At 66.6% G+C, this 54,861-nt stretch carries 58 protein-coding genes and 1 pseudogene (2 of these 59 only partly in view); 23 read left to right on the top strand and 36 right to left on the bottom strand.

Going from position 1 to position 54,861, the window contains the following annotated elements; translation table 11 throughout:
• Positions 1–18, top strand: partial view of an Lrp/AsnC family transcriptional regulator gene (locus FQU96_RS33915; protein WP_146545832.1) — the end only. Its footprint begins 462 nt before the window's first position; 18 of the gene's 480 nt are visible here — the last part of the coding sequence; its start codon lies off the left edge, out of view; it ends in the stop codon at positions 16–18.
• A gap of 19 nt (positions 19–37) precedes the next feature.
• Entirely contained in the window at positions 38–760 is a 723-nt protein-coding gene (locus FQU96_RS33910; protein WP_146545831.1) for a sulfite exporter TauE/SafE family protein, read from the top strand.
• A 25-nt stretch (positions 761–785) separates the two neighbouring features.
• Here FQU96_RS33910 and FQU96_RS33905 read toward each other — a convergent pair whose 3' ends face one another.
• The gene (locus FQU96_RS33905; RefSeq protein ID WP_146545830.1) at positions 786–1,148 is read right to left on the bottom strand and encodes a DMT family protein; all 363 of its coding nucleotides are present in this window, start codon (positions 1,146–1,148) and stop codon (positions 786–788) included.
• A 272-nt stretch (positions 1,149–1,420) separates the two neighbouring features.
• Between FQU96_RS33905 and FQU96_RS33900 the strand changes: the two genes are divergently transcribed.
• The 5 genes from FQU96_RS33900 (at position 1,421) to FQU96_RS33880 (ending at position 7,915) form a co-directional block, all read left to right on the top strand.
• A complete protein-coding gene (locus FQU96_RS33900; RefSeq protein ID WP_178130890.1) occupies positions 1,421–2,896 on the top strand; it encodes a caspase family protein in 1,476 nt (491 codons plus the stop codon).
• 168 nt (positions 2,897–3,064) lie between these two features.
• Complete coding sequence (locus FQU96_RS33895; protein ID WP_146545828.1) at positions 3,065–4,018, top strand: glycosyltransferase family 2 protein; 954 nt, start codon at positions 3,065–3,067, stop codon at positions 4,016–4,018.
• A 108-nt stretch (positions 4,019–4,126) separates the two neighbouring features.
• A complete protein-coding gene (locus FQU96_RS33890) occupies positions 4,127–5,647 on the top strand; it encodes a lipopolysaccharide biosynthesis protein (protein WP_178130888.1) in 1,521 nt (506 codons plus the stop codon).
• On the top strand, positions 5,644–6,531 hold the full coding sequence (locus FQU96_RS42345) for an FkbM family methyltransferase (RefSeq protein WP_178130886.1): 888 nt from the start codon (positions 5,644–5,646) through the stop codon (positions 6,529–6,531). The genes FQU96_RS33890 and FQU96_RS42345 overlap by 4 nt, the downstream gene beginning before the upstream one ends.
• A gap of 166 nt (positions 6,532–6,697) precedes the next feature.
• Positions 6,698–7,915, top strand: a complete 1,218-nt coding sequence (locus FQU96_RS33880; protein WP_146545825.1) for an MFS transporter — start codon at positions 6,698–6,700, stop codon at positions 7,913–7,915.
• An 18-nt stretch (positions 7,916–7,933) separates the two neighbouring features.
• Here FQU96_RS33880 and FQU96_RS33875 read toward each other — a convergent pair whose 3' ends face one another.
• From FQU96_RS33875 to FQU96_RS33840, 8 genes and pseudogenes are all read right to left on the bottom strand, one after another.
• A complete protein-coding gene (locus FQU96_RS33875; RefSeq protein ID WP_146545824.1) occupies positions 7,934–8,518 on the bottom strand; it encodes a HupE/UreJ family protein in 585 nt (194 codons plus the stop codon).
• Between the two features lie 58 nt (positions 8,519–8,576).
• A complete protein-coding gene (ureG, locus tag FQU96_RS33870) occupies positions 8,577–9,248 on the bottom strand; it encodes an urease accessory protein UreG (protein WP_146545823.1) in 672 nt (223 codons plus the stop codon).
• 130 nt (positions 9,249–9,378) lie between these two features.
• Positions 9,379–10,086: an urease accessory protein UreF gene (locus FQU96_RS33865; protein WP_255468706.1), complete on the bottom strand. Its 708-nt coding sequence runs from the start codon at positions 10,084–10,086 to the stop codon at positions 9,379–9,381.
• Positions 10,087–10,194: 108 nt separating this feature from the next.
• Complete coding sequence (locus FQU96_RS33860; protein ID WP_255468705.1) at positions 10,195–10,671, bottom strand: urease accessory protein UreE; 477 nt, start codon at positions 10,669–10,671, stop codon at positions 10,195–10,197.
• 14 nt (positions 10,672–10,685) lie between these two features.
• Positions 10,686–11,747: a serine hydrolase gene (locus FQU96_RS33855; protein ID WP_146545821.1), complete on the bottom strand. Its 1,062-nt coding sequence runs from the start codon at positions 11,745–11,747 to the stop codon at positions 10,686–10,688.
• Positions 11,748–11,792: 45 nt separating this feature from the next.
• Positions 11,793–13,838, bottom strand: a complete 2,046-nt coding sequence (gene ureC, locus FQU96_RS33850) for an urease subunit alpha (RefSeq protein WP_146545820.1) — start codon at positions 13,836–13,838, stop codon at positions 11,793–11,795.
• Positions 13,839–14,204: 366 nt separating this feature from the next.
• Positions 14,205–14,504, bottom strand: a pseudogene (locus tag FQU96_RS33845) (urease subunit gamma); the annotation flags it as partial.
• 54 nt (positions 14,505–14,558) lie between these two features.
• Positions 14,559–15,392, bottom strand: coding sequence for an urease accessory protein UreD (locus tag FQU96_RS33840; RefSeq protein ID WP_178130884.1), 834 nt, complete (start codon positions 15,390–15,392; stop codon positions 14,559–14,561).
• A 377-nt stretch (positions 15,393–15,769) separates the two neighbouring features.
• Between FQU96_RS33840 and FQU96_RS33835 the strand changes: the two genes are divergently transcribed.
• Positions 15,770–16,750, top strand: a complete 981-nt coding sequence (locus FQU96_RS33835; protein WP_146545818.1) for a hypothetical protein — start codon at positions 15,770–15,772, stop codon at positions 16,748–16,750.
• Positions 16,751–16,829: 79 nt separating this feature from the next.
• On the opposite strand, the gene FQU96_RS33830 is transcribed toward FQU96_RS33835, so the two are convergent.
• From FQU96_RS33830 to FQU96_RS33820, 3 genes are all read right to left on the bottom strand, one after another.
• A complete protein-coding gene (locus FQU96_RS33830; RefSeq protein ID WP_146545817.1) occupies positions 16,830–17,147 on the bottom strand; it encodes a hypothetical protein in 318 nt (105 codons plus the stop codon).
• Between the two features lie 113 nt (positions 17,148–17,260).
• Complete coding sequence (locus tag FQU96_RS33825; protein ID WP_146545816.1) at positions 17,261–17,590, bottom strand: hypothetical protein; 330 nt, start codon at positions 17,588–17,590, stop codon at positions 17,261–17,263.
• Between the two features lie 285 nt (positions 17,591–17,875).
• Complete coding sequence (locus FQU96_RS33820; RefSeq protein ID WP_146545815.1) at positions 17,876–18,190, bottom strand: hypothetical protein; 315 nt, start codon at positions 18,188–18,190, stop codon at positions 17,876–17,878.
• Positions 18,191–18,573: 383 nt separating this feature from the next.
• Between FQU96_RS33820 and FQU96_RS33815 the strand changes: the two genes are divergently transcribed.
• A complete protein-coding gene (locus tag FQU96_RS33815) occupies positions 18,574–19,467 on the top strand; it encodes a peptidoglycan-binding protein (RefSeq protein WP_146545814.1) in 894 nt (297 codons plus the stop codon).
• 41 nt (positions 19,468–19,508) lie between these two features.
• Here the strand turns inward: FQU96_RS33815 and FQU96_RS33810 are convergent, their stop codons facing one another.
• A complete protein-coding gene (locus FQU96_RS33810) occupies positions 19,509–20,258 on the bottom strand; it encodes a phosphatase PAP2 family protein (RefSeq protein ID WP_178130882.1) in 750 nt (249 codons plus the stop codon).
• A gap of 292 nt (positions 20,259–20,550) precedes the next feature.
• A complete protein-coding gene (locus FQU96_RS33805; protein WP_146545813.1) occupies positions 20,551–20,886 on the bottom strand; it encodes a hypothetical protein in 336 nt (111 codons plus the stop codon).
• A gap of 500 nt (positions 20,887–21,386) precedes the next feature.
• Here FQU96_RS33805 and FQU96_RS33800 point away from each other — a divergent pair, with 500 nt between their 5' ends.
• Positions 21,387–21,911, top strand: coding sequence for a DUF924 family protein (locus FQU96_RS33800; protein WP_255468709.1), 525 nt, complete (start codon positions 21,387–21,389; stop codon positions 21,909–21,911).
• Between the two features lie 260 nt (positions 21,912–22,171).
• A complete protein-coding gene (locus FQU96_RS33795; protein ID WP_178130880.1) occupies positions 22,172–23,416 on the top strand; it encodes an adenylate/guanylate cyclase domain-containing protein in 1,245 nt (414 codons plus the stop codon).
• Positions 23,417–23,629: 213 nt separating this feature from the next.
• On the opposite strand, the gene FQU96_RS33790 is transcribed toward FQU96_RS33795, so the two are convergent.
• Together FQU96_RS33790 and FQU96_RS33785 are read right to left on the bottom strand one after the other, a co-directional pair.
• Positions 23,630–23,950: a hypothetical protein gene (locus FQU96_RS33790; protein ID WP_146545810.1), complete on the bottom strand. Its 321-nt coding sequence runs from the start codon at positions 23,948–23,950 to the stop codon at positions 23,630–23,632.
• Complete coding sequence (locus tag FQU96_RS33785) at positions 23,950–24,177, bottom strand: hypothetical protein (protein ID WP_146545809.1); 228 nt, start codon at positions 24,175–24,177, stop codon at positions 23,950–23,952. The genes FQU96_RS33790 and FQU96_RS33785 overlap by 1 nt, the downstream gene beginning before the upstream one ends.
• Positions 24,178–24,570: 393 nt before the next feature.
• On the opposite strand from FQU96_RS33785, the gene FQU96_RS33780 reads away from it, so the two are divergent.
• Together FQU96_RS33780 and FQU96_RS33775 are read left to right on the top strand one after the other, a co-directional pair.
• Positions 24,571–25,320 carry a DUF4336 domain-containing protein gene (locus FQU96_RS33780; RefSeq protein ID WP_146545808.1) on the top strand — a complete coding sequence of 250 codons (750 nt, stop codon included), beginning with the start codon at positions 24,571–24,573 and terminating at the stop codon, positions 25,318–25,320.
• Positions 25,321–25,469: 149 nt separating this feature from the next.
• Positions 25,470–26,471 (top strand): hypothetical protein, encoded by a 1,002-nt coding sequence (locus tag FQU96_RS33775; protein WP_146545807.1) that lies wholly within the window; start codon positions 25,470–25,472, stop codon positions 26,469–26,471.
• Between the two features lie 47 nt (positions 26,472–26,518).
• On the opposite strand, the gene FQU96_RS33770 is transcribed toward FQU96_RS33775, so the two are convergent.
• Complete coding sequence (locus tag FQU96_RS33770; RefSeq protein ID WP_146545806.1) at positions 26,519–27,850, bottom strand: hypothetical protein; 1,332 nt, start codon at positions 27,848–27,850, stop codon at positions 26,519–26,521.
• A gap of 241 nt (positions 27,851–28,091) precedes the next feature.
• Positions 28,092–29,804 (bottom strand): amidohydrolase family protein, encoded by a 1,713-nt coding sequence (locus FQU96_RS33765; protein ID WP_146545805.1) that lies wholly within the window; start codon positions 29,802–29,804, stop codon positions 28,092–28,094.
• Between the two features lie 231 nt (positions 29,805–30,035).
• On the opposite strand from FQU96_RS33765, the gene FQU96_RS33760 reads away from it, so the two are divergent.
• Together FQU96_RS33760 and FQU96_RS33755 are read left to right on the top strand one after the other, a co-directional pair.
• Positions 30,036–31,049, top strand: coding sequence for a hypothetical protein (locus FQU96_RS33760; RefSeq protein ID WP_146545804.1), 1,014 nt, complete (start codon positions 30,036–30,038; stop codon positions 31,047–31,049).
• A 56-nt stretch (positions 31,050–31,105) separates the two neighbouring features.
• Entirely contained in the window at positions 31,106–31,570 is a 465-nt protein-coding gene (locus FQU96_RS33755; protein WP_146545803.1) for an SRPBCC family protein, read from the top strand.
• Positions 31,571–31,624: 54 nt separating this feature from the next.
• On the opposite strand, the gene FQU96_RS33750 is transcribed toward FQU96_RS33755, so the two are convergent.
• Positions 31,625–32,500 carry a hypothetical protein gene (locus FQU96_RS33750; protein WP_146545802.1) on the bottom strand — a complete coding sequence of 292 codons (876 nt, stop codon included), beginning with the start codon at positions 32,498–32,500 and terminating at the stop codon, positions 31,625–31,627.
• Between the two features lie 185 nt (positions 32,501–32,685).
• On the opposite strand from FQU96_RS33750, the gene FQU96_RS33745 reads away from it, so the two are divergent.
• A complete protein-coding gene (locus tag FQU96_RS33745) occupies positions 32,686–33,645 on the top strand; it encodes a hypothetical protein (protein ID WP_146545801.1) in 960 nt (319 codons plus the stop codon).
• 34 nt (positions 33,646–33,679) lie between these two features.
• Here the strand turns inward: FQU96_RS33745 and FQU96_RS42895 are convergent, their stop codons facing one another.
• A complete protein-coding gene (locus tag FQU96_RS42895; RefSeq protein WP_255468702.1) occupies positions 33,680–33,805 on the bottom strand; it encodes a hypothetical protein in 126 nt (41 codons plus the stop codon).
• Positions 33,806–34,002: 197 nt separating this feature from the next.
• A complete protein-coding gene (locus tag FQU96_RS33740) occupies positions 34,003–34,260 on the bottom strand; it encodes a hypothetical protein (RefSeq protein ID WP_146545800.1) in 258 nt (85 codons plus the stop codon).
• Between the two features lie 219 nt (positions 34,261–34,479).
• Here FQU96_RS33740 and FQU96_RS33735 point away from each other — a divergent pair, with 219 nt between their 5' ends.
• On the top strand, positions 34,480–35,493 hold the full coding sequence (locus tag FQU96_RS33735; RefSeq protein ID WP_146545799.1) for a hypothetical protein: 1,014 nt from the start codon (positions 34,480–34,482) through the stop codon (positions 35,491–35,493).
• Here FQU96_RS33735 and FQU96_RS33730 read toward each other — a convergent pair.
• A complete protein-coding gene (locus FQU96_RS33730; RefSeq protein ID WP_146545798.1) occupies positions 35,445–36,353 on the bottom strand; it encodes a polysaccharide deacetylase family protein in 909 nt (302 codons plus the stop codon). The two genes, FQU96_RS33735 and FQU96_RS33730, sit on opposite strands and share 49 nt — an antisense overlap.
• 357 nt (positions 36,354–36,710) lie before the next feature.
• On the opposite strand from FQU96_RS33730, the gene pepN reads away from it, so the two are divergent.
• The gene (gene pepN / locus FQU96_RS33725; RefSeq protein ID WP_146545797.1) at positions 36,711–39,362 is read left to right on the top strand and encodes an aminopeptidase N; all 2,652 of its coding nucleotides are present in this window, start codon (positions 36,711–36,713) and stop codon (positions 39,360–39,362) included.
• Between the two features lie 42 nt (positions 39,363–39,404).
• Here the strand turns inward: pepN and FQU96_RS33720 are convergent, their stop codons facing one another.
• Positions 39,405–39,815: a hypothetical protein gene (locus tag FQU96_RS33720; RefSeq protein WP_146545796.1), complete on the bottom strand. Its 411-nt coding sequence runs from the start codon at positions 39,813–39,815 to the stop codon at positions 39,405–39,407.
• 106 nt (positions 39,816–39,921) lie between these two features.
• Between FQU96_RS33720 and FQU96_RS33715 the strand changes: the two genes are divergently transcribed.
• The 3 genes from FQU96_RS33715 to FQU96_RS33705 all read left to right on the top strand — a co-directional run bounded on the left by FQU96_RS33715 (position 39,922) and on the right by FQU96_RS33705 (position 41,469).
• Positions 39,922–40,572 carry a TetR/AcrR family transcriptional regulator gene (locus FQU96_RS33715; RefSeq protein WP_146545795.1) on the top strand — a complete coding sequence of 217 codons (651 nt, stop codon included), beginning with the start codon at positions 39,922–39,924 and terminating at the stop codon, positions 40,570–40,572.
• 85 nt (positions 40,573–40,657) lie between these two features.
• Entirely contained in the window at positions 40,658–41,077 is a 420-nt protein-coding gene (locus tag FQU96_RS33710; protein WP_146545794.1) for a DUF2852 domain-containing protein, read from the top strand.
• Between the two features lie 56 nt (positions 41,078–41,133).
• Positions 41,134–41,469: a VOC family protein gene (locus tag FQU96_RS33705; protein ID WP_146545793.1), complete on the top strand. Its 336-nt coding sequence runs from the start codon at positions 41,134–41,136 to the stop codon at positions 41,467–41,469.
• A gap of 118 nt (positions 41,470–41,587) precedes the next feature.
• Here FQU96_RS33705 and FQU96_RS33700 read toward each other — a convergent pair whose 3' ends face one another.
• From FQU96_RS33700 to FQU96_RS33665, 9 genes are all read right to left on the bottom strand, one after another.
• Positions 41,588–42,448 carry a phytanoyl-CoA dioxygenase family protein gene (locus FQU96_RS33700; protein WP_178130878.1) on the bottom strand — a complete coding sequence of 287 codons (861 nt, stop codon included), beginning with the start codon at positions 42,446–42,448 and terminating at the stop codon, positions 41,588–41,590.
• A 112-nt stretch (positions 42,449–42,560) separates the two neighbouring features.
• Positions 42,561–43,061: a DUF2147 domain-containing protein gene (locus FQU96_RS33695; RefSeq protein WP_178130876.1), complete on the bottom strand. Its 501-nt coding sequence runs from the start codon at positions 43,059–43,061 to the stop codon at positions 42,561–42,563.
• A 76-nt stretch (positions 43,062–43,137) separates the two neighbouring features.
• A complete protein-coding gene (locus FQU96_RS33690) occupies positions 43,138–43,968 on the bottom strand; it encodes a hypothetical protein (protein WP_146545790.1) in 831 nt (276 codons plus the stop codon).
• A 103-nt stretch (positions 43,969–44,071) separates the two neighbouring features.
• Entirely contained in the window at positions 44,072–44,368 is a 297-nt protein-coding gene (locus FQU96_RS33685) for a hypothetical protein (RefSeq protein WP_146545789.1), read from the bottom strand.
• A gap of 133 nt (positions 44,369–44,501) precedes the next feature.
• Positions 44,502–45,311 carry a MipA/OmpV family protein gene (locus tag FQU96_RS33680; RefSeq protein ID WP_178130874.1) on the bottom strand — a complete coding sequence of 270 codons (810 nt, stop codon included), beginning with the start codon at positions 45,309–45,311 and terminating at the stop codon, positions 44,502–44,504.
• A gap of 335 nt (positions 45,312–45,646) precedes the next feature.
• Positions 45,647–47,848, bottom strand: coding sequence for a molybdopterin cofactor-binding domain-containing protein (locus FQU96_RS33675; protein ID WP_178130872.1), 2,202 nt, complete (start codon positions 47,846–47,848; stop codon positions 45,647–45,649).
• Positions 47,845–48,048, bottom strand: coding sequence for a hypothetical protein (locus tag FQU96_RS42340; RefSeq protein ID WP_178130870.1), 204 nt, complete (start codon positions 48,046–48,048; stop codon positions 47,845–47,847). The genes FQU96_RS33675 and FQU96_RS42340 overlap by 4 nt, the downstream gene beginning before the upstream one ends.
• A gap of 10 nt (positions 48,049–48,058) precedes the next feature.
• A complete protein-coding gene (locus FQU96_RS33670; protein ID WP_146545786.1) occupies positions 48,059–48,526 on the bottom strand; it encodes a (2Fe-2S)-binding protein in 468 nt (155 codons plus the stop codon).
• 123 nt (positions 48,527–48,649) lie between these two features.
• Entirely contained in the window at positions 48,650–49,609 is a 960-nt protein-coding gene (locus tag FQU96_RS33665; protein ID WP_218574984.1) for a zinc-binding dehydrogenase, read from the bottom strand.
• Positions 49,610–49,732: 123 nt separating this feature from the next.
• Between FQU96_RS33665 and FQU96_RS33660 the strand changes: the two genes are divergently transcribed.
• Complete coding sequence (locus FQU96_RS33660) at positions 49,733–51,025, top strand: FAD-binding oxidoreductase (protein WP_146545785.1); 1,293 nt, start codon at positions 49,733–49,735, stop codon at positions 51,023–51,025.
• A gap of 22 nt (positions 51,026–51,047) precedes the next feature.
• Here FQU96_RS33660 and FQU96_RS33655 read toward each other — a convergent pair whose 3' ends face one another.
• The 4 genes from FQU96_RS33655 to FQU96_RS33640 all read right to left on the bottom strand — a co-directional run bounded on the left by FQU96_RS33655 (position 51,048) and on the right by FQU96_RS33640 (position 54,628).
• Positions 51,048–51,737, bottom strand: coding sequence for a TetR/AcrR family transcriptional regulator (locus FQU96_RS33655; RefSeq protein WP_146545784.1), 690 nt, complete (start codon positions 51,735–51,737; stop codon positions 51,048–51,050).
• Positions 51,738–51,888: 151 nt separating this feature from the next.
• Complete coding sequence (locus tag FQU96_RS33650; RefSeq protein ID WP_146545783.1) at positions 51,889–52,455, bottom strand: 3-phenylpropionate/cinnamic acid dioxygenase subunit beta; 567 nt, start codon at positions 52,453–52,455, stop codon at positions 51,889–51,891.
• Positions 52,456–52,469: 14 nt separating this feature from the next.
• On the bottom strand, positions 52,470–53,279 hold the full coding sequence (locus FQU96_RS33645) for an SDR family NAD(P)-dependent oxidoreductase (RefSeq protein ID WP_146545782.1): 810 nt from the start codon (positions 53,277–53,279) through the stop codon (positions 52,470–52,472).
• Entirely contained in the window at positions 53,276–54,628 is a 1,353-nt protein-coding gene (locus FQU96_RS33640) for an aromatic ring-hydroxylating dioxygenase subunit alpha (RefSeq protein ID WP_146545781.1), read from the bottom strand. The genes FQU96_RS33645 and FQU96_RS33640 overlap by 4 nt, the downstream gene beginning before the upstream one ends.
• Positions 54,629–54,796: 168 nt before the next feature.
• Between FQU96_RS33640 and FQU96_RS33635 the strand changes: the two genes are divergently transcribed.
• Positions 54,797–54,861: the beginning of a hypothetical protein gene (locus FQU96_RS33635; RefSeq protein WP_146545780.1), read on the top strand. The gene runs 769 nt beyond the window's last position; 65 of the gene's 834 nt are visible here — the first part of the coding sequence; its start codon is at positions 54,797–54,799; the stop codon falls past the right edge of the window.

The raw sequence follows: 54,861 nt of genomic DNA, 5'->3' as shown, positions 1-54,861 counted from the left end.
CTGGACCATCTCGCCTGAGCAGCATGGGAGAGCCTGCGTGGACCTGATGCTGGTTCTTGTCCTGGGGCTCGTGGCGGGCACGATTGCCGGCGTCGTCGGCACCGGCTCCTCCATCATCCTGATCCCGGCACTGGTCCTGCAGTTCGGCCCGCAGCAGGCGATCCCCATCATGGCCGTCGCCGCCCTGATGGCGAACATCTCCCGCGTGCTGGTGTGGTGGCGCGAGATCGACTGGCGGGCGTGCGCTGCCTACGCCGTGACGGGCGTGCCCGCCGCCGTGCTGGGTGCGCGCACCTTGCTGGTGCTGCCGCCGCGCATCGTCGACGGCGTGCTCGGCGCGTTCTTCCTGGCCATGATACCGGCGCGGCGATGGGCGGACCGCAAGGCGCTGCGGCTCAACCGCGGGCACCTCGCGGTGGCCGGTGCCCTGATCGGATATCTCACTGGCATCGTCGCTTCGACCGGCCCGCTGAGCGTGCCCGTCTTCCTCGGCTACGGCCTGGTGAAGGGCGCGTTCCTGGCCACCGAGGCCGCCGGCTCGCTCGCCATCTTCGCCAGCAAGACGGTGGCATTCCAACAGTTCGGCGCGCTGCCGCTCGAGGCCGTGCTGAAGGGCCTCATCGTCGGCGCGAGCCTGATGCTGGGCTCGCTCGTCGCCAAGCGAATCGTCACGCGGCTGAACCCGCAACACTTCCGCATCCTGATGGACGGCGTGATGCTGTTCTCCGGCATGTCCCTGATCTGGATGGCGCTGAGCTGACATCCGCCGCCGTTGCGTGGGCCGGTCAATCCAGGGGACCGCGGAAGATGAAAAACGCCCCGGCCCCGATCAGGCAGAAACCGATGGCGTAATTCAGGGTGAACGGCTGTTTCAGGTAGAGCACCGAGAAGACGGCGAACACGATCAGCGTGATCACCTCCTGGATCGTTTTCAGCTCGGCAGCCGAGTAGACCGCTGAGCCGATGCGGTTGGCCGGTACCGCGAACCAGTATTCGACCAGGGCGATGCCCCAGCTCACCATGACCGCGGTCCACAGAGGCGCCGTCTTGAACTTGAGATGCCCGTACCAGGCGAAGGTCATGAAGACATTGGATAGCAGCAGCAGCACGATCGGCGCCGCCTGCGGGGTCAGGAGAAATTGGGGCATGGGTCCTGAAAAAAGTTTGAGCGTCTGGCGGATGACAACCTAGCGCGTGGGTGTTCTTCCAGTGAGCGCTGTGATGCCCCTCTGGATTTTGTTCATTTCATGTGCAATCAACTGTTGAACTGCAAATTCCAGCTGTTTGCTGTATGATGCAGACATTAGTTGATGGTTTGTTGTCCGTACCCAGCGAACAAAATGAAAATCGCGTCACAATTCAGTTGACGAGCGATCACTCACTTCTTAAAACGTGCAGTGCCCGTTACAGGAGGCCTCACATGTTCCGCATCGTCGCGCTGGTCGCGGCCCTGCTCGGCTTCTTCTTCACATCGTCCGCCCATGCCGACCGCCGCGTTGCGCTGGTGATCGGCAACGGCAAGTATGCCCAGGCAACACCGCTGGCCAACCCGGCCAACGATGCACGCGCCGTCGCTGCGGCGCTGGAGCGCCTCGGGTTCGAGGTCGTCTCGGGCTACGACCTCGGCAATGCCGACCTGCGCAAGACCGTGCGCGCCTTCGCCGACAAGCTGGTCGGCGCCGACGTGGCCATGTTCTTCTATGCCGGCCACGGCCTGCAGGTGGGTGGCGAAAACTACCTGATCCCGGTCGATGCCGCGATCCGCTCCGAGGCCGACCTCGATTTCAACGCGGTGAAGATGGACCTGATCTCGCGCCAGATGGACCGCGAAACCAAGGTCAAGATCATCATGCTCGATGCCTGCCGCGACAATCCGTTCGAAAAAGAGCTGTCGCGCAGCATGGGCAAGACACGCTCGGCAACCGTGAAGCAGGGCCTGGCCGAGATCAGCACCGCCGGCGGCACCTTGATCGCCTTCGCCACCGACCCCGGCTCCGTGGCGCTCGACGGCGACACCAGCCACAGCCCGTTCACGACGGCGCTGCTGAAGCACATCGAAACGCCCGGCGTCGAGATCGGCCTGATGATGCGCCGCGTGACCAAGGACGTGTACGAGTCCACCGGCGAGCGCCAGCGGCCGTGGACCAACGCCTCGCTGACCGGTGAACTGTACCTGAAGGCCGGTGAGACAGGCGGCGTGCAGCCGACGCCGCCCCCGGCCTCGGCCGCCAACCCACCGCAGCCCGGTGGTTTCGACGACCGCCAGCTCGAACTCGCGATGTGGCAGGCGGCCGACAAGAGCGGCCAGGCGGGTGACTATCAGGAGTACCTGAAGAAGTACCCCAACGGCCAGTTCTCCGGCCTGGCGCGCAACCGGCTCGAGGCGCTGAAGAACAAGCCGGCCGGCGCCACCAACACCGCCGCCGCCGACCCCGGCCGCTCGGTCGACCAGGGCCAAAACCGGCCCGCCGAGGAGGCCGCCGAACTGCAGATCGGTCTCACGCCGAGCGATCGCAGCGGCATTCAGCGCCGGCTGACCCTGACCGGCTTCGATACCCGCGGTGTCGACGGCGCTTTCGGCCCCGGGACGCGCAATGCGATCTCGCGGTGGCAGACGGCGAACAACTTCACGCCGGCGTCGGGCTACCTCAACGCCACGCAGTACCGCACGCTGATCGAGAAGACCGAGACCGTCTATGCCAACTGGGTGGCACAGCAGCAGCGGATCCGCCAGCAGCAGCAAGAGCAGCAACAGGCCGCACCGCGACCGCAACAGCCGCCGACAGCGTCCAACACGCCGCCGCCACAGCCGCAGCAACAGCAGGGCACGACGGCGCGCGACGTGATCCAGGGCCTCGGGACCATTAACGACACGATCCGCATCTTCAGGCGCTGATCAGCGAGGGGGAGAACGGGGACGGCGCGGCCTGCGGGCCGCGCCGTTTTTCGTTGTGATCAAATCGTGGTCCTTGTTGAGTCATCCTCACACCGGTCACATGTTCCAGCCAGGGTGTGCGTCGCCATGGGCGCCACGCCCGACCCACTGGGAAAATGAGGCTGATTGATGCTGGGGCGCGTGTCCGTTCTGCTCTGCACCCGCAATAGACCGGACAAGGCGAAGCGTTGCATCGAGTCCATCCTCGCCAACAGCTACACCGACTTCGAACTGATCGTCGTCGACCAGAGCACTGATGATCGCACGCAGGCAGCCATCGACAGCCTGCACGACGGCCGTCTCGTCTATATCCGCACCAGCACTGTCGGTCTGTCGCGCTCGCGCAACATCGCCATCCGCGCGAGCCGCACCGAAACGATCCTGTTCACCGACGACGACTGCGTGTGCGACCGCGACTGGATCGCCACGGTCGTACGCGCCTATGGCGACGATCCGTCGCTGATGGGCGTGTTCGGCAAGGTGCTGGCATACGGCGAAGGCCGCGAGGGGATGTTCTGCCCCTGCCTGATCGACCGGCCGGAGCAGCGGGTTGTCGACCAGCCCGTCACGCCGCAGCACGTGCTGGGCGCCGGCAACAACATGTCGTTTCGCAAGGAAGTCTTCCGCAGCGTCGGCCTGTTCATCGAAACGCTGGGCGCTGGCACGTGGATGCGTTCGGGCGAAGATACTGAATTCGTCTACCGAGCGCTGCGCCATCGACTACGCTTCGCCTACACGCCCGAACCGCTGGTCTACCATGACAACTGGCTCTCCGAGGCGGACTACCCGGCGCTGGCGCGCGCCTACATCCTGGGCGGCAGCGCCGTGCTGACAGCATTCACGCTGAAACTGGACAAGACGGCGTCCAACGACCTGGCGCGCAGCACATACCTGACGCTGGCCAACCGCCTCGGTGCCGGCGGCGTCCTGCCGGCGCTGGGGCCGCTGGCGCTGGGTTGCATCATGGGCGTGCGTTACGTGCTCGCGTCGCCGCCGCGCCTGCTCGAGTCGGTCACGGTGTGGCCCCAACGCCGCGGGCCCCTCTCGTCGACGCCACTGAGCACGTTTGCCGGTGACGATTGAACGTCGCTGCACCGTCGCTGCGATGCGCCACATGTTGATCACTGGTGAGCACGGCGGCATCGGGCCGATCATGCCGACAGCACCGCAGCAGGCATGAGGATCGGCGCCGTGGCGCGACGCGACAATGATCGGCCCCTGCGCGTGGATCACCTGCAGTCGGACCTGGTAGGACGCTCCGTGCGCGGCGGCGCCGTGACGTTCGGCGCCCAGGCGCTGAAGGTCGTCATCCAGTTCGGCACCATCCTGATCCTGAGCCGCCTGCTGCCGCCGACCGCGTTCGGCCTGCTGGCGATGGTCGCGGCCATCACCGAGATCCTGGAACAGATCAAGGATTTCGGCCTGTCGGCCGCCACCATCCAGAAGCCCGATGTCACGCATGAGCAAGTGACGGCGCTGTTCTGGATCAACACCGGCATCGGCGCCGCGGCCGCCGTCGCGCTGTGGGCGGCGGCACCGCTCGTCGCGCAGTTTTATGGCCATCCCGAACTTGCCGACATCACGCGCTGGCTGGCGCTGGGTTTCGTCATGAGCGGGCTGGCGACACAGCATTGGGCCCTACTGCGCCGCCAGATGCGGTTCAACACCGTCGCCGCCATCGACCTGAGTTGCGAGCTGCTGGCGATGGCCACGGCCGTGATCGCCGCCATGCACGGTGCCGGGCTGTGGGCACTGGTGGCCCAGCGCCTGGTCTACGGCGCCATGGTGATGCTGGCGTCGTGGGGGATGGCCGGCTGGTGGCCCGGCCTGCCGAGGCGCTGCGCCGGTGTCGGCGCGCTGCTGCTGTTCGGCGGCTCGGTGACCGGCAACGGCGTCATCAACGTGATCTCCCGCACCCTGGACCAGGTGCTGATCGGCTGGTTCTGGGGCCCGCAGTCGTTGGGCCTCTACGAGCGCGCCTACAAGCTGCTGATGGGTCCCATCAACCAGGTCACCATCCCGCTCTACAGCGTCGGCATGCCGGCGCTCAGCCGCATGATCGTCGATCCGCAACGGTACCGCCGCGCCTATCTCGCGCTGTCGGAGCGGCTGGCGATGGTGACGGTGCCGGCGGCCGCCCTGCTGATCGTCACGGCGGACTGGGTCGTTGCCGTGATGCTGGGATCGCAATGGACCGACGCGGCACCGATCCTGGCCTGGCTGGGACTCGCGGCGTCGCTGTTGCCGGTGGCCACCATCACCGGCCTGCTGTTCCTGCCCCAGGACCGCGCCGCCGAGCTGTTCAAGGTCGGCGTGCTGGGCGCTGCCATCAGCATCGCCGCGATCCTGGCCGGCCTGCCGTTCGGTCCCGTGGGCGTCGCTGCCGGCTTTGCCATCGGCATGACCTGCCTGCGCATCCCGCTTTGCTTCTGGATGGCCGGCCGGCGCGGGCCGGTGACGACAGCGGATCTTTATCTTTCCCTGCTGCCGTCCGCCGTTGCGGCCATCGCCGTGCTGCTGGTGGTGTCGGGCCTGCGCATGCTGGCACCGCTGCAGACCATCGGCCCGCTGCCCGGCCTGCTGATCACGGGCGGCGCCGCCGTCGCCGTCACGCTGGTGTGCTTCAGCCTCATTCCGCGCAGCCGCCAGGCGCTGCTCGGCCTCCTCCACCTGCCGCGCCTCGCGCTCGGCACCCGCAAAGCGCGCGCATGACCACATCCACCATCATTCCCCCTCAGTCCCTGGCACTCGAGGGCTTTGCGCTCGGCGGCACCCTTCCCGCCAAGCTCGAAAAGCTCACGCGCCGTCTGCTGGGCCAGCGCAACACCGACTGCAACACGGTCAAGCGGTTGCGCCGCTACTTCCATACGGCACCCGACGGCCTGGGCCAGATGACCGTGCGTACGCCGACGCGATCGCAGACCGTGCATTATCGCTTCGGCACCTCCGATGAGGATGTGATCTGGCAGATCTTCGGCGGCGGCGATTATGACCTCACGCGACTGCGTCGCTTCGACGACATCCGCCGCTATGTCGACGCGCGTCACGCCGCGGGCCAGCGGCCGGTGATCATCGATGCCGGTGCCAACATCGGCATCAGCGCCGTGTTCTTCGCGCTCACCTTCCCCACCGCACGCGTCGTGGCGATCGAACCCGAGGCCGAGAACTTCGCGTTGCTGGTACGCAACACCCGAGAGCTTGGTGTCCATTGCCTGCGCGCGGCGCTGTCGTCGGAACCAGGGCACGTCACGGTGCACGACGGCGGCGAAGGATCCTGGTCGTTCCGCACGGAAAGGGCCGCGGCACCTGGCGGCATCCCGTGCCTCACCATCAACGATCTGTTCGCCGAACACCTCGACACCGACGCCTTTCCCTTCCTGGTGAAGGTCGACATCGAAGGCGCCGAGGCGGATGTTTTCAGCCGCAACACCCAATGGGTGGAACGCACGCCGGTGATCATCACCGAACTGCACGACTGGCTGCTGCCTGGCCAGGGCACGGCGCTGCCCTTCCTGCGCTGCGTCAGCGCGCTGGACCGCGACTTCGTCTATCTCGGCGAGGACGTGTTCTCCATCGACAACCGTCTGGGTGCGTAAAGCCCTGTCCGCAGTGGCTTCATGGTGAGCACAGGTGAATGCGGCGCATTCACTGGGTCGAACTATGAAGACTTGCATACCTGCGTTTCGGCGCCATCGGCGTTGATGCATCGCGACAGGGTATCGGGCAAGGTGCGGGCCCGTTACCTCTCGCCGCACCTGCCCCATGTCCGCGCCGTCGCTCGAAAGTCCCTATGCGTGGCGGCTCGCCGTCGCGTCGAGCCTATGCATCGCCATCGGCGTCGGCGGCCTGTATCTGACGGTGGTAGCGATGACCGACATCGCCGCCGAGTTCGGCAACCGCCGCCAGGTCCCGTCGCTGGCCTACATGCTGGCCTATATCGGTACCGGCGTCGGCGGCATCGCCATGGGCTGGCTGGCCGACCGACTGGGTCCGCGCTGGCCGGTGATGATCGCCGGCATCATGATCGCGCTGGGCAGCTGGACCGTGGCACGCGGTGGCGAAATCACCCTGCTGGCGGGCTATGGTGTGCTGGTTGGGCTGCTGGGCCAATCCGGCACCTTCACGCCGCTGGTCAACAACATCACCGGCTGGTTCGACCGCCGCCGCGGAACCGCCATCGCGCTGGTCGCCATCGGCAACGCCATCGGCGGCTTCGCCTGGCCGCAGGTGTTCCGCTTGACCGTGCCGGCCTGGGGCTGGCGCGACAGCCTGACCGCCTATGGCGTCTTCGCCGTCGCCACCCTGGTGCCGCTCAGCCTCTACGTGCGCGCCGCGCCGGTGCGCCGCGATGCCGGCGGCGGCATCAGCAGCAGTGGCGGCCGCCTGCCGTTCCGTTCACCCGTCGTCATGGCGCTGCTGGGCATTGCGGGCCTGTGCTGCTGCACGCCGATGGCGATGCCGCTGGTGCACATGGTGGCGTTCTGCGGCGATCTCGGCTTCTCCGCCGCGCGCGGCAGCGAGGCGGTGTCGCTGATTCTCGCCATGGCGATCGTCTTTGCCTTCCTGATGGGCCGGCTGGCCGACCGCATCGGTCCCCTGCCCTCGATCCTGGTCGGCTCCGGCATCCAGGCGCTGGCGCTCGCCGGATTCATGGTCGTCGACAACCTGCCGACCCTGTTCGCGCTGTCGGGCCTGCTGGGCGTACCCTTCATCGCCATCGTGCAGGCCTACGCCATGGCACTGCGCGACTTCTACGGCAGCCGCCCGGCCGGCTGGCGGCTGGGGTTCATCATGCTGTTCACGCTGTGCGGCATGGCGCTGGGCGGCTGGCTCGCCGGCGTGATCTTCGACCTGACCCTGCGATACCAGATCGCCTTCGGCGTCGGCCTGCTGTTCAACATCGTGAACCTGCTGGCCATCGCCGCGCTCTACATCGGCTGGCGCCGGGTGCGGGCGGCGCCAGCCATGGCTTCATCATGAACAATGAGATGACGATGATCAGCTCGCCAGCAGCGCGACGCCGCCCAGGGTAACGAGGCCGCCCAACGCGCGGGTGCCGACCAGGCCGCCGAAGCGACGGGCGGCGATGCCGATGCCGACGCCCAGCGCATGCAGCGCCACGGTGGCGACAACGAAGCCCGCGGCGTAGGCGACCGGCGATGCGGCCGACGGCATCTCGCTGCCATGCGCATGGCCGTGGAACAGCGCGAACAGACCGACAGCAATCATCGGCGCCCACACCGGCAAGGTCGGCGCCGCCAGCAGGATCACGCCCAGCAGCAGCACCGAACCCAGGATGCCGGCCTCGACCATGGGCAGGCGCAGGCCGCTCACCGCCAGCGCGCCGCCCACGACCATCAGCACGACGAAGGCAGCCGGCACCAGCCAGACCGCACGGCGGTCGCGGGTGGCGATGTGCGCCGCCCAGATGCCGACGCCGACCATCGCCAGCAGGTGGTCCAGCCCGCCGATCGGGTGCAGGAAGCCGACCAGCGCACCCCCCAGCTCGTGGCCGGTATGCGCCTGCGCCGCACCTGATGTGGCGGCCAGCAGCGTGGCGGCGAGGAAGATGAGACGGGTCATGGGTACTCCTGGGGTTCGATCGGTTCGTTTGTGCCGAGCCTAACGAGGGATCTGCCAATTATGGAGTCTCAATTTGCGGTGGCTGTGTCGCCGCGCCCGGGAAGGCGGCAGCCATCGCCCGCTCGGGCAGCCCCCCCTGGCGGATGATAAAGGCCGCGATGTCGGCCACGCCTTGGTTGGCCTTGAGGTTGGTGAACACGAAAGGCCGGCTACCGCGCATCTTTTTCGCGTCGCGGTCCATCACACCGAGATCGGCGCCGACCAGCGGCGCAAGGTCGATCTTGTTGATCACCAGCAGATCCGAGCGGGTGATGCCCGGCCCGCCCTTGCGTGGGATCTTGTCGCCGGCCGATACGTCGATGACGTAGATCGTGAGGTCGGCCAGTTCGGGCGAGAAGGTGGCGGCCAGATTGTCGCCGCCGGACTCGATGAACATGATCTCCAGGGCCGGAAACGTGCGGTTGAGGTCGGCCACGGCGGCGAGGTTGATCGAGGCGTCCTCGCGGATGGCGGTATGCGGACAGCCGCCGGTCTCGACGCCCACGATGCGCTCGGGCGACAGCGCGCCGGCGCGGGTCAGGAACTGCGCATCCTCGCGGGTGTAGATGTCGTTGGTGACGACGGCGATGTCGTAGGTGCTGCGCATGTGCTTGCACAGGCGCTCGACCAGCGCCGTCTTGCCGGAGCCGACCGGGCCGCCGACGCCGACGCGCAAGGGACCGTGGGTCATGGCTTCCTCCCTATTTCGGACCGCGGGCGTCCATGCCCGCATTCGCCCGTAGCGATAGCGGAGGGCGAAGACTTGTCGGCGCTGGCGCGCCGATGCGGGCGTGGACGCCCGCGGTCCGAAAAAAGCGGCGTCATGAGCGGAACAGCCTCGTGTACTGGGTTTCGTGTTGCATGGAGCACCAGTCGAGCAGCGGCGCTGCGGTACCGACGTCGTTGAGCGACTCCACCGCCAGCGCCGCGGCGACGGCGCGCTCGACCGGTGCGGCGAGCGCCGCCAGAGCGCGCTGGCCGTCGGACTGACCCAGCGGAATGGCACGCACGGCGGCCGAGCAGAGGTTGGCGGCGAAGGCATGCAGATAGCCGGTCAATGCGTCTTCGAGCGTGATGTCCTGCCAGGCCGCCGCGATCGCTACGGCCACCGGCAGCGCGCACTGCCCGTCGCGACGTGCGGCAAACGCATCGAGGCGACCGTCGGGCCAGGCCGTGCGGGTGATCGACAGGAACGATGCACCCTGCTGGCGCTGCTCGAGCGCCATCTCGGCAGTGCCGCGCCAGGCGGCGGCGAGGTCGGCAACGGCATCGAGTGCCACGTCATTGCCGGCTTGCGCCGCGCGCCAGGCGGCGGCGAACAGGGCGCCGTCGACACGACCCGTGCCATGGTCCAGCACACCGGCGATCCAGGCGATGAGCTGCTCACGATCGCGCACCAGGCCAGCCTCGATTGCTGTCTCCAGGCCATGCGAATAGCTGAAGGCGCCGATCGGGTACGACGGTGACAGCCACGCCAGCAGCCGGTAGAGCGCACCGGGGGTCATGATTGTTGGACCGCGCGCGTCCACGCGCGCCTCTTCGAGCGAAGCCTCGTTTTCGCCTGTGGCGCGTTGGTGCCGACTGTCGTCCGCTCTTCGCGTCGCTGCGAGCGAATGCGGGCGCGGCCGCCCGCGGTCCTAAGTATGCCCATGGCGGTGCGGGTGGGTGAGGTCGTGGTTGTGCTGGCCGTAAGCGCCACCTTCGGGGTTGAACGGCGCCGATACCCGGCGCACGTCGGCGCCCAAGCCGGCCAGCATGTCGACGATGACATGATCGTCGCGGATCAGCATGCGATCGCCGTCGATCTGCGTGGGCAGATGGCGGTTGCCCAGGTGCCAGGCCAGCCGTGTGAAAAGGGCCGAATCGCGGGCGCGGATTTCCACCAGCGGCTCGTCGGCGGCCTTCACCTTGACGTAGCCGCCTTCCGCCAGTGCCAGGCCGTCCCCGTCGCGCAGCACGCGCGGTTCGGGCAAGTCGAGCAGGAAGTCGGTGCCGTTGTCGCCCAGCAACCGCAGACGGCGACGATAGCGATCGTCGTAGATCAGGGTGATGGTGTCGACCTGCTCGGCCACCGCCCATGCGCCGGCACGCGCCACCGCGGTGGCGTGCTTCATGGTTGGGTCCTTTGTCATGTGCCGCTGCCTGCCGCCAGGCTGACACGATCGACGATCTGCCAGATCGTCTCGGCCAACGCACCGTCATAGCGGCCGCGCTCGTTGCGGCTGCCATTGGCCAGTGCCACGGCACAGGTGCCATCGCCCGTGCGCACCATCATGGCCGCGGTGCCCGGCATGCCCCCGCCGTGCCACCAGTTCTGCCGCCGATAGCCATGCCAGCCCCGCGTGTAGGCGACATTGGTGCGCGACGTGGCGGTCATGACGCGCAGCAACTCGGGTTGCTGAACCGGATCGGCGACACCGTCGACCCAGGTCAGGAACCGCGCGACGTCGGATGCCGAAGCAATCCAGCCGCCGTGCGAATCCATGCGTGCCACGTTCATGCCGTAGGGATCGCCATCACCGCCGGTGTGGTAGGTAACCTCGCCCGGCGCGCGCTCGGCCAGCGTATTGCCGGCGATGCGCATCGCACCGGCGCCACAGGGCGCCAGGATCTCGCGCTGCACGACATCGGCATAGGTCTCGCCGGTTACCGCCTCGATGATGCGGCCCAGCAGGCAGTAGCCGAAGTTGGAATAGACGTAGCGTCGTCCCGGCGGTTCGAGCAGCGGCTGGTGCGCCAAGGTCCAGGCGATCAGCTGGCGGTGGTTCATGCCGGGCTGCCGGAACATCGGATCGCTGCCGTCGTTGCGCCAACCGCCCACGGCATGGGTCAGCAAATGCTCGACCGTGATATCGGCCACGAAGCGCGGCAGCGGCCGGCCGTCGTGGAGCCGGCGCAGGACGCCGAGCGGACCGAAGACCTTGTTATCGGCACGCAGGCGGCGGCGCTCGATCAGCTGCGCGACCGCCACCGCGGTGATCGGCTTGGCCAGGCTGGCGATGCGAAAGAGATGCATCGGCTGCACGGCCTCGCCGGTGTCGGGGTCGGCGATGCCGAAACCTTGCGCGTAGAGTACCTGTCCATGCCGCGCCAGCGCAATGGACAGGCCGGGGAACGCACCCAGCGCCGCCATCGCCCGGCGGTCAATCGCCGCGATCGTCGATGGATCGAGGATGGGTTCAGGGGGCATGGGTCAATCTTACCGTCTCCCCGCCTGCGCGGGGAGACGGGTTCATCAAAACAGGAAGTAGCGCTGCGCCATGGGAAGCACGGTGGCGGGCTCGCAGGTGAGCAGTTCGCCGTCGGCGCGCACCTCGTAGGTCTCGGGATTGACCTCGATGCGCGGCAGTGCGTTGTTGTGGATCATGTGCTGCTTGCCCACGGCGCGCGTGCCCTGAACCGGCAACAGGGTGCGCTGCAGGCCCCAGGTCTGTGCCAGCTTGCCGGCGATCGCCGCCGCCGACGTGAACAGCACCGCGCTCTGGATGCGATTGCGGCCGTGCGCGGCAAACATCGGGCGATAATGCACCGGCTGCGGCGTCGGGATCGAGGCGTTGGGATCCCCCATCGGCGCCGCCGCGATCGAACCGCACTTCAGGATCAGATCGGGTTTCACGCCGAAAAAGGCGGGCGACCAGATCACCAGATCGGCGAGCTTGCCGACCTCGATCGAGCCGACGTAACGGCCGATGCCCTGCGCCAGCGCGACGTTGATGGTGTATTTCGCGATGTAGCGCTTGGCCCGGAAGTTGTCGTTGTCGCCCTGCTCCTCGCGCAGGCGGCCGCGCTGCTTCTTCATCTTGTCGGCGGTCTGCCAGGTCCGGATCACCACCTCGCCGACGCGGCCCATGGCCTGGCTGTCGGACGACATCATGCTGAAGGCACCCATGTCGTGCAGGATGTCCTCGGCGGCGATGGTCTCGCGCCGGATGCGGCTCTCGGCGAACGCCACGTCCTCGGGGATCTTGGGATCGAGGTGGTGGCACACCATCAGCATGTCGAGATGCTCGTCGGCGGTGTTGACCGTGTAGGGCATCGTCGGGTTGGTCGACGACGGCAGCACGTTGGGCAAGCCGCAGACCTTGATAATATCGGGCGCGTGGCCACCGCCGGCACCTTCGGTGTGGAAGGTGTGGATGGTACGGTTGCGGAAGGCCGCGATCGAGGATTCGACGAAGCCCGACTCGTTGAGCGTATCGGTGTGGATCGCCACCTGCACGTCGAACCGGTCGGCCACCGTGAGGCAGTTGTCGATGGCGGCCGGCGTCGTGCCCCAATCCTCGTGCAGCTTCAGCCCGCAGGCGCCGCCGTTGATCTGCTCCTCCAGCGGCGCCGGCAGGCTCGCATTGCCCTTGCCGAAGAAGCCGAGATTCATCGGGAAGTCCTCGGCCGCCTGCAGCATGCGCGCGAGGTGCCACGGACCCGGCGTGCAGGTCGTCGCCAAGGTGCCGTGCGCCGGGCCGGTGCCGCCACCCATCATGGTGGTGACTCCACTCATCAGCGCTTCCTCGATCTGCTGCGGCGCGATGAAATGGATATGGGCGTCGATGCCGCCTGCCGTCACGATCTTGCCCTCGCCCGCGATCACCTCGGTGCCGGGGCCGATGATGATGGTGACGTTGGGCTGGATGTCGGGGTTGCCGGCCTTGCCGATGCCGACGATGCGGCCGTCGGTGATGCCGATGTCGGCCTTAACGATGCCCCAGTAATCGATGATCAGCGCGTTGGTGATCACGGTGTCGACGGCGCCCTGCGCGCGCGTGCGCTGGCTCTGGCCCATGCCGTCGCGGATCACCTTGCCGCCGCCGAACTTCACCTCCTCGCCGTAGGTGGTGAAGTCGCGCTCGACCTCGATGATCAGGTCGGTGTCGGCCAGCCGCACCTTGTCGCCCACCGTGGGGCCGAACATGCCAGCGTAGGCGGCGCGCGAGATGCGGGCCGGGCTGTTGCTGGCGCCGGGCGTGAAGCTGGGCGGCGGCAGGCGGCCGCTGGTCCAGGCATTGAAGCCGAACACCACGCGCTCGCCCGACAGCGCCACGAGGTTCACCTCGCGCGTCTGTCCCGGCTCGAAGCGCACCGCGGTACCGGCGGCGATGTTCAGCCGGTAGCCCTTGGCGCGCTCGCGATCGAACTGCAGCGCCGGGTTGGTCTCGTAGAAATGGTAGTGGCTGCCGACCTGGATCGGCCGGTCGCCGGTGTTGGCGACGGAGAGCGTCAGCGTATCGCGCTGCTCGTTGAGCACGATCTCGCCGTCGCGCGGCATGACCTCGCCGGGTTTCATATTGAGGAACTCCGTTCAGTTGGGCGCGGCCACCCCGTTGCGCGGGGGAGGGAATCACGTCGGCGGGGGATCATCCTTGGGGCGCTCGGTCGGTGGGGCATCGGGCGTGGGTTCGGCCGGCGGCTGCGGTGCCGCGGCAGCGACCGGCGGCGGCACCGGTGACGGCGAGAGCGGCAACGGCGCCTCGGGTGGCACCGGCTGCGGCGCGGCGGCGGCCACTGGTGGTGGCGGCACCGGTGACGATGGCGGCGGCGGTGGCGCGGGTATGGCGACGGGCGGCACCGCGGGAGTACCCGGCGAAGCGAAGGCATCATCAACCGGTGTCGCCGGTGCCGATACCGTTGCTGCATCGGTGCCCGCCGCAGGACGGATCGGGTTGTGCACCGTCACCAGCTTGGTGCCGTCGGGGAATGTCGCCTCGACCTGAATGTCGTGGATCATCTCGGCGATGCCGTCCATGACCTGGTCGCGCGTCAGCACCGTGGCGCCGTCACGCATCAGCGCGGCGACGCTCTTGCCGTCGCGCGCGCCCTCGACCACGAAATCGGTGATCAACGCGATCGCCTCGGGATGGTTCAGCTTCACGCCGCGCTCCAGGCGGCGGCGCGCCACGACCGCCGCCATGGCGACCAGCAGCTTGTCTTTCTCGCGCGGCGTCAGGTTCAAGATCAGGTCCTCAGGTCGTTCCCTCCCCCACGGCGTGGGGAGCAAAAAGAAGCATCAAACATGCCACACGCGGGGCAGGCGTGCGGGCAAATCCAAGCATACCGTCCGCATGTGCGCCAGCCATGACACCAGCGCGCGGCGCACGTCGAACGGTGCACCCAGGAAACGCGCCAGCAGCAGGCCGTTGACCACGGTGGCGCCCGCTTTCAGGTCCGGCGCCAGCGCGCAGGCGGCGTCGATCGCCGTGCGCGCCGCCTCGAGATGGGTCGCCGCGTCGTCGCCGACATAGACCGCCATCGCTACCGCCGGTGCGTCGCCGAAGCCCGCCGCCCCGGGCGCCGCGCCATCCAGCCGCAGGGCGTCGGCCCATGTCAGCCTGCCGTCACGGCGCACGCACCAGGCATCCAGGAGCAGGCCCGACGTGAAGCGCTCGCCGGCGGCGACGCGGCCCAGTACCACCATTTCGCATGCCAGCAGCCGGCCACCCGGGGCGACATCGACCGCGGTACGCCGGCGCAGACGGGCACCGTCGAACACGATGGTCTCCTGCGGCAACCACTCCAGGCTCGCGCCGGCCGCCACCGACAGATCGATATCGACCGTGCAGTCCAGCGCCTGCGCCGAGGCGCGGTAGATTTTCTCCGCCGCCTGGGTGGTGGCCGTCACGGTGGCGCCGGCAGCGACGCGGGCCTGCAGCCGCAGGCGGTCGCCATCGGTCAAGCCACCCGACATGGTGATGAACACGGCCTGCGGCGGATCGCCGGGTTCGCCGTCCGGAAACAGGATGCGGCAGGGCTCGCGCTGATAGAGATGGGTCAGCACGGCGCCGTCCGGCCCGGCGGTATACGCCACCTCCGCCGCGCCGTCGCCACGCTGCAGCCGGGTCAAACACCGCTCCGGAGATATTCGGCCAAAGGCCATTCGAGAGTTCCGGGAATCGACCAACTCCTTGCGTACACAGGGACCCGATCTTCGGGGAACCGCCTAACGGACAAAACTGCGTTTACCGGAAATCGACGACAGCGACCATTTCGGACAGCGGCGTCTCCCCTCGCGGTGCGCCAACGGGTACGCGTCGCGTTGATGCGCGGCTGCCGGTTTTGTGCATTACAAATTTACACCAAAAATGAGTGGGCGATCAAACAGAGCCACATTCCTGTCACTTCGATCTCTTAGGAACATCGCGTCATAGTTGATTGCGAGGCACAATGTCCCAGCGACTGGAACGTTTCATTGCCGATATTCCGCAGAAGAGCCGGCACTGGATGACCTATGTCGGGCGTCCGTATATCCGCGCCTATGATGACGCCTATGCGAAATTTCAGGCGAAGATCGCCGAGCAGCGTGCTGCCGACCTCGCGCGCGCGCAGCTTCTGATCACAGCAGTGTCGATCGCAACCGGCAGCCTGTTGATGGCAGCCTTCGCATCCAGCTCGGTGCGCACCGTGGCGGGACAGCAGGCGTTGAACTTCATCTGCAACCGCAACATGGAGCGTACGTTCAACGCCGTGCACTGGGTCGTGAGCCGGAAATGGGCGAACTTCGCCGTCGGCGAGATCCTGACCCGAGTGCAAGGAGCGCTTCAGTCGAAATTCGACGACGCGATCAAGAAAAGCATTGAGGGTAACTCCGCTCTCAGAACCGAGTCCGTCATCAACTACCTCACCCACATCGAAGATTTCATCGATATCAATGCGTCGCTGGCACACACCACTGCCGCATTGGCGCGCGATTCCGGAGCACCGACCTCGGTCAAGGACACGGTCGCGATGACGCTGGAGGCGGCGCCCTTCGCCAATCCACCGACAGCGTCGGTTGTGACCGAAGCCCGCCTGGCGCAGAAGATGGAACTATCCTTCTACATGGCCGCCATTCTGAACTCCGACTACATTCAGCAATCGACGTTCCATGGCATGGTGCGGGGCGGCGGCGTGATGACCACCGGCGCGCGCAGGGCCATCGACCAATTGCCGGATGCAAGGGACTATCCCAGACCAACCAGCCGCGCGGTGCCCAACAGGCCGGCGACGACGGAGTACCAGACGCCGAAGATCGACACGATGGGGGGCGCGATTCGCGACCGAGTCGATGAACTGCACACATCGGTATTCGGGACATCGTTCTACGGCGACGACGGCTGGTTCTATCAATCAACCCACCAGGATCTCGTGCGGGCGCAGCAGACCCTGAACCGGATCGGCAACATCATGCAGCCGCCGATGAATCCCAGGGCCTTCACGTCGTGATACTGCGACGGCAAGGGATCCGCGCCGTCGACGAAACGACCGCGATCGCCGTGTCATCTCGCTGAGAGGCGCCAGGCGTTCATGCCGGGCGCGGTTCATCCAGGATGCGGCGAGACCACAGGGAGATGCCGCCGGCAACCAGCCAGATGATGCCGGCGATCAGCTTCACGATGAAGCCGGGCTCGCTGGCGGCGACCGCCGCCAACACGAGATTCAGCGTGCCCAGGACCATGCCGACCCACCCGATCACGGTGAGCTGGCGACGGTACTTGGCGACGAACTCGGCGTGCGTTCCCTGGAAGTTCTTGCGCATCCAGCCATCGCGCACTTTGCGGGTCTCGATCGGCGTCCAGACGCAGAGCACCAGGGCAGCCACCAGCGCGATCAGTTCCAGCATATCCCCCTCCCCTAACGCATTTTTCTTCCAGCAGGATACGCTACCGGACGCCAAACGTCGAACGGCGGCCCCGCGCTCGGCAGGACCGCCGTTCTGTCGTATGCGGTGCGGGCTTACTTCGCCGCCGGCAGTTCGATGGCAATCACGGTCGCAGGCCGGGCGTCGGCAGCGGTGCCGTTCCATACGTAGCCATTCCACGCATAGCCATTCCATGCCGAGCCGTTCCAGGCATAGCCGTTGAACGCAAGACTGTTCCAGGCCACCCCATTGGGCTCGATGCCATTCAGGGCGATGCCGTTCAGCGGGATGCCGTTCAGGGCCAAGCCGTTCAAAGCCAAACCATTCGGTTCAATGCCATTGGGCTGCATGCCGGCGCTGGCGGGCTGGGCAACCGCGAGAGCGGCGGTGGCGAAGAGGGCTGCGATCAGGGTCTTGCGGAACATGGTTATCTCCCTTGTGTGATGGCCGGCGGAAAATTGCCGTCCTTTGATGGGAACACCCTATCGGGACGGCGTATCGCGCCGATGTCGTGAATGGTGCCTGTGTGTGTCGTCTGTATTGCGCGGGCACGATGGAACAGGAGGCTTCGCCACGGACCGTCTCGACCATGAAGCGGCCACAACGCACAGCAGTGTGAGCCTCGTCGATCCCGGAAGCCGCCTTGCATGCTCCACAACGAAAACGGCGGCCCCGCTTTCGGCGGGGCCGCCGTTTGTTGGGGCGCGTTGCTACTTGGCTGCCGGCAGCTCGATGGCGATCACAGTCGCGGGCCGCGCGTCGGCAGCTGTGCCGTTCCCGGCGCTGCCGTTCCAGGCCATCCCGTTGAACGGAATGCCGTTCAACGCCAAGCCATTCCAGGCATAGCCGTTCACCTTGGAACCGTTGATAACCTTGCCATTCAGTTCCAGGCCGTTCGGCTCGATGCCGTTCAGCGCCGTGCCATTAAAGGGGATGCCGTTGGGCTGCATGCCGGCACTAGCGGGCTGGGCAACTGCGAGAGCGGCAGTGGCGAAGAGAGCGGCGACCAGGGTCTTGCGGAACATCGGTATCTCCCTTGTGTGATGGCCGGCGGAAAATTGCCGTCCTTTGATGGGAGCACCCTACCGGGGTGCCGTATCGCGCCGATGTCGTGAGTGGCGCCTGTGTGTGTCGTCTGTATCGCATCATGTACCGGGCCTCATCCGAACGACCGATGTTGGCCCCCTGGACCGTCCCTATCATCGACATCGTTGCGTCTGGCGAGCCAGGGATCGGAGTCGGGATCACGTGGCATCGCAAGGCCTGACAACTTCGCTCGGCGTTTGGTTCGGCGTTGACGCGGCAGCCGGGAGCGCTTCGGCCACCTCGGCAAACGCGCGGTTCGCGCGCTGTTGCGCGCGTCTCATCGGCACTGGCCGATCCGATCGCTTTCAGCAGGAGACAGGCAATGCTGCGCAATCTCTCCATGGGCTGCCACGGTGACGACGTGGCGCGTTTGCAGCGGATGCTGAACGCACGCATGCCACCAACGTCTGCCTATCTCACGGTCGACCGGATCTTCGGCCCCAAGACCGACTGCGCCGTGAAGGACTACCAGAAGGTGCACCATCTCAAGCCGGACGGCATTGTGGGCCCGAGAACGCGCGATGCCTTGAATACCCGGCTGTTCCTGATCGAAGGGACGCTCTATCGCGAGATGCCGGCCGTGGCGCGCGGCGCACGCGTTGCCACCCGGACGTCGCGATTGTTGCTGGCGCAGGCCGTCTCTCCTTCCATCGGCCAATCTCAACCTGCTCTCAAACCGCCAACCCTCGCGCCGCCCGCCCCACCCACCGGGACGACGGTGTTGCAACTTCAACCTGGCATCACCGCACAGCTGCCACCGTGGATCTTTCCGCCGGGTCAGCAGCCGAACACCATCCTGCAGAGGAGCCTGCAGTTCGCCGTCGTCTACAAGGGCGGCGACCATGTGGGGCACATCGAAGCCGGCGCGTTCGTGCAGGTGTCCTCCAACAGCCAATCGAGTCCGTCCGACCCGAAGGTCAGTTTCACCGGCGGCTGGCAGTTCGTCGCCGCCGACCTGATCGCACCCTGGAAGCTGCCCTTGCTGGGATGGAAGTTCCATCCGCTGTCGCTGGTCTTTCAGCAGACCCTGGTCTTCAACGCCAGACCCGGCAGCGTCCAATTGGGCCTGAGCGTCGGGGAGCAGGCGCAGGTCGACATTCTCGGCGACCGGTTCGGTGTGGTCATCGGCGGCGCCATCGGACCAACCGCGGACTTGACGAATGCCACGATAACGCTGGGACCGAATCTCGCGATTGGCGCCGTCGGCACATTCTGATTCGCGTCATGCGATCGGGACGGACGAACGGGGTCACGCCTTCACGTCCGGATCGAAGAAGAGGCATCGCCGCCTTGCTGCGGCTCGATGCGGCCGCGGCGCTGCAGCCACAGCGCCAGCACCCAGCACAGCATCGCCCACGCGGCGCCCAGGCTCCATCCGGCCAGCACGTCGGTGGGCCAGTGCACGCCGACGAACACCCGGCTGCAGCCCACCAGCAGGGTGAGGATCACGGCCACGGCGACGAAGAACGAGCGCACCCGGCGATCGGCCTCGATGCGAGTCAACAGCGCTCCCAGGGTCAGGTAGGTGACGGCCGACAGCATGGTGTGGCCGCTGGGGAAGCTCGCCGACAACTCGATCGGCGCGCCGGGCACCAGGTCAGGCCTGATGCGGCCGAACAGAACCTTCAGGCTGTTGCTGATCGCCAAGCCGCCCAGCACGGCGACCAGCACGAAGAGCGCGGCCTGACGTTTGCGCACCAGCAGCAGGTAGGCGAGCGTGAACAGCACGATCAGGGTCAGCACGGCGACGCCGCCCAAGGCCGTGAGATCGCGCATGACGGTGGGGAGCCAAGCCGGGCCCAGCGCCACGGCCGGATCGTCGGCATGGCGCAGCGCCAGCATCACGGCGCGATCGAAGGCAGCGGTTTCGCCCTCCATCACCTCACCGGCCAGGGCCAGGAAGGCCAGCAGGCCGCCGGCAACGACCAGCAGCGCGATCAACAAGCCCAATTCGGCCTTGAGCAGGCGCCAAGCCGTCGCCGGGCCCGGCGTACGCAGGATGTTCATCCCCGGTTGATGCCGGGGCACGTAGCAGCGGTCAAGCGCAGGGAGGCTGAAAGCCGCGCGGCTGGATTGTCGCACGGTCGTGTATCAGTTTCTTCAGGATCGGGTTGCGCGTTTCCCCAAAAAAGCGACCGCGCGGCGTGGTGACGCCGCGCGGTCCGGTACCCGATGGCGGAGTGGGGTCGAGATAGACAACACCACCGGGCGCCGTTCGCGCCGACTGTTCGTGTTTGTGGTGACCGAAGCCTAGGGGATCAGGCGGCACGGTCCTTATTAAAAGTTCTAAAAAGAACGGTCAGGCGTTCATGGGGCTGCGCCGTGGCGGAATCTCGACGGTGGCGGTGGCCGATCCTTCGCCGTGGACCAGGCACGCCGTCATGTCTTCCATCATCAGCAGCACGCGCTCCATGGCATCCTGCATTTCGCCCGAAACATGGTCGGACCACACCGGGTCGGTGCCGGGAACGGTCTGGCGGCGCAGATTGTCGCGCAAGGTGTCGTTGGCCACTTTCGCCTCGCGCACCGGGTCTGTCGTCTGACCGAACATCGCAGCGTAGAGGTTAGCGACCAGGTATTCGGTGGCCGCCATGCGGATCTCCAGCTTGAACAGGCGTTCTTCCGTCGGGCTCATTGCACGTCCTCTCAAGGGGGCGCAGTGACAATGGTCTTGACGCCGCGAGGCTGCCCGCCGCGTGCTCACATCGGCGCGACCGCGGATTGGTCACAGGGGGAACTCCCGGTCGGCTGGGACGTCATAGATACAGCGACGCAAGCGCTATCGTTGGCGCAGGTGCGGCCTCGCGCGCTAAGAAGCGGCAAGCTTGTGTCGGTGGTCGCCGATTCTGCCGGGCACATCAAGGCAGTATCGCCGCCGAAATGACGTCCCTCCTTCTCCGCAAGGAACGGCAGGGAACATGATTCGGGAATAGGAATCGTCCTTGCGTGTCCGTTCGCCTGAGCGCGCGACCCAACGCGTCGCTCGGGAGTGATGCATGACCGGCTCCGTGACTGTCATTCGTGCGTCGCGAACGATTTTGACCCGCCTGCCCTGGAAAGCTCATGACTGAGCCGCGCAACGCCATCTCCGGCACGCAGACTGCTACCCCGCCACGGCTATCGCCACCCGAAGCGATGATGGTGATCGACTTCTGGTGCGAGGCCGGCCGCGAGCTCTGGTTCGCCAAGGACGCCGACTTCGATCGCAAGTTCCGCGACTACTTCCTGGGCCTGCACGAGGCCGCCGCGCGCGACGAGTGCCGCTTCTGGCTGGCAACGCCCCAGGGCGCGCTGGCACTGGTGCTGCTGCTGGATCAGTTCCCGCGCAACGCCTTCCGCGGCACGCCGCGCATGTACGCCACCGACGCGTTGGCGCGCGCCATGGCCGACACCGCCATCACCGCCGGCCATGACCACGCGGTCGAGGCCATCCTGCAGGCATTCTTCTATCTGCCGTTCGGCCACTCCGAACATCTTGCCGACCAGCAACGTGCCGTCGCCCTCTGCCGCCGTCTCGGCGAGCCCCATGCGACGCACGCGCAGCGCCACCACGACATCGTCCTGCGTTTCGGGCGATTCCCGCACCGCAATCCGATCCTGGGCCGGGCGATGCGGGATGAAGAGCAGCAATATCTGGATGAGGGCGGATATCAGGGATAGGGCCTGATCACACCACGTCGCCGAGCAGGCCTACCACTCGCCGGATATAGCCAGCGTATCACGTCTTTATCTGCCGGTCCGTGGTCTCACGGCCCCACTGACTATCCGTCGCGCGGCTCAGGTCTTTTCAAAGAAAAGCTTATCGCAACGACAACAAGATTCCGGCTTGTGCTGCAAGACGCCAGAGATCATATACGCACCTCTAAAATATGAGTGCTCACACACTTACTGCTGCGTTATCCGGGATGCTTATGTGCACGATGGCAAACTCTCCTTCTCCCGCACTGGTCGATCGCGTGGCGGACTGGCTGCGCGCCCAGGCGCTGAACGATATCGGCCTCGAGGCGGTGGTGCAGGGCAGCTGCGACCGGCTCGCTGCAGCTGGACTGCCGATCGCGCGGGTGAACCTGGTGTTCTCGGTTCTGCATCCGCTCTATCGCGCCATCGGCTTCACGTGGCGGCAAGGACAGACGCTGCAGGCACACGCCTATCCGCACGTGGCGGACGGCGCGCAGCCTGACTATTTCTATGGCACGCCCTATCACCATTTGCTGAAGCACGACGTCGATCATCTGCGCTGGCGGCTCGACAGCGACATGCCCTGCGCGTTCCCGATCCTGAACGACCTGCGCCGCGATGGCTTCAGCGACTATCTCGCCTTCGCACACAGCTTCGCCAAGGCGAAGAGCGAGGGCATGCTGGGGTCGTGGTCGACGGCGCAGACCGGTGGATTCGGCAGCGGCGAAATCGCGGCACTGCTGGCGATCCAGTATCCACTGGCGGTGGCCTGCCGCATGGCGATGCTGGGCGGCGTCGCCAAGAGCGCGCTCAGCACCTATCTCGGCAACAACGCCGGTGCCCGTGTGCTGGCCGGCCAGATCCGCCGCGGCGACGGTGAGACGACCCGCGCCGCCATTGTGTGGGGCGACCTGCGCAACTCCACACGCATGGCCGACCGGCTGGGACGGCAGGCCTACATCGACAACCTCAACGACTTCTTCGATGCCACGGCAGGCGCGGTGGCGGCAGCCGGCGGCGACATCCTGGCCTTCATCGGCGACGGGTTCCTTGGCATCTTTCCCTGCGCGCGCGGCAAGAAGGAATCGCGCATCGCCTGCCAGCGCGCGCTGGGCGCGGCGATGGCCGCGATGGCAGCGATGGGCGAGACCAACCGGCGACGCCAAGCGCAGAACAAGGCGGCGCTGGGCTATGGGCTGGCACTGCATGTCGGCAGCGTGCTGTTCGGCAATGTCGGACTGCCCGAGCGGCTGTCGTTCTCGGTGTTCGGCTCGGCCGTCAACGAGGCGGCGCGGCTGGAGACGCTGACCAAGAAATTCGCCACGCCGATCATCGCCAGCCGGTCGTTCACCGCCGACTGCGGCGGCGCCTGGGAGGCGCTGGGCCGCGAGAGCCTGCGCGGCGTCGAGGCCCCGATCACGGTGTTCAGGCCGGCGCGCATCCCGCCGGCGCAGATCGCGGCGGCGCGGCAACCGCAGGCTGCCTAGTACCGACTGTCGCTAGAGTGTGACTCGGGATCGTCATCCCGAGCGCAGCGAGGGATCTTCTGAAAGTGACGCACGGGTGCGCCTGCATCGAAAGATCCCTCGCTGCGCTCGGGATGACAGCTGTATCAGGGACACGTGATTCCGGGTACTAGCGGCGGCGAACGCACAGCGGCGCGACGCCCCGGCCTGCTCGCATGGCAGGGTCGGTGGCGGCTAGAAAGGCCTCGAGGTCACGCGGGCTTGCCCTGCATCCAGGACGCGTTCGGACTTCGCCGGATAGCGAGTCTCCAGCAGGAGCCACTCCCCGCCCTGGGTTCGCGCGCGTGAGCGCGAGACCACGGTCTGCGCCGGCCGCGGGTTCCCCGTCTGGTACCATTCCAGGACGGCGGCGGTGCCCTTGAGAGGATTGACGCCGGCGATCTTGATCCGCGGCGCCAGGTGTCGCACATGCGCCCTGAAACCAAGTTTGCCGCCAACCGCCCCTCCGGCAAACTCCATGATCGCCTGCGGGGTCAGGACAAAGTGGTTGGCCATCAGGTCACCTGCAGCCCATCGCGGTTGATGCTGACCGTGCGGTCGACCACATTGATCGAGGCGAAAGCGTGCTTGATTTCGATGCCGCCCGGTCCGATCCGGACCGTGGCCTGACCGCATTGGATCGACAGCGTATCGCCATCGCCGAAGCTGATCAGCTCGGCGAGCCGTCGCAGCTTGATATCCGTCGCCGACAGCGGCGTCGTGACGGGACTTGTCTGAGCCATGCGCGTTGCCTCCTGACAGACAAGGCGCTGGCACGATCTGTCGCCGCTTCGTCTTGCTGCAGGTACAGTTTCTGCCGGCAGCGCGCTCAAAACGGAAGCAGGCGCGGGCGGAAGTTGGCGTATTTCAGCGTCTTTTCCTGGAAATCGACGCTGGAAATCGGCCATGCGTCCGGCATGGCACAGTGCGTTAAGGCCTGTGAACGGCGCAGCCGCGCGGCAGTTGCGGCCGCCTAGCATGGCCGATCGATCGGGAGCGCGCCACAACGGTACGAGTTTCGCGACAGAGACGCGTAGGACAAAGAAGATGGCGAAGCTGCGCCCACGCGCGCACCGTCATCGCCGTGCCTTTGAATTCACGGAGACAGGCTTCCATGAGGGAGAGAAAGGCTGCCGATGATCTCTCCGCCTGACGGCACGTACCCGCCGCTCAACACGCTCAAACCGATAGCGGATGATGTGTGGGTCGTTGACGGACCGGTGATCCGCTTCGGGCTGCCGGGGCTGCGCATGGGGTTTCCCACCCGCATGACGGTGATCCGCCTCGCCGACCGCGGCCTGTTCGTCCATTCGCCGACGCCACTGGTCGACCCGCTGCGTACCGAGATCAACCGTATCGGCATGGTGCGCTGGATCGTGGGGCCCAACACCATCCACTACTGGTGGATCCCGCAGTGGCGAACGGCGTTCGCCGATGCCGCGGTCTACCTGGCGCCGGGCATCTGCCGCCGTGCCGGCCGCCACATCGACTTCGACACGCTGCAGCTCGAGGCGGCCGACGGCTATCCATGGGACGACGCCATCGCGACCGTGCCCATGACCGGCAGCATTACGAGCGAGGCCGCGTTCTTCCACCACGCCAGCGCCACGCTGCTGCTGACCGACCTGATCGAAAACTTCGAGCCGCAGCGTCTGCACAGCATCTGGGCGCGCTGGCTGACCCGGCTGGGCGGCGCGCAGGATCCACACGGCAGCATGCCGCGCGACATGCGGTGGACATACCGGCATCATCTGCCGGCGCTCAAGGCGGCGGTGGAACGCATGATCGGCTGGGATCCGGTGCGCATCATCCTGGCGCACGGACGCTGGTACGATCGCGACGGCGCTGCCGAATTGCGCCGCGCGTTCGCGTGGCTGCTTCACTGAAAGTAATGGTGCAAGGCCCGCCTCCCGCGCTGCGGGAGGAATTGGGGCCGGTCCTTTCCGCGCGCACGACGCGAGTTGGAATCGCGAGATTTTTCCTGGATGATGAGGTGAGGTGGCTGGTGTCGCCATCGGCCCTACCGGGAGGTTTCTTGGCGCGTGAAATCGGCCGTAAGCTCCGTCTGACGGCAGCGTTCCTCGGTGTCGCATCACGCAAGGAGCTCGCGCGCGCGTTCCACCGCGTCAATGCCGCCACGGCCTTCGACGTCGACCGCGCACACAAATGGCTGCAAGGCCGCGCCAACCCGCGCGAGCCACAGGTCTACGACGACTGGGCCAAGCTGCTCGACCTGGGACGATCAGCGCAATGGATCGCCGACTGCGACAGCGAGGCCTTCCTCGATGCGATCTGCACCCGTCACGCACGCGATCCCGACGCGCTACGCCGGCAGGTCGATGACGCGGCCGTGCTGCCAAGCCCGCAGGCAGACCGCGGTCCGCCGCTGATCGGCACCTATGCCTGCTACCGCCATGCCCTGTCGCCCTACTTCCGCGGACGGCTGGTGCGCGGTGAAATGACGATTGCCGCCGCACCGGGGCAGTCGCGACTGCCGGCGACGTGGCAGGAAACCCTGGCGACGGGGCGCCGCCTTCGTTTCGAAGGCCATGCGACGCTGAAGCGTGAATTGCATATCGACGTCGACGATACCGCCAGCGACGCGCATACGGTGTTCTGCCTGTTCCCGCCAACGCCGCTGGGCAGCGTGCTGGCAGGATTCATGCTGTGCGCGCCGCTGCTCGGCCCGGAGATCCAGCCCTCGATCACACGCATCGCGATGGTCCGGCTTCCGGCGGCGAGCGCACGGCTGCGGGATATCCCCGGCGTCATGGAACCGCAGGAGTCAGTGGCCGCGGACCTGATGTCGTTCGGCATGCCGATCGCCGAGCCGGCATTGGTCGACCACCGCATCATGGCGTTCCTGGGCGGCGGCCATGGCGGTGGACTCGATCAACTCGACAACGCCGCTTACCGGTCGCTGGCGGAGATCCTGGACCGCAGCTGGCTGCTGTCCGCGGCCGGCACGATCGACCCAACACCCGCCAAGCGGAGCCCGGCGGTGTTTCTGGCCGAACGGCGCGCACGCGGCAGATAGGCGGCGAACACAACGCGCGCGTCCGGTCCGGCACGGACGCGACGACCTCAGGCGACCTGCGGCACCACCGGGGCGGGCACGGCCAGCAGGGGCTTGCCGCGTTGATCAAGCGGTTCCCGGAAGCGCTCCGGCGACCGTGCACGCATGAATTCCACGGCTGGATAGTACTTGCGTCCCTCGTTGCTCGGCCAGGGCCAGAACACCTTCACGGAACTCAGGTCGACGCCGTTCGCCGACAGTCGCAGCATGACCCGGAACATCTCCTCGAAGCCGGCCCGATAGTGGCCGGTCTTGTTCGAGATCACCACCAGCCGTCCCTGGTCGACGGCCCACTCGCCGGCGCCCATCACCGGCAGGCCGCCGAGGAAGGAGGAATGTTGGAAGGACCCGACCACGTGACTGGCGCAATAGAAGTGCCGCTCGACCGAGCAAACCCAGATCGCATGCCCCCGACCGGAGAAGTGGGTGGTCATGCCGCCGGTGTGCACCAGATCGCCGGATTCGGCCCAACGGAACACGCCGCCGACAATGTCGACGCGGTACTCCTCGCGCTCCTCCGGCGAGAGGTAGGTGACGCGCTGCGCCAGGGCCGGGTCGTTCTGGTGCTTCGGCACGAAGCTCTTTTCCAGCCACACCTCGAACGGGCTGGCGCTGTTAGCCTGCTGCCATTGCGTCACGGCACCCTGGAGCGCGTGGATCGGTCGATGTTGCGGGTCGAAGAATTCCGGCCAAGCATACGGATCCAGGATCTTCGTCCGCACGCTCCTGTATTCCTCGGGCCCGAGCAAGGCGTTCACCTTGGCCATCGCCGTCGCCCAGTTGGCGCGCGCCTGATCGGCGGCCTGATGCGGCGGCGCCGGCGGCGCTGCCGGTTGCTGTTGCTGCGTTTTGAACCCCGCCCTGGGCTGCCTGTTCAGAAGCAGTGCATCCAATCCGTCGTTGTATCGACGCTGCTGCATGTTGGGCCGGGCTGATTGCTGCCACACCGGCCGCGGCGGCGCACCGGCCTGATCATTGTACACATGCGGCTGCTGCGGGGCCTGATCATAGTAAAGGTGCGGCTGCTGGGCTTTTTGCTTCCGCTCGGCGGCAAGCCGGTCAAGCTCGGCGCAATGCCGGGTCCATTCCCGCCGAGCCATATCGGCGAGCGCCTTGACTCCTGCCGTCTTCTTGCTGGGAACGTGGCGCTTCTTGTCCACGAAGCGGTTCGCGACATCCATGATCTTCCTGGTGATATCCCGTCGGTCCTCCAGGCGCATGGTCGAGTCGAGGCCTTCGTAGAGGGCCAGCAGCGCGTCCATCTGCTGGATGAGGAGGTTGCTCCTCTTCGCCTTCAGGCCTCCAGACGTGCTCGCCTTGAACTGGGCCAGCGTCATCATGCGCCGATACTCCCCTGGCTGTCCGCGCCCGGCCCCTGCGGCGATGCGCCGGCGCAAACTGACACGCGCTCCTTTGAGCCAAGGTTCGCCGCGGGGGAATATCCGGCGATTGGCAGGCGCTGGATTTCGCTGTCTTTTCCTGGAAGATGGGTGGAAATCGGTTGTCGTGGCGGCGCCGCACAAGCCTACGGTCGCGCGGCCGCAGGCGACACGACCGGTTTCCCGAAGGCGCCTGTTGCGCCTACGACGTGCGGCGCAACAGGCGGCCGGGGCGGGCGCCGGTGTCGGTGCCGCGCTCCTGCGTGATGGCGCCGCCGACGACGACGGCGTCGATGCCCTGGGCCTTCTGCACCAGGCGGCGGGCGCCGCCGGGCAGGTCGCGCTCGACCACCGGCAGCAGCGGCTTCACCGACTTCTCGTCGAACACCACGATGTCGGCGGCCATGCCAGGGCGCAGCAGGCCGCGATCGCGCAGATCCCAGGCCGAGGCGATATCGAACGTCATCTTGCGCACCGCCTGCTCCAGCGTGAAAGCGCCGCGCTGGCGCACCCAGTAGTTCAGCATATGGGTCTGCAGCGAGGAGCCCATCTCCTGCGCCACATGGGCGCCGGAGTCCGAGAACGTGGCGAGCGTGCGCGGATGCTGCAGCAGGCCCAGCACCTCGTCGGGCCGTTCGTTCACCAGCGGCTGCACGAAGACCTGATCTTCATTGGATGCCATCAGGTCGAGCATCGCCTCGACCGGGTGCGTGTTCCGCGTGCGCGCCAGCGCCGCCACCGATGGTTCGTCCCAGTCGACGCCGGTGAGCGCGAAGAGATTGTCGTAGTCGGGCTTGCGCGGGTCGGTGGTGGCCGCGCCACCGCCCTGGAAGACGTTGTCGCGCGGCTTCATGCGCGCCTCGGCCGCCACCAGGTCACGCCTTGTATCGGGGTCGGCGAAGCGCCGTCGCTGTTCAGCGATGGGCAGCGATCGCACCGCCTGCCACGCCGGCAGCACATCGAAAGGCAGATAGGACTTGGGCGAGAAGATCGCGTTGATGGAGCGCGTCGTGGTCTGGCCCCAGACGCGGCCGCCGGCGGCCGCAACATCGTCGAGCCATTCGGTCTGGTATTGCCACGGGTTGGGCGCCTCGCCCTGGCGTGTCGAGATGGTGCCGAACATCACGGGCCGAGCGATGGCGAGCGCAAGTCCGCGCAGCAGGTCGAGGAAGGCACGCTGGCGGGCGCCCGAGGTGGTGTCGGGTGCGATCTGGAAAATGCCGGCGTCTTCTTCGGCCAGCACGGCGGCGATACGCTCGACCTCGCGCCAGTCGGCGATGCGGCTGGCCACCGGCACGTCGCCCGGCGCGGTGTGGGTGGGCGAGCGCGAGGTCGAGAAGCCCATGGCACCCGCAGCCAACGCCTCGCGCACCAGGACGCGCATGCGCTCGATGTCGTCGTCGGTCGCCTTCTCGGTCATGGCGCGGCGGCCCATGACATACATGCGGATCGCCGAGTGACCGATATAGGCACCGTAGTTGATGGCCTTGGGGAAGCTGTCGATGGCGTCGAGATATTGCGGGAAGCTTTCCCAGCGCCAGTCGACGCCGGCCATGATGGCTTCCGTCGGAATGTCCTCGACGGCGGTGAGGCAGCGCGCGAACCACTCACGCTCGTCGGCCTTGCAGGGGGCGAGCGCAAAGCCGCAATTGCCCATCACCACCGACGTGACGCCATGCCAGCACGAGCATGATCCCAGCGGGTCCCACGCCACCTGCGCGTCCATGTGGGTGTGGCCGTCGATAAAGCCCGGCGCGACGATCAGCCCGTCAGCGTCCAGCACACGCTGCGCCGGCGCCTTGATGCGACCGATGCCGACGATGCGATCGCCGGCGACGGCGACATCGGCGCGAAAGCGCGGGCCGCCGGAACCGTCGACCACGGTGCCACCGCGGATGATGAGATCGAGCGTCATGGTGCTTCCTCGTATCTGCCGGTTGGTTTGGTCCGATGATAGGGCCACCCAGGCGGTGTGCAAGGCAGCCGCACGGCAGGGACCTGTTTGGCGGAACGCCACAGGCCTCACCGCGGGCGTGAACCTTCCTCTTCCGACCCCTACCCGCCCTGCGATGCCACGGCGTGTCCCGACACGCCCTGAACCAGGGGCGGCCGGCTTGCCTATTGTGCCGCCGGGCTGGAGGCAGGCATGGGCGATTGCTACGTGATCAGCAACGGCGGACGTTGCTGCTATATCGAATTCGAGTCGGTACGCACCGGCGCCATCAGCACGACGCAGAACTGGCGCCAGCGGCCACCTTTCAACAAGAGCCTGCTGGAGAACATTATCGGCACCTGGTCGCACATCGCGCCGGTGCGCTCGGCCTATGGCGGCGCCAGCATCCCCGGCGGCGGCGCACTCACGGCGACGATTTTCCTGGAGGACCAGAGCCACCGCCAGATCATGCAGCTCGACCGTTTCCCGGCCGTGGGCGAGACCGCCAGCGGCGTGATCATCCGGCCCGACGGCTGGCGCGACAAAATCGTGATTGCCCGCATGGCGCCGCGGGTTAACCCGGCAAAGGCCTGGATCGGCGCCGGGTTCAAGGGCGGCGTGACCGTGGTGGCCGGCGGCAAGGAAGCGCTCATCGGCTCGCTGTGGAACCTGCACACGCCCGATCTCGGCTTCCCGTTCGCGGCAACCGCAAGCCGGTCGGGCCTGGGCCTCGGCGCCAGCGGCGGTGTCGTGCTGTGCCTGGGCTACGGCTTCGACAATCCGCAGGGCGCCTTGGGTATCGGCCTGGGCGGCTGGGACTTCAACCTCAGCCTGGGTGCGCGCTGGTCAGCCTGGCTCAAGAGCCTGCGGCTCGCCAACCCCAAGACTGCCGGCGCCCTCGCGACGTTGATCCGGGCCCTCGTTCAAGTACGCGGCTCGCAGATCAAGAGTCTCGACAGCCTGATGCAGCTGACGTCGCGCTTCGCGCACAACGAGGGCACGATCAACCTGTTCAAGAACCTGGTGGGCCTGAGCAACTTCGACGACCGCATGAAGTGCCTGATCACCTTCGATCTGCCGGCGTCGGGCGGCGTCGAAGTCAGCATCGTCTACACTGACGGCAGTGTGGTGGCGGTCGATGGGCCGTCGGCGGGCAAGTATCTGCAATCGCTGCAATCGCAACCACACGAACCGCACTACGGCGGCGGCAACCGCCCAGCCTATTGATCCGCAGCGCAGGTCTTCCTATAGTAAACCATATGGTTGATCAATAGGAGGACCGCATGACGGACCTGACCCAGGCGCCTGTCGCCACGGCCGAGATGCTGATCCGCAAACCGGTGGCGGAGGTGTTCAACGCCTTCGTCGATCCGGCCGTGACGACGCGCTTCTGGTTCACCAAGAGCAGCGGGCGGCTGGTGGCCGGACGGCCGGTGCAGTGGACCTGGGAGATGTACGGATTTGCGATGACGATCGACGTGACGGCAATCGAGCCGGACAAGCGCATCGTGATCGACGGCTTCGGCGACTCGACAGTGACATGGACGTTCACGCCGCGCGCCGATGGTACGTATGTATCGATCAGCAACAGCGGCTTCCAGGGCGACGGCGATACTCAGGTGAAAACCGCGGTCGGATCGACGGAAGGCTTCGCGTTCGTGCTGGCCGGCGCCAAGGCCTGGCTGGAGCACGGCATCACGCTGAACCTGATCGCGGACAAGTACCCTGACGGACTTGCCAAGACGTGATCATCTCCCGGGAGCGCGGGCCGGACGCACGCGCTCCTGGAGGACAATCAAGCGTCAGGCGGCTCGCCTGAAGTTGGTCTTGTGCTTCCAGATCCGGCGGGCGGCCCAGGCGTAGCTGTCGGCATTTTCCAGCCAGCGCTCGTCGGTGATGACGTTCTCGGTGCCTTTCTCAGTGCCTGCCATGGGCCGCAGCTTCTTGGTGCGGCCCGGCAGCGTAAACTCGGGCTGGTCGTTGGCCCCGATGATGCCGTACTGTTTGGCCTCTTCGAACTGGTCGCTCGGCAGTTTGGCGAAAGAGCCGTCCTTGTAGAGGACGTCCTTGGTGTTGGCGAATTTGTGCGAGCCCTCGTGCACGACGGTACGGGCAACGGTATCGGGTGGCTCGCCGTTGACGTAGCTCAGGTTGAGCTCGATATCGCCGATCGACATCTGCCACTGCTTGTGACCGAACTCGTCGGTGAAGCCGAAGGCGCGGCGGATCGGGCTGGCACCGTCGCGCTTCTTCTGCTCCAGCGCCACGCGCGCCTTGGTGGTGGCGGCCATGGTCTCGATGATGATGTTGCATTCACGCAGCGTCAGGCCGGTGCTGATGGTCTGATAGACCATGCGGATGCGATCGACACGGCTCAGATGCTTGCGTACGGCAGCCTGGTCGGCAAAGTCGATGTTGATGCGGAAGTACTTCAGCAGCGCCGGCGCAACGACCTTGACATCGGGGTCGTTGGCCGCGCCCGACAGATTGAGCCGGCAGGCGGTGTCGAAACTCGACAGCGCCCAACAGGTCGTGGACACCATCTCGCTCGCCATGTCGAGAATGCGCTTCATCTTGGTCTTGAACTGACCATCGGCAGCCAGCCGCGCGCCGTCCCCGGAGGAGACCAGCCCGTCGGATGCCAGGACCGTGAAATTGCGATGGATAAGCAGCTGCATGTCTCCCTCCGAAATCGCTCAGACGACGATTTCCTGCCGCAGCGCAGGCGGGCGCCATCTGCTGCTCATTTCGAGCCACGCGTAAGGCCCGGCGTTCGGAAGGGGCTGGATTTCCGCGTCTTTTCCTGGAAGAAACCGTCTGGAAATCTGCCGGTGGGGGTCGGCCGGATGACCAGGGGGGTATCGTGGCGCGGGAGATCGACCGCAAGCTGCGGCTGACGGCGGCATTGCTGGGCGCCGTCACGCGCAAGGACCTTGCCGCCGCGTTCCGCCGGGTCAACCCGGCGACGACGTTCGACGTCGAGCGCGCCAACAAATGGCTGCAAGGCCGCGCACGGCCGCGTGAGCGGCAGGTCTACGAGGACTGGGCCAAGCTCGTCGATCTCGGGCGTGATGGCGCCTGGATCGCCGAGTGCGACAGCGAGGCCTTCCTCGAGGCGATCTGCGCCCGCCATCAGCGCGACCCCGGCCCGCTGCGGCGGCAGGCCGACGGTGCCGAGGGGCCATCAAACCTGCATCACGAGCAGGACCTGTCGCTGGCCGGCAGCTACGCCTGCTACTCGCACGCGTGGTCGCCGTACTTCCGCGGCCAGCTGATCCGCGGATCGCTCGCGATCGCGCCGGCACAGCGGCTGTCGGCCAGCTACACGGAGACCCTGCCGACGGGACGGCTGCAGGTGGATGGCCCGATCACGCTCAGCAAGCGCGCCATGCTGATGGACCTGCGCGAGCCCGGCGGCACGCAGTTCCTGTTCTGCCTGTTTCCCCCGACACCGCCGGCGAGCGTGCTGGCCGGTTTCATGTGCGGCGCGACCGTCATCGGACCGCATTCCCAGCCCTCGGTGACGCGCATCGCCATGGTCCGCCTGCCGGCGGCAAGCGCGCGGCTGCGCAATAGCGATGCGTACCTTCCACTGGAGGGGTCGGTGGCCAGCGACCTGGCGGCGCAGGCGGTACCGGTCGCCGATCCCGAGCTGGTCGACCGGCAGATGCAGGCGTTCCTGGTTGGCGGCCAGGGCGGCGGCCTCGACCAGATCGGGGCGGACGCTTACGCCGCGCTGCAGGAGGTGTTCGACCGCACGTGGCTGGCCGCTGCCGCATCTCCTTTCCCCGCGAGCGGGGAGAGGAAGGGACCCATGCCGTAGGCATGGGCTCTCACGAGCGAGGGGTGACAGCAGTCTATGTCGCGCGCACGCGGCTCTGGCCGCCGAGTGCGACGGTCACGGGCTCGCCCTTCTCAGTCAGGCCGACGCTGGTTGACAGCAGCAGCGGCTTACCCATGGCCTTGACCCTGACGGATGGCATGGCCCAGTCCGCGAAGACACAAGGTTTTGGACCATAGACCGGGTTGATGTTCGGACAACGCACGATGATGGACCGTCCAGAAACCAGGGCCGGCGAACCCATGACCTGAACGCGCGTGGCAGCGAGCGGGTGCGTCAGCATACCGCCATGCCGGCACATGGTGATGGACCGGTTCGTCAATATGAGACCCGCTGGCATTACCTGACCTCGAGCGCGCCGTTGTTGATATCGACGGCCATGCCCGACAGCTTGATCGAGGTCGCACCGCTGCTGAGCACGATCTCGCCGCGGGATGCGATTTCGACGCCCCTTGAACTGATTTCGATCTCGGTGGGGCCGATCTTGATCGTGAGCGACTCGCCGCCTCGCCCCACTTTGATGATCTTGGTCAGCGCAATCACCGCCGCGACGGTTGTTGCATCGAGGCTGGGTCCAGGGGGAGAAAGCGGCGCCATCCTTGGGATTCCTTCAGCAATGCGTGGCTACGGGCTATCCGGATCAGTCCGGAACGCGCGCAGGTTTGCGCCTGGACACCGCCGCACGGAAGGCCACCCGTGTGGAAGGCAACTGATTTCCATTGCATTTCCTGGAAGCGCAAAATGGAAATGGTTTTGTGGATCGACGCGCTGACGCCGAGCCAGCCTGATTTCCACCGCTTTTCCTGGAAATCCCAAATGGAAAATGGTAGTCGCACCACCGTCGCCTTGGGGGAAACGGTGGCGCGCGATATCGACCAAAAGCTACGCCTGACGGCCGCGCTGATCGGCGCCGTCACACGCAAGGACCTTGCGGCAGCGTTTCGCCGCGTCAACGCATCGACGCCGTTCGATCTCGACCGTGCCCATAAGTGGCTGCAGGGACGGGCCCAGCCGCGCGAGCTGCAGGTCTATGAGGATTGGGTCAAGCTGCTCGATATCGACTGCTCCGCCCAATGGGTCGCCGATTGTGACAGCGACGCCTTCCTGGCCGCGATCTGCGCCCGCCATCAGTGCGATCCCTACGCGCTGCGCCGTCGCATCGAAGGCAACAACCCGCCCATCGCCAAGGCCAACAGCCTGGTGCTGGCCGGCACCTATGTCTGCTACACGCACGCCTGGTCGCCCTATTTCCGCGGCCGGCTGGTGCGCAGCGAGCTGTCGATTGGCGCGGCGCCGAAGTTGGCGGTGCACTTCGGGTGCGTCCTGCCGACCGGCCGTATCGAGCTCGACGGGGCGGCCACCTTCAGCCGGCGCGCCATGCACATCGATGTGCGCGAGCCGGCGGAAGGCACCCAGATGGCCTTCTACCTGTTTTCGCCGATGCCGCCGGCGAGCGTCCTGGCCGGCTTCCTGTTCGGCTCGACCTTCCTCGGCCCGGACGACCAACCGTCGGTGACGCGCATCGTCATGGTGCGGCTGCCGTCCAGCAACGCGCACTTGCGCGAGACCGAGGCCTTCATGCCGCCGAACACGTCGGTCGCCGCGGACCTCGCGGCGATGGGCGTGCCGATGACCGATCCCACGGCGATCGACCAGCACATGAGCGATTTCATGAATGCCGGCAACGGCGGCGGCGTCGACCAGATCGCCACCTCGGCCTACCGCGCGCTGGTGGCGGTGTTCGATCGCAGCTGGCTGAGCACCGCGAGCAGCACGGGGCCCTACCCGGCGCTGCCCGGCACCGTGCCGGTGGGCAACGCGGCGCAGTGATCGAAGATGGCGCCGGGACGAGTGAACCACACCTTGTCGCGCTGCGGATGATTCACGATGTGGCGTAGCGCCTCGCGCAGCGCGCGCAGGCGATAGGGCTGGCCGAAGATCATGGTGTGCAGTTCGATGCCGCACACCAGCGGCTGCCTCGCCGACTGGCGCAGCATCTCCTCGAACTGGCCGATGATGAAGGCGCAGAACTGCTCGGGCGTGTGATGGCGCACGATGATCTGCGGCGAGTCGTTGATCTCCAGTGAATACGGCACCGACATCAGGCGGCCGGCGCGTGTGCGCAGCCAGATCGGCTGGTCATCGCAGGGCCAGTCCATCAGGAAGTCGAAGCCCGCTTCCTTCAAGAGGTCGGGTGTCACATGGCTCTGCGACATCCATGGCCCCATCCAGCCGCGCGGGCGCTGGCCGGTCTTCTCCGTGATCTGGTCGCGCACGTAGGCGATGAGGCGGGCCTCGTCGGCTTCCCACATCTGGCCCTGGCGCTCGGCATTGGTACGGCCATGGCCGATGAACTCGTCGCCACGCTTGACGATAGGCGCGATGATGTCAGGCGCATAGTCGAACACCGTGGTGTTCACCAGGTGGCAGGCCGGCAGCGCCAGTTCGTCGAGCAGCTCCAGCAGGCGCCAGACGCCGACCCGGTTGCCGTAGTCGCGCCAGGCAAAGGTGCGCGGGTCGGGCGACGGCAGTTCGGTCGACAGCGCATGGCCGATGCCGCCGGTATAGGCGAAATGCTCGATGTTGAGCGCCACGTGCACGGCCAGTCGCTTGCCGTCGGGCCACGAATAGTCCGGCCGATTGACGATCGGCGAATAGTCATAGCGCCCATGATGCGGAATGCGCAGCATCGTATTTCCTCCTCCAGGACTTTGCGCGCCAGCCTAGCGCCGCTGTCGTCGCACGCGAAGAAGAGAAGATTCACCACAGAGGCACAGAGGACACAGAGGAGAATGGTGTCGTCTTCGCTGGGAGCGCGCCACTCCAGTGGCGCATCGGCGCGCAGCGCCAAATCATGCGTCGGTCCTTCGGGCACCGGCGAACGCGAGGCATTCGCCGGAGGTGCGCCACCGAGCGTGGCGCGCTCCCGGCAAATCTTTCTCTGTGTCTCTGTGGTGAATCTTTTCTTCTGGCGCAGATGCGGGTGCGGTGCTGGTCTTTGCGATCCCGTATGCTTATCTAGCGACCAGGACGATATCGAGGTTTGCATGCCACAGGACCAGCCTACGGCGATCCATCGCCAGGACTACCGGCCGCCGGATTACCGTATCGAGACGGTCGATCTCGAGTTCGACCTCGAGCCGTCAGCAACGCGGGTCAAGGCGCGGCTGGCGATCACGGCGGCGTACGATGGTGGCGCAGTGCGGCCGCTGGTGCTGCATGGCGATGCACTGGAACTCATGAGCGTGGCGCTTGATGGGCGCGTGCTGGGTGCGGGCGACTACGCGCTCACCGACAAAAGCCTCACCATCGCCAAGCCGCCGGCGACGTTCACGCTCGATATCGAGACCCGGATCAATCCGGCAGCCAACACGCAGCTGTCGGGGCTCTACGTCTCCAATAATGTGTTCTGCACCCAGTGCGAGGCCGAGGGTTTCCGGCGTATCACGTATTTCCTCGACCGGCCCGACGTGATGGCGGTCTATCGCACCACCATCCGCGCCGACCGCGCGCAGTATCCGGTGCTGTTGTCCAACGGCAACCTGGTCGAGCAGCGCGACATCGAGGGCGGCCGCCACATGGCGGTGTGGCACGACCCCTTCCCCAAGCCCAGCTACCTGTTCGCGCTGGTGGCGGGCGATCTCGCCTGCAACGAGGACCATTTCACGACGCGCTCAGGACGCGACGTGACGCTGCGCATCTTCGTCGAGCACGGCAAGGTCGAGCGCACCGGCTACGCCATGGACTGCCTGAAACGCTCGATGCGCTGGGATGAGGAGCGTTTCGGCCTGGAGTACGATCTTGACCTGTTCAACATCGTCGCGGTCAGCGACTTCAACATGGGGGCGATGGAGAACAAGAGCCTCAACGTCTTCAACGACCGCTACATCCTGGCCGATCCGCAGACCGCCACCGACGCCGACTACGCCGGCATCGAGACCGTGGTGTCGCACGAGTATTTCCACAACTGGACCGGCGATCGCATCACCTGCCGCGACTGGTTCCAGCTGAGCCTCAAGGAGGGGCTGACGGTATTCCGCGACCACGAATTCTCGTCGGACCAGCGTTCGCGGCCCGTAACCCGCATCCAGAACGTGCGCGCCCTGCGGGCACGGCAGTTCCCCGAGGACGGCGGGCCGCTGGCGCATCCGGTGCGGCCGGACTCCTACATCGAGATCAACAACTTCTACACCGCCACCATCTACGAAAAGGGTGCCGAGCTGATCGGCATGATGCAGACGGTGCTGGGCCGCGATGGCTTCCGCAAGGGCATGGACCTCTACGTGCAGCGCCACGACGGCCAGGCCGTCACCTGCGATGACTTCGCCGCCGCGATGGCCGATGCCAACGGCGTCGATCTGGGCCAGTTCAAGCTGTGGTACAGCCAGGCCGGTACGCCCGAGCTCACGATCGAGGGCAAATATGACGCGCGTGATGGCAGCTACGCGCTGTCGGTGGCGCAGCGTTGTCCGCCGACGCCGGGCCAGCCCGACAAGCAGCCGATGCACATCCCGCTGGCGGTCGGCCTGCTCGATGCCCAGGGCCGCGACATCCGCCTGCAGCTCGACGGCGAGGATACATCGGCGGCCACGCCGGGCCGCGTGCTGGCGGTGACGGCGCCGCAGCAGACATTCCGCTTCCGCAATGTGCCCGAGCCCAGGGCGCTGTCGGTCAATCGCGGTTTCTCGGCGCCGGTGAACATTACCCTCAAACAGAGCGGCGCCGAGCGCGCTTTCCTGATGGGCCACGATTCGGATCCCGTCGCGCGCTGGGAGGCAGGCCAGCAGTTCGCCACCGATTTGATGCTCAAGCGCGTCGACGAGATCCAGCGCCACGCCGTGAGCGCCTACGATCCCGCCTTCGCTGAGGCGATCGGCCAGATCCTGCGCGACGATGGGCTGGAGAAGGCGTTCGCCGCCGAGGCGATCGCACTGCCGGGCGCGGACTACCTCGCCGAGCGCATGGCGGTCGTCGATGTCGAGGCGATCCATGCCGCACGCGAGGCGCTGCGCGTCACAATCGCCCAGGCCTTGCGCCGGGATCTCGGACGCATATTCGACGCCAACACCAGCGGCGCGCCATTCTCGCCCGACGCCGAGTCCGCCGGCCGCCGTGCGCTGCGCAACGCGGTGCTGAGCTATCAGGCGGCGCTGGCTGCGGACGACCCTGGTGTGGCGCCGCACCTGCTCGACCTCTACCGCGCCGCCGACAATATGACCGATCGCATGGCGGCGCTGCGGCTGCTGGTCGATGTCGCGGGGTCCGAGCGCCAGGCGGCGCTCGATGATTTCTACGAGCGCTATCGCGATGACCCATTGGTGGTCGACAAGTGGCTGTCGCTGCAGGCGGTGTCGGCGCTGCCCGACACGTTGGATCGCGTGAAGGCACTGCTGGGCCATCCGGCGTTCGCGATGGAAAAGCCCAACAAGGTGCGGGCGCTGATCGGCGCCTTCACCGCCAGCAATCCGCTGCGCTACCACGCCGCCGATGGCTCGGGCTATGCCTTCCACGCCGAGCGCACCCTGGCGCTCGATCCCATCAACCCGCAGGTGGCGGCACGCCTGCTGGCACCGCTGGGCCGCTGGCAGCGCTTCGATGCGGCGCGGCAGGCGAAGATGAAAGCCGAACTGCAGCGCATCCTCGCTGCCCCCAAGCTGTCGCCCGACGTCTACGAGATCGCCTCGAAGTCGCTGGCGTAGCACGTTCCTTCTCCCCGCCGACGCGGGCAGAAGGAATCTGCTTCACGCCAGCACCTTCACCGCGTCGAGCGTGACGGCATAGTCGGGGTGCCCGCCGGTCATGGCACGGGGGATGCGGCCCGAGTTCGGTACACCAACCTGCGCGGCGAGCCTGTCGGCATGAGCACGGAAGTTGGGGTTGGCCTGCTCGCCGTAGAGCGTGAAGGTCGCCCGCCCGGCCCGGCGCGCCAGGGTCGCGGCACTCCAGAGCATGTAGCGATGCGCGGCGCGGGCATCGGCCAGGGTCGGCGACGGGCCAACCAGGATGATGGCCGTGACACGATAGATGATGTCGCCGTCATGGGCGGTCTCGATGCGCGCCAGCAGGCTGCCGGGGGCGCCATAAGGCCCGACTCGGGCGCTGGGCGGATTGCCGCCGACGCCGGTCGGGCGGACAGGAGGCGGCTTGGCCATCGGTCATCTCCAGCGACGTGCGCACTCACCTTTGTGAACATTACACGGCGGCCAACGCCTCTATTCCCGCTGCTTTTCGCGCGCGACTCATGTAAGAACTTTTCACATGTGGTCACGCGACAATCCCGGCGGCCGGCGCGGCTACCATCACGGCAATCTGCGCGAGGCGCTGATCCGGGCCGCGCTCGACCTGATCGGACAGAAAGGGCCGGCCGGCTTCACCTTCGCCGACGCCGCGCGCATGGCCGGCGTCAGTTCGGCGGCGCCCTATCGGCACTATCGCGACCGCGAGGCGCTGCTGGCCGACGTGGCCCATCGTGGCTTCGAATTGTTCGAGGCGACCTTGCAACAGGCCTGGAACGGCGGCCGCCCCGAACCCTTCAAGGCGTTCGAGAATATCGGCCGCGCCTTTCTCGCCTTCGCGCGGCGCGAGCCCGCCTACTATGCCGCCATGTTCGAAGCTGGCGTGGCACTCGATGCGACACCCGAATTGCGCCAGGCCGCCGACGCGGCTTTCGCCGTGTTGCGCTCGGCATCGGAGACGCTGTGCGCGCCGCTGCCGCGCGAGAGCCGGCCGCCGGCGCTGATGATGAGCCTGCACGTATGGGCGCTGTCGCACGGCATCGCCTCGCTGTTCGCACGCGCCGATGCCGGCCGGCGCAGCCTGCCGATGGCGCCTGAGGACCTGCTGGAGGCCGGTGTGCTGGTCTATCTGCGCGGCCTGGGCTTGGCCGGCGGTCCCGCCGACGGACGCTAGATTTTTCGATTGCAGTGCCTTGACAGGCGCGCGTCGACCGCCAAATATGTGAATGTTAATTACATTAACATGAGGAGCCTGTCCGATGGGCGTAACCGCGGCTCTCGACAACCTCAGCAAGCCCGCCTGGGCCGGCCTGCTGGTCCTGAGCTTCATTCTGTTCTGGCCGGTCGGGGCCGCACTCCTGGCCTATCTGATTTGGAGTCGACGCATGAATTGCTGGAAACACCGCGCACCCCGCTGGCATGAGCAGCAACGCAACGCCGGCATGAGCGGCTGGTACCGCGGCCACTACCGCTCCAGCGGCAACGCCGCCTTCGACGAGTACCGCGACGAGACGTTGCGCCGCCTCGAAGAGGAGCAGAAGGAGTTCCGCGACTTCCTCGAGCGCCTGCGCCACGCCAAGGACAAGTTCGAATTCGACCAGTTCATGGCCGAGCGCCGCCGTCAGCAGCCGCCGAGCCCGCCGTCGGACCAGACGCCGCCCGAGCCGCAGCAGGCCTGATCCAGGCCCGCCGCTGAAACCGCCGCGCATCGTGACCCCGCCCATCGGAGCCCGCGATGCCGGCGCCCCGCAAAGCCCGTGCCCTAGGCCTGCATCACGTCGCACTCGACGTCGATGACATCGACCGGGCGCTGGCCTTCTACGGCCGACTGTTCGAGTTCACGCTGCTCGACAAGACCGACGTCTCGGCCTTTCTCGATCTCAGCAATCAGTTCATCGTGCTGCAGAAGAGCCCGGCGCCGCGCAGCAACTGCCAGATCGGGCTGGTGGTCGACGACCGCACCGCCGTCCTGCGCGCCCTGGCCGATGCCGGCGTCACGCCGGTCCCCGGACACCTCGTGCACTTCGTCGATCCCTGGGGCAATCGCGTGCGGCTGATCTGCTACGACTGATGACTGTCCTCTCCCGCCAGCGGGAGAGGAAGGGGCCCATCGCGTCAGCGATGGGAAGGTGAGGGGCCACGCACGAGGAATCTCGTTCCGAGGCCCTCACCCGATGAGCGCTGCGCGCTCATCGACCTCTCCCGCTTGCGGGAGAGGTCGCGGCATCGTATTGCGCCGCCTGCTCGGTGTTGGATTGGCGGAACAGCGCCACCGCCTTTTCGTGGAACGCGCGCTCGGCGTCACCGTAATCGACCACCGGCCGCGGCTCGTCGTCGAAGTGCCCGTGGCGGTCGGTGCCGCGCACCAGCATCGCGGTCAATCGCGTGGTGCTGCGGCAGCGCACATGCGCCGGGATATAGCTGATGCCCAGTCCGACCCGGCGATAGTCGGTATTGTTGGGGCCCGAGCGATGCATCAGATATGTGTGATGTAATGACATCTGGCCGGCGTTCACCGCCATGAAGTCGGTGCGCGGCTGATCGGGCACGGCGCTCATGGTCTGGCCGCGCGAGAGCAGGTTGTGCGGCGACGGGTCGACATGATGGAGATGCTGGCCCTTCTTATGGGAGCCTGGGATCACCTCCATGCAACCGGCTGCAATCGGTGCGTCCGACAACGCCACCCACGCGGTGACGTGCTCCGTCGGTTCGAGGCCGAAGTAGGTCGCGTCCTGATGCCAGGGCACGAACGCCGCATCGTGCGCGTTCTTGGGCCATACCGAGAGATGGAACAGGCGGATGTCGGGCCCGATCAGATCCTCGACGGCATCCAGCACTGCGGGATGATGCACGATCGCATCGACCCAGGTGAACAGCAGGTGCGGCTTGAAGTTGTGGCCCTTGCCGAGTTGGAAGCCGTGCCCCTGCTCGAACGCCTCGAGCGCCGCGCCGTAGGCCAGCGCCTGGTCGCGCGGGAACACGTCGATCGGATGAACGTAGCCGTCGCGCTCGTACCGGTCGATCTGCGCCTGCGTGAGCTTCCTGGCCATCGCGCCCTCCGCCTTGCATCGACGGAGCGATCCTAGCGCAAGCCGGCACCGTCGCGGAACCATCGTTGCGGAAATCTCACGTGCATGGCTGATCTGCCGCCAGGCGATGCGCTCAGCGCACGCGGGTCCAGATCTCGGAGCGGCCGAGCAGGGGAATCCCGACGTAACCGCGGAGGCGCAGCGTGCCGTTGGCCTGCAACGCAATGTTGGCGCGATATACTTTGCCGTCCTCGGCATTGTAGACGCTGCCGTCCTCGAAGCTGTTGGGCTCGCGCGTCGGCTTGAAGTCGTAGAGAAACACCATGCCGAGGATCTGGCGGCTGCGCAGCGCCGGATCGGGATTGTGAACGTCGAAGAGATCCTCCGGTGCCACCGGCTCGTCGTCGGGACCCGTCGGGTCGATCAGCTTCACCAGCCGGCCGCATACCGGCCCGCGCCCCTGCTCGGCACAGGAATAGAGTTCCACGTGTGCGCTTTGCTCCTGGGTGAGCCAGACCCCATAAACGGAAGACTCATCGCTCTGCGCCAACGTGACAGCAACGCGTGCCATCACGCCCGCCGCGGCGATGACGCCACACACAGCATGTTGCGCCGGCGTGCGCTTGCCGGTCATCGCGCCCTCCGCTTCCATCGACAGCGCGATTCTAGTGCATTTGCGCTCGACAACAACCGTATCGCCACAGCGGCGGTCAGGCGGTCTCTTCAGGCCGCGTTCCAGGGGACTGCTGCTCGCCATCGCCCGCGACGACGGGAATGCTCGCCTTCACCTGTTCGACGAAGTGCTTGTTCACGGCGAGATCGCGCAAGGCGCGTTTCAACAATGTCGCCAGATGGGGCTTCAGGCATTCGTACGCGGGAGTCGGATCGAGCGCCTTCGCGGCGATGAACAAGGCGACTGCAAAAATGAAATCCTGCTCGGGCAGATAGCCGGAGCGCCCAGAGCGCCAGCCCTGCATTACACCGTCGTGGATGGCTTCGTAGTCATAGACCGCGTTGGCCATGAACACGCCGAAGCCGAGATAGACGGCGGTCAGATCGGTGAGGAATTCGTGCTCCTCGTCGGTGCAGGGTGGCGCCGTGGAAGCCATCGCCAGCAGATAGTGCGCGACTTCGTGTGCCAGGGTCGCAATCAGGCGCTCGGGGTTGGCAATCAAGGTCGATTCATATGAGATCTGTACGACATCGTCGGTGACGGAGAACGTACCTCGAGCGTACTTCTCAGAAACCGGAGCCCAGCGCGCCATGGATGCCGCATGCAGTACGGCCGGATCCTGATCCGGCACGAGTTCAACCGGCCACTCGGCCATTCCACAGTAGTCTTTGACCTGTTTGAAAATGCGCAGAGCCCTGGCGTGTCCCTCTTCCCCATCGACGGGAAAAAAGCCCGGCTTAGGGAGGACCAGGACCGCATCGGCAAAGGCATTGTTACCGCCGAAGGTCGCCACCAGCCATGTGAAATTGTCGACATGCCACCGCGCGGTGTCATCATCGACGATCGGCTTGCGCTTGAACGGCCACATGCTCGCGCCCGCAAGAGGGGGCGCCATTCTAGGGTGAGGGTCGCGCGAAGGAAATCCCGGGAGCGCGGACCTCGGGCCCGCGCTCCCTTTCCGCTCTTCTGCTCTACTGCTGATGGCCAACCGCTTTCTCGGGCAGCTTGTAGCCCTTGGCGAGCAGCAGCTTCTCGAGCTGCGGGATGGCCTCGGCGACGCGGCCGGTGCTGCAATCCGTCTCGGCCGCCATGGTCGACATGCTGGGTGTCGAGTCACCCAGGAAGCGGTTGTAGATGCCGCTCAGCTGATTGCAGTAGGCGACATCGTCGGCTCTTGTTGTCGCGCTGCTCTGCGAAAAGGCCGGCCCGCCTGCGATGCCCACGCCCAGTACGAGCGCGCCGATGGTGATGATACGGTGATACTGCATGATTCCTCCGGACGGAGTCGGTGCTGCGACTCCGTCCGGCATGGGGCGTCATGAGTCTGGTTGAAGCCTGACCGCCGTCTGCAATCCCTGCATCGCGGCGATGTTTCACGAAATCGCGAGTGTCAGGCCGCCATCAGAACGTGTAGCTCACGACCAGACCCGACGTGACGTTGTTGCGATTGCCGCGGTCCTTCACGATCGGGCTCTTGGCGGCGTCGCCCAGCAGCAGCTGGTAGCTGGCAAAACCGGTGAGCGCCCAGCGCTGGCTGAGCGAATAGGTCAGCGATACGTCAAGTCCGAAATCTTTGAAACCCGAGCCGGCCTTGAACGGCCGCAAGCCGGAGCGCAGCGAGTCCGAGCCCGAGATACCGAAGCGATTCGACATATAGTTGCTGCTGGCCCACGTCACCGACACACCGGCGCCGAGCGACAGGTCCGCGGTGAGCGGCACCGAGCCATGGGCACGCGGCGTGATCAGGAAGCCGTTGCCGTGCAGCACGTCGTAGGTTGCCCGCACCTCCAGCACACGCTCCGCGTCGGGCCGGCCGGAGAAGTCGTAGCCGATGACGAAGCCGGCCTGCAGGCCGCTCTCCGGCCGCCGCAACCGCTTGACCGCGCGATCATCGACATGGCGATAGGACGTGTTGAACGACGCCACGACGCCCATGCGCCAATGGTCGTCGGGAATCAGGTTGGACTCGAAACCGGGGCCGGCGATCTGAACGTAGGTCGCCGGATGATAGAGGTTGGAAAAGCGCAGAAAGCCTGCCGGCCAGATGCGGTAGTCGTTCGAGCCGTCGTAGTCCGGCGTCATCGCGACGCCCAGCCCGACCGTAAAACTCGTGCCGCCTTGTGATCGCGATGTCGGATCGGCGGCGTATCCCGGGCTGCTCGCAAGCATGCCAAGGGCAACGCCAGCGACAGTGACGCGGTACGACAACATCATACTCTCCTGAATGGGATCATCGTGCCAGGCGCGCAGCGCAGTGCGCGCGACGACGCGGACGATCGATGGCAACTAAGTCGCGATCGTGGCGGCATGCGCACAAAGCGATAGCGTGGGACGAAAAAAACGCAGCGCGCGCATGGTCCAATCTACGATCAGGCTCGAGGGGGCACGTCGTCGCGGCGGCACAACCACAGGCTGCCCGTGCAACGTCGCATCGTGTGCGGCAAAGGTTGCCGCAACGTGTCGAGCGCACAGTGAACGGCGAAGATTGCGCGAGCATTGCGGGGAGAACCATCTGAGGGTTGATCCCTGCCCCGCCAGAGAAAAAGTCACGGCATCAACGGCAAGTCGCGGAAGCGGCGACCGCTGGCGGCGAAGAGCGCGTTGGCCAGCGCCGGCGCCACGGGCGGCAAACCCGGCTCGCCCAGACCACCCCAGGCGCCATCGCTTCTGACGAAGTGCACCTCGATGCGCGGCGGCGTGCGGGCCAGGGTCAGCAATCGATAGTCTGTGAAGTTGCGCTGCACGACAACGCCACGCTCGATGGTGATGCGCTCGGCAATGGCGGCGCTCAGGCCCATCACGATGGCGCCTTCGACCTGTTGCGTGGCCGTGTCGGGATGACAGACATCGCCGCAGTCCACGGCCGCAACCACGCGATGCACGATGGGTGTGCCGTCGGCGCCGAGCGCAGCTTCGATCACCTGCGCCACGACCGAACCATAGCTTTCGATCAGCGCGATGCCACGGCCGATGCCTGCCGGCAGCGCGCTGCCCCAGTTCGCCTTGGCCGCCGCCGTTTCCAGCACGATACGTGCGCGCGATCCCACCGGCAGCAGGTCGCGGCGATAGACGAACGGATCGCGGCCGGCAGCGTGCGCCAGTTCGTCGATGAAGCTCTCGATCCAGAAGCCGTGCTGGGTGTGGTTCACGCTGCGCCAGGAGCCGAGCCGCACATGGTGGCGGCTGTCGACGGCGCGGAACGACTGGTGCGCGATCGCGTAGGGGATGTGGAACGACTCGACCCGCGAGGGCACGCCGTCGATGTAGGCCTGCGACCACGCGATCGGCTTGCCGTCGGCGCCGAGCGCGGCCTGCAGCCGCGTCGCAACCTGCGGCCGGTACGTGCCTTGCGCAAAATCCTCCTCGCGGCTCCAGATCATCTGCACCGGCAGCGGCGCGACCTTGCGAGCCAGCGCAATTGCCTGCGCGAAGTAGAAACCGGTCGCGCCGTTGGCGCCGCCACGGCGGCCGAACGAACCGCCCAGCGGCATGGGCATGAAGGTCACGTCATCGGCCGACAGGCCCGACAGACGCATGATCTCGCGCTTGGCCGCCAGCGGTGCCTGATCGCCGGCCCACAGCGTGAGCTTGCCGTCCTTGAACTGCGCCGTGGCGTTTACTGGCTCCATGGCCGCATGATGCAGGAACGGCACCCGGTAGGCCGCCGCAACCACCTTCTCGCGCGCAACGTCTTTCAGCGCCTGGGCCGGATCGCCGATCTTGCGACGCACGGCACCGTCGCTGCCGTCGAGCGCGCGCTGAAACTGCGCGTCCAGCCGCGCGCTGGTAACCGTGTCGTTGCCGCCGTCCGAGAAGCGCGGCCGTAGCGCGGCAAGCCCGCGTCGCGCCTGCCAGTAGCCGCGGGCAATCACCGCCACGGCACTTTCCAGCGGCACGACGTGCTCGACGTCCTTGATCGCCAGCGCCGGCGCCGGATCGACCTCGACCAGTTTGCCGCCATGCACCGGCGCCGACATCACGGCGGCGTAGCGCATGTCGGGCAGCCGCACATCGATGCCGTACGTCTGCGCGCCCGTCACCTTGGCCGGAATGTCCAGCCGCGGCACCGAGGTGCCGATCAGCCTGTAGTCCTGGCGCAGCTTCAGCGGCGGATGGCTCGACAGGTCGAGCGCGGCAGCCGACGCCGCGAGCTCGCCATAACGCAGCGACCGGCCGGTACGCACATGCGTGATCACACCGGCGGCCACCGTCAGTTCGCGCGGCGTCACCTCCCAGCGCGATGCCGCGGCCTGGAGCAGCACCTGACGCGCCGCGGCACCCATGATGCGCATGCCGACCTGGCCGGTGATACGCACTGCCGTGGAACCGCCGGTGAGTTGCAGATTGAGAAAGCGCGCTGCCTCGGTGAAGGTGGCATCCACCGCACCGTCGAGGAACGACGGCACGCGCCATCCCTGCATGATCCAGCCCTTGGCCAGGAAGCCGTTGGCGAACGCCTTCTCGGGTGGTGCCTGTTCGGTCCGCACCTTGGACCAGTCGACATCGAGTTCCTCGGCCAGCATCATGGCCAACGCCGTGTGCGTGCCCTGCCCCATATCGATATGCGGGACATAGACAGTGACGGTGTCGTCAGCGGCGATCTTCACCCAGCCGCCGATCAGGCTTTCGCCCGGGCGCGTCACCAGGGCCGCGGCCTGCGCCGCGACGCTGTCGGTCCAGGCTCGGTAACCGATCACCAGGCCGCCGCCGACAACGGCGGTGCCGATCAGCAGGGTTCGGCGCTTCATGGCCGGTGCTCTTGCGCCCACTCGCGCCGGTCGTCGTGCACGACGCGCACAAGCCGCTGGACTGCCGCATCGCGCGGGCCGGCGAGATCGCGCGCGAAGCGGCGGCGACGCTGACGCGCCCGCACATGCTCGCGCGCATGCTCTACCCAGGCCGCAGCGGCATCGCGTGGCGAATGAAGGGCGGCGCTCAAGCATTTCATGGCGGATCTCCTAAGCTGTCTCGGCGAGCGCACGGATGGCGCGGCGCACACGCGGATAGGTGCCGCAACGGCAGAGATTGGTGATCGCCGCGTCGATCTCGGCGTCGGTCGGCTTGGATGTGTGCTTCAGCAGCGCCGCCGTCGTCATGATCATGCCGGACTGGCAGTAGCCGCATTGCGGCACCTGCACCGCGACCCAGGCCCGCTGCACCGGGTGCAACTCACCGGCCGGCAGACCGGCACTGGCCGGCAACCCTTCGATGGTGACGATCGCGGCGCCGGCGGCAGCGGAGACCGGCAGGCTGCACGCGCGCACGGCCGCGCCATCGACATGCACCGTGCAGGCACCGCACGCAGCGACGCCGCAGCCGTATTTCACGCCCGTGAGGCCCAGCGTCTCGCGCAGCACCCACAGCAATGGCATCTCGGGATCGACATCGACCGCGTGGGTCGCGCCGTTGACCTTGAGGGTAATCATACTATCCCTAATATGTTCAATGAACACTAATCATTGAACATTTAAATCAGCCACCGTCGGATTTCAATCGCGTAACCGCGACCGGAACCCCGGCGGCGATCAGATTCTTGTGAGGGCGGTCCGTCAGAGGTGCAGCACGGCCTTGCCGGTAAAGCGGCGGGCCATCAGTTGGGCGGCGACGTCGGCGATCTCGGTCCACGGCGCCTCGATCGCGATCTCCGGCTGAAGCTTGCCGTCGGCAATCAACCGCGCCAGGCGGGCAAGCCCGATACTGGCGGGCTCCGCCTGAAATTCCTGCCCCAGGAAGAGGCCATACAGGCGGGTGCCGCCGCCGCGGTAGAACTGACCGGCGTCGAATGTCGTCTCGCCCGACAGCGAGGCGCCGAACAGTACGCAGGTGCCTCCCGACGTCAGCATGCCCAACGCTGCCGCCAGCGATGGCCCGCCAACCGACTCGAGGATGAGATCGAATGGCCCCTGCCCTGCCGCTGCGCCGGCGTGCGGCCCGATGGCAACGGCGTCAGCGCCCAGGCGGCGCACCAGCGCCTCGTCCTTGGCATCACGAATCGCCGCCACCACATGCGCGCCCGACAGTCGCGCGAGTTGCAGCGCGAAGGAGCCGACGCCGCCGGTAGCGCCGCCGATCAGCACCGGCCGGCCCAGCAGCGAGCCGCCCTTGGCCAGCGCATGCAGCGCGGTCAGCCCCGCCACCGGCAGAGTCGCGGCCTGCGCGATACTGACGCCGTCGGGCAAGGTCGCCAGTGCCGCCGTCGGCACGGCGGCGAACTCGGCCCACGCGCCCATCGGCAGCATGCCCACGACGCGGGCGCCGGCCCGCGGCCCGGTACCATCCGCCGCGGCGCGTTCGACCGTGCCGGCGAGATCCCAACCCGGCCGCCAGCCGTCAGCGGCGCCATTCAGCGCATTGCGCGTCTCGCCGCGATTGAGCGAGATCGCCGCTACCCGCACCAGCGCCTGCGATGGCCCTGGCTGCGGCGCCGCGACCTGACGCAGCGCCAACTTGCCGGCGACGCCGCCATCGACGACGACAGCACGCATTTGCTGTGACGGTGCCTGGGTCATCAGCGTCCTCCCAATACTAATCAACGTTCAGTGTTCGTTGAACATTATGATCGCTGGCAGCTGAATTCAAGATGAGAACGAGACTGTTTGTGGTCACTGCAAGGTTGCCCCTAAACTCCCGCGATGACCGATCACAAAGTTCTGCCGCTGCCGCCCAGCCTCTACGCCGACACCGCCGTCCCGCCAGCGACGACACCGCCGCTCGACAGTGACCGCACTGCGTCGGTCGCCATCATCGGTGGCGGCTTCACGGGCTTGTCGACGGCGCTGCATCTGGCCGAGCAAGGCGTGGAGGCGGTGGTGCTGGAGGCCCAGCAGCCGGGCTGGGGTGCGTCGGGCAATAACGGCGGCCAGCTCAATCCCGGGCTCAAGTTCGATCCTGACACCATCGAGGCGACGTTCGGCCCTGATCTCGGCGGCCGCATGATCGCGTTCGCCTACGATACGCCCAACGTGGCGCACGACATCATCCGTCGCCACGGTATCGCCTGCGAGGCGCGACAGAACGGCACGCTGCGCGCGGCCTATCACAGCAAGAGCGCCGCCGGCGTCGAGAGCACGGCGCAGCAGTGCCTCCGCCGCGGCATGCCGGTCGAGTTCCTCGATCGCGACACCATCCAACGCATGACGGGCACCGACCGCTATGTCGCCGCCATGCTCGACCGCCGCGGCGGCGACGTTCATCCGCTGAGCTATGCGCGCGGCCTGGCGCAGGCGGCGATCAAAGCAGGCGCCGCGGTGCACGGCCAGACGCCGGTGCTGTCGGTACGGCGCGACAGCGGCCGCTGGCACGTCCAGACACCGCGCGCCACGGTGCACGCCGACAAGATCCTGATCGCAACCAACGGCTTCACCGACGACCTGTGGCCCGACCTGCGGCGCACCATCGTGCCGGTGTTCAGCGCGATTACCGCCACCGAACCGCTGCCCGATGCCGTGGCGCGCGCGATCATGCCGACTCGCCCGGTGCTGTACGAGAGCGGCAATATCACGGTCTACTACCGCATCGACAGCGGCAACCGCCTGCTGATGGGCGGCCGCGGGCCGATGCGACCGATCCGCGATGCCGCCGAGATCAGCTACCTCACGCGCTACGCGGCGCGACTATGGCCGACGCTGAGCGGCATCCGCTGGACGCATGCCTGGAACAGCCAGCTGGCGATGACGGCCGATCATTATCCGCATGTGCATGAACCCGGGCCTGGCGTGCTGGCCTATCTCGGCTGCAACGGGCGCGGCGTGGCGCTGGCCTCGTCGATGGGCCGGCAACTGGCGCGGCGGCTGATTGGCGGCGACAGCGCCACGATCGACCTGCCGATCACCACGCCCAAGACCATCGCGCTGCATGCGCTGTGGCCGGTCGCGGTCAAGAGCGTCGTGGTCTGGGGCCGCCTGCGCGACCGTTTGGGACTCTGATCTCTCCCCGGAGGGGAGAGGTTTATCGCTTCGGGTTCTCGAGCCCGCGCACGAGGGTTTCGACCAGGGTGTCGATCAGCTGCTTGCGGTCGGCCCAGGGGAACTCGGGCCGCGCGATCAGCAACGCGGCCAACCCATGGCAGGCGACCCAGATGGTCTGCGTGGCCACGTTCACGTCGATGCGCCGCACGACACCGGCCTCGACCAGGCGCGCGACCTGTTCGCGAAACGCCAGATAGGCCTGCAGACCGGGACCCTGCGTCTCGAAAGGCTGGTCGAGGTCCTTGTTCTGCGGCGATTTCAGCATGGCATGGCTCACCATGAAGGTGAGCTGATATTCGTCCGGGTTCTCCAGGGCGAACGCGACGTAACCGGCGATCAGGCGGCGCAGCAGGCCCAGATCCAAGCGCGTACCGGCGACGGTGTCACGAAATCGCCGGGCGAGCTCCTGGAAGGTGGCCGTGCACAGCGCTTCGAGGATCTCTTCCTTGCTCTTGAAGTAGACGTAGAGCCCGGTCTGCGACAGCCCGACCCGCTCGGCCAGCTTGCGCGTGGTGACGGTTTCGTACCCCTCCGAAACGAACAGCGCCTTGGCGGCGGCCAGAATCTCGCCGTGACGTTCATGGCCCAGGCCGCGCGGCTTGCGTCGCCGGGGGATGGGTGTCGACCGCCGCCGTGGCGGCGTTTTGGTTGTCGCGCGCAGACTCGCCATTCTGTTTTCGATGCCCCAATTTGTATTATTGATACTAATCGTTGAACACTAATGTACGTCCTGCGCCGGCCGGCGTCCATCGGCCGTCTCGCATCGCAGCAAAGGCTGAGGAGTCGAGCCAGCCTGGTGATCGACATGACGGAAGGCGCTGTCAGAAGAACACTGTCAGGTTCTTGGCAAGCAACACGTTCTGGTCGAGGATGATCTCGCGCCGCGCCAGCTTCCAGGCGCCGTCAATCAGGCGCAGAGTGTCGTTGCGCTTGCCGACAAAGAAGTACGTCTCGTATTCGACCCGGTTCTGGTAGACCAGGAAGCGGCTGCGCACCTTGAGTTCGCGCGGCGCGTCGGCCGACGGCAGCGCATCGAGCAGCTGCACGTTGCTCACCATGTGACAGACGCGCGACAGCGGCTCCTCGGCCCAGTGCACGCCCGTCATGATCTGCTCGCAGCGTTTCGTGAGTGTCCATTTGTCCTCGTCGAACCAGCCGATGTCACGGCCTTCGCGCGTATTCTCGCGCGCCGCGTGCTCACCGGCCTTCACATTGCGCCGCATCGGCATGACATAAGCGAGATCGTCGGCCAGCAGGTCGAGCCACTCGCTGAAGCGGCGCTGGTCGAGCAGTTCGGCCTCCTCGTAGAGAAATTCCTCGGCCGCGTCCTTCAGGGCATAGAACGTCAGATTGCGCGTCAGGCGTGGCTTGGCGACACTATCGTTCATGTTCACAGCCTCCTTCAGCGCGCGTCAGCCAGGGGCGGAATGGGTCCGCCCTGATGGGCGAAGCAGCCGACATCGATCACGGTGCCCGAAATCGTCGTCGCCTCATCCGACAACAGGAAGGCCACGGCGTTCGCGACGTCCTCGCCGGTCGCCACCCGCCCCGCGGCCGTGCCCGACACACTGCGGCTGGTGAACCGCTCTACATCACCACCGACGCGGCCGACACTCATGCCGGTGACGATGCCGCCGCCGCCGGGCACCACGGTGTTGACCCGAATGCGCTGATGGAAATGGTCGTAAGCCAGCGCCGCACTCAGCGCGAACAGCCCGCCCTTGCTGGCGCTGTAGGCGGCCATGTTCGGCTTGCCCCAGCCGGCGCCTGAGCCGATGTTGACGATCGACCCGCCACCCTGGCGGATCAGGTGGGGCAGCACGGCACGGCAGCAGAGATAGGCGCCCTTCAGGTTCACATCGATGATGCGGTCCCACACATCCTCCGCTGTGTCGAGCACCGTGCCCAGCGGACCGATGGCGGCGTTGTTGACCAGCGCATCGACATGGCCATGGCGGGCGATGGTGCCATCGACCAGCGCATTGACGTCGGCCGCCTTCGAGACGTCGGCTTCCAGCACATCGGCCTGCAAGCCCTGGGTTTCCAGTTCGGCGCGCAGCAGGGCGTTGCCACCGGCGGCGGAGCTCGACAACTGCGGCGCGTCGAGCCCGAAGGCGACCACCCGGAAGCCGCGCCGTGCCAGGAGGACGCTGATCGCCTTGCCGATGCCGAACGTGCCACCGCTGACGATGGCGACGCGCCCGACACTCATTCCGCTGCCGCCCGCCGCGGTGCGCCGTCGCGGCCACCCATCAGCACATCCCAGTCGCGGCCGGCCAGGTAGTCGGCCCAGCGGGCATAGAAGCGGCGCGAGTTCTCCTCGGTGACCTGCACGCTGACATGGCCGGGCACCGGGTCACCCTCTTTCCAGGCGCCCATCGACTGCTGGTAGTTCATCGGATAGCGCCGCGCGATCACGCCGCGCGCGCCTGCCGTGGCGTAGTTCCAGTTCTCCATATCGTCCTGCTCGGTCATACCGGCAGGGCCCGAGTAGCGCATGTAGAAGTGCCGCATCAGGTCCTTCACCGCAGCGGGCGCATCCTTGTCGATCAGGAAGATGCGCCACACCTCGGTCGACTCAGGGCCATGCGGATGCCACATGCAGATCGAGCGCGGCTGGCGGCCGTGATAGGAGCTGTTGGGGAAGATGGTGCCGACGAACGGCAGCAGGCGGGATTTCTCACCGAGCTTGCGCTGGCGCTCCTCGTAGCAGTAGCGGAAATAGGCCTCGATCTCGGGGTCGTCCTTGAACGCCTCGGCATAGGGCAGCATCGAGGGTTGGATGGCGCTGTGGATGCCATGTCCGGCCGGGAAGCTCACCCAGACATGCTGGGCGCCCTTGAGCTCGTCATCGCGACGGCCCTTCATGCCCGACTTGGCGCTGGGGCCGATGCCGATCAGGTCGACCGAGCGGTGGCTGGGGTTGTGGTAGGTGTCGCCGGCGAAGTTCTCGGCCGGCAGCTTCCAATTACAGGGGATGATCCATTTGTGGACGCCGAGGAAGGCCTCGGAGCCGCCCTCGCGCCCGTCGCGACAATCGAGCGCCAGATCGAGGTGCTCCTTGGCATCACCGAGATAGGTCAGGAACGGCGGCGCATCCTTGTCCCACGTCGCCCAGATCGTACCCTTGTAGTTGGCCAGCTGCGCCACCTCGATCAGCGACCACTGCCCGCGATCCATGCCGGCATAGAGCGTATCGTACTGGGGCACGCCCACCAGCTTGCCGTCGGTGGCGTAGCTCCAATGGTGGTAGGGGCATGTGAAGTGCGTGGTGTTGCCCTCGTCGTAGAGGCAGACCTTCATGCCGCGGTGTCGGCAGGTGTTGAGGAAGACGTGGATCTGGCCGGTCTTGTCACGGCACAGGATCACCGACTCGGCGCCCATGCGTGAGATGAAGTAGTCACCCGGGTTGGGGATCAGGCTCTCGTGGCCAACGAACAGCCAGGCGCGCGTGAAGACGGTCTCCAATTCCTGCTGGAAGACGTCCTTGTTGACGAACACCTCGCGGCTGATCAGGCCGTTGCGCGTATCGACCAGATGATCGTAGTCCGTGCGCGCCATATCCGCTTCCTCCACCGTTTGTTGCCGTGATGATACGCCGGTTGCCCGGATTCATGAACCCGGCGGCTGCGCGGCAGGTCTGCGCCGCCGGCAGCCACTCCCAAATGGGAATATCGCGCCGCGCGGCCGTGCGGCATCTCGTGGCGCGCACCGGGACCGGAGACGATCGTGCTTCATCTCAAGCCTTATCCCATCAAGATCAGCGGCTCGACGCTCGATGAGGATTTCCGGGC

The organism is Reyranella sp. CPCC 100927, from assembly GCF_007859315.1.
Lineage (GTDB): Bacteria > Pseudomonadota > Alphaproteobacteria > Reyranellales > Reyranellaceae > Vineibacter.
This window is presented reverse-complemented; position numbering and strand designations above follow the sequence as displayed.

What these genes read in the sequence shown, in the direction of transcription:
- FQU96_RS33685 (WP_146545789.1), bottom strand. Translation starts at nt 44,368, where the DNA reads ATGCAGTATCACCGTATCATCACCATCGGCGCGCTCGTACTGGGCGTG.
- ureC (WP_146545820.1), bottom strand. Translation starts at nt 13,838, where the DNA reads ATGAAACCCGGCGAGGTCATGCCGCGCGACGGCGAGATCGTGCTCAAC.
- FQU96_RS42345 (WP_178130886.1), top strand. Translation starts at nt 5,644, where the DNA reads ATGACCACATCCACCATCATTCCCCCTCAGTCCCTGGCACTCGAGGGC.
- FQU96_RS42895 (WP_255468702.1), bottom strand. Translation starts at nt 33,805, where the DNA reads ATGCCATCCGTCAGGGTCAAGGCCATGGGTAAGCCGCTGCTGCTGTCA.
- pepN (WP_146545797.1), top strand. Translation starts at nt 36,711, where the DNA reads ATGCCACAGGACCAGCCTACGGCGATCCATCGCCAGGACTACCGGCCG.
- FQU96_RS33665 (WP_218574984.1), bottom strand. Translation starts at nt 49,609, where the DNA reads ATGACCCAGGCACCGTCACAGCAAATGCGTGCTGTCGTCGTCGATGGC.
- FQU96_RS33645 (WP_146545782.1), bottom strand. Translation starts at nt 53,279, where the DNA reads ATGAGTGTCGGGCGCGTCGCCATCGTCAGCGGTGGCACGTTCGGCATC.
- FQU96_RS33700 (WP_178130878.1), bottom strand. Translation starts at nt 42,448, where the DNA reads ATGGCCAGGAAGCTCACGCAGGCGCAGATCGACCGGTACGAGCGCGAC.
- FQU96_RS33770 (WP_146545806.1), bottom strand. Translation starts at nt 27,850, where the DNA reads ATGATGACGCTGGCCCAGTTCAAGGCGAGCACGTCTGGAGGCCTGAAG.
- FQU96_RS33830 (WP_146545817.1), bottom strand. Translation starts at nt 17,147, where the DNA reads ATGCTGGAACTGATCGCGCTGGTGGCTGCCCTGGTGCTCTGCGTCTGG.
- FQU96_RS42340 (WP_178130870.1), bottom strand. Translation starts at nt 48,048, where the DNA reads ATGAAATGCTTGAGCGCCGCCCTTCATTCGCCACGCGATGCCGCTGCG.
- FQU96_RS33730 (WP_146545798.1), bottom strand. Translation starts at nt 36,353, where the DNA reads ATGCTGCGCATTCCGCATCATGGGCGCTATGACTATTCGCCGATCGTC.
- ureG (WP_146545823.1), bottom strand. Translation starts at nt 9,248, where the DNA reads ATGACCCACGGTCCCTTGCGCGTCGGCGTCGGCGGCCCGGTCGGCTCC.
- FQU96_RS33820 (WP_146545815.1), bottom strand. Translation starts at nt 18,190, where the DNA reads ATGTTCCGCAAGACCCTGGTCGCCGCTCTCTTCGCCACTGCCGCTCTC.
- FQU96_RS33835 (WP_146545818.1), top strand. Translation starts at nt 15,770, where the DNA reads ATGACCTATGTCGGGCGTCCGTATATCCGCGCCTATGATGACGCCTAT.
- FQU96_RS33705 (WP_146545793.1), top strand. Translation starts at nt 41,134, where the DNA reads ATGCCGGCGCCCCGCAAAGCCCGTGCCCTAGGCCTGCATCACGTCGCA.
- FQU96_RS33765 (WP_146545805.1), bottom strand. Translation starts at nt 29,804, where the DNA reads ATGACGCTCGATCTCATCATCCGCGGTGGCACCGTGGTCGACGGTTCC.
- FQU96_RS33880 (WP_146545825.1), top strand. Translation starts at nt 6,698, where the DNA reads ATGTCCGCGCCGTCGCTCGAAAGTCCCTATGCGTGGCGGCTCGCCGTC.
- FQU96_RS33750 (WP_146545802.1), bottom strand. Translation starts at nt 32,500, where the DNA reads ATGCAGCTGCTTATCCATCGCAATTTCACGGTCCTGGCATCCGACGGG.
- FQU96_RS33690 (WP_146545790.1), bottom strand. Translation starts at nt 43,968, where the DNA reads ATGTGGCCGTTCAAGCGCAAGCCGATCGTCGATGATGACACCGCGCGG.
- FQU96_RS33780 (WP_146545808.1), top strand. Translation starts at nt 24,571, where the DNA reads ATGATCTCTCCGCCTGACGGCACGTACCCGCCGCTCAACACGCTCAAA.
- FQU96_RS33825 (WP_146545816.1), bottom strand. Translation starts at nt 17,590, where the DNA reads ATGTTCCGCAAGACCCTGATCGCAGCCCTCTTCGCCACCGCCGCTCTC.
- FQU96_RS33735 (WP_146545799.1), top strand. Translation starts at nt 34,480, where the DNA reads ATGGAAAATGGTAGTCGCACCACCGTCGCCTTGGGGGAAACGGTGGCG.
- FQU96_RS33650 (WP_146545783.1), bottom strand. Translation starts at nt 52,455, where the DNA reads ATGAACGATAGTGTCGCCAAGCCACGCCTGACGCGCAATCTGACGTTC.
- FQU96_RS33900 (WP_178130890.1), top strand. Translation starts at nt 1,421, where the DNA reads ATGTTCCGCATCGTCGCGCTGGTCGCGGCCCTGCTCGGCTTCTTCTTC.
- FQU96_RS33695 (WP_178130876.1), bottom strand. Translation starts at nt 43,061, where the DNA reads ATGACCGGCAAGCGCACGCCGGCGCAACATGCTGTGTGTGGCGTCATC.
- FQU96_RS33715 (WP_146545795.1), top strand. Translation starts at nt 39,922, where the DNA reads ATGTGGTCACGCGACAATCCCGGCGGCCGGCGCGGCTACCATCACGGC.
- FQU96_RS33905 (WP_146545830.1), bottom strand. Translation starts at nt 1,148, where the DNA reads ATGCCCCAATTTCTCCTGACCCCGCAGGCGGCGCCGATCGTGCTGCTG.
- FQU96_RS33815 (WP_146545814.1), top strand. Translation starts at nt 18,574, where the DNA reads ATGCTGCGCAATCTCTCCATGGGCTGCCACGGTGACGACGTGGCGCGT.
- FQU96_RS33800 (WP_255468709.1), top strand. Translation starts at nt 21,387, where the DNA reads ATGATGGTGATCGACTTCTGGTGCGAGGCCGGCCGCGAGCTCTGGTTC.
- FQU96_RS33760 (WP_146545804.1), top strand. Translation starts at nt 30,036, where the DNA reads ATGGGCGATTGCTACGTGATCAGCAACGGCGGACGTTGCTGCTATATC.
- FQU96_RS33740 (WP_146545800.1), bottom strand. Translation starts at nt 34,260, where the DNA reads ATGGCGCCGCTTTCTCCCCCTGGACCCAGCCTCGATGCAACAACCGTC.
- FQU96_RS33805 (WP_146545813.1), bottom strand. Translation starts at nt 20,886, where the DNA reads ATGAGCCCGACGGAAGAACGCCTGTTCAAGCTGGAGATCCGCATGGCG.
- FQU96_RS33710 (WP_146545794.1), top strand. Translation starts at nt 40,658, where the DNA reads ATGGGCGTAACCGCGGCTCTCGACAACCTCAGCAAGCCCGCCTGGGCC.
- FQU96_RS33660 (WP_146545785.1), top strand. Translation starts at nt 49,733, where the DNA reads ATGACCGATCACAAAGTTCTGCCGCTGCCGCCCAGCCTCTACGCCGAC.
- FQU96_RS33640 (WP_146545781.1), bottom strand. Translation starts at nt 54,628, where the DNA reads ATGGCGCGCACGGACTACGATCATCTGGTCGATACGCGCAACGGCCTG.
- FQU96_RS33795 (WP_178130880.1), top strand. Translation starts at nt 22,172, where the DNA reads ATGGCAAACTCTCCTTCTCCCGCACTGGTCGATCGCGTGGCGGACTGG.
- FQU96_RS33790 (WP_146545810.1), bottom strand. Translation starts at nt 23,950, where the DNA reads ATGGCCAACCACTTTGTCCTGACCCCGCAGGCGATCATGGAGTTTGCC.
- FQU96_RS33680 (WP_178130874.1), bottom strand. Translation starts at nt 45,311, where the DNA reads ATGTTGTCGTACCGCGTCACTGTCGCTGGCGTTGCCCTTGGCATGCTT.
- FQU96_RS33810 (WP_178130882.1), bottom strand. Translation starts at nt 20,258, where the DNA reads ATGAACATCCTGCGTACGCCGGGCCCGGCGACGGCTTGGCGCCTGCTC.
- FQU96_RS33655 (WP_146545784.1), bottom strand. Translation starts at nt 51,737, where the DNA reads ATGGCGAGTCTGCGCGCGACAACCAAAACGCCGCCACGGCGGCGGTCG.
- FQU96_RS33860 (WP_255468705.1), bottom strand. Translation starts at nt 10,671, where the DNA reads ATGAAGCACGCCACCGCGGTGGCGCGTGCCGGCGCATGGGCGGTGGCC.
- FQU96_RS33895 (WP_146545828.1), top strand. Translation starts at nt 3,065, where the DNA reads ATGCTGGGGCGCGTGTCCGTTCTGCTCTGCACCCGCAATAGACCGGAC.
- FQU96_RS33875 (WP_146545824.1), bottom strand. Translation starts at nt 8,518, where the DNA reads ATGACCCGTCTCATCTTCCTCGCCGCCACGCTGCTGGCCGCCACATCA.
- FQU96_RS33855 (WP_146545821.1), bottom strand. Translation starts at nt 11,747, where the DNA reads ATGCCCCCTGAACCCATCCTCGATCCATCGACGATCGCGGCGATTGAC.
- FQU96_RS33720 (WP_146545796.1), bottom strand. Translation starts at nt 39,815, where the DNA reads ATGGCCAAGCCGCCTCCTGTCCGCCCGACCGGCGTCGGCGGCAATCCG.
- FQU96_RS33755 (WP_146545803.1), top strand. Translation starts at nt 31,106, where the DNA reads ATGACGGACCTGACCCAGGCGCCTGTCGCCACGGCCGAGATGCTGATC.
- FQU96_RS33670 (WP_146545786.1), bottom strand. Translation starts at nt 48,526, where the DNA reads ATGATTACCCTCAAGGTCAACGGCGCGACCCACGCGGTCGATGTCGAT.
- FQU96_RS33785 (WP_146545809.1), bottom strand. Translation starts at nt 24,177, where the DNA reads ATGGCTCAGACAAGTCCCGTCACGACGCCGCTGTCGGCGACGGATATC.
- FQU96_RS33675 (WP_178130872.1), bottom strand. Translation starts at nt 47,848, where the DNA reads ATGAAGCGCCGAACCCTGCTGATCGGCACCGCCGTTGTCGGCGGCGGC.